53 protein-coding genes, 1 pseudogene and 1 riboswitch (2 of these 55 running past the window's edge) are annotated in these 54,913 nt (G+C 66.5%); of the genes and pseudogenes, 37 read left to right on the top strand and 17 right to left on the bottom strand.

Features of this window, described 5'->3' with window-relative positions; all coding sequences use genetic code 11:
* The 4 genes from PSEK12I1_RS0104830 to PSEK12I1_RS24890 form a co-directional block, all read right to left on the bottom strand.
* Window positions 1–56, bottom strand: the beginning of a protein-coding gene (locus tag PSEK12I1_RS0104830; RefSeq protein WP_007160937.1) for a peptide chain release factor 3. 1,528 nt of this gene lie to the left of the window's left edge; only the first 56 of its 1,584 coding nucleotides appear in the window; it begins with the start codon at window positions 54–56; its stop codon lies beyond the left edge, outside the window.
* Between the two features lie 95 nt (window positions 57–151).
* Complete coding sequence (locus tag PSEK12I1_RS0104825; protein WP_027600831.1) at window positions 152–1,327, bottom strand: acyltransferase; 1,176 nt, start codon at window positions 1,325–1,327, stop codon at window positions 152–154.
* Window positions 1,328–1,625: 298 nt separating this feature from the next.
* Entirely contained in the window at window positions 1,626–2,675 is a 1,050-nt protein-coding gene (locus PSEK12I1_RS0104820; protein WP_027600830.1) for a glycoside hydrolase family 5 protein, read from the bottom strand.
* A gap of 318 nt (window positions 2,676–2,993) precedes the next feature.
* Entirely contained in the window at window positions 2,994–3,125 is a 132-nt protein-coding gene (locus PSEK12I1_RS24890) for a hypothetical protein (protein ID WP_007160940.1), read from the bottom strand.
* Between the two features lie 780 nt (window positions 3,126–3,905).
* On the opposite strand from PSEK12I1_RS24890, the gene PSEK12I1_RS0104810 reads away from it, so the two are divergent.
* The 4 genes from PSEK12I1_RS0104810 to PSEK12I1_RS0104795 are packed head-to-tail and all read left to right on the top strand — an operon-like array spanning window position 3,906 to window position 7,356.
* On the top strand, window positions 3,906–4,616 hold the full coding sequence (locus PSEK12I1_RS0104810; RefSeq protein WP_027600211.1) for an ABC transporter permease: 711 nt from the start codon (window positions 3,906–3,908) through the stop codon (window positions 4,614–4,616).
* 9 nt (window positions 4,617–4,625) lie between these two features.
* Window positions 4,626–5,528 (top strand): glycine betaine ABC transporter substrate-binding protein, encoded by a 903-nt coding sequence (locus tag PSEK12I1_RS0104805; RefSeq protein ID WP_027600829.1) that lies wholly within the window; start codon window positions 4,626–4,628, stop codon window positions 5,526–5,528.
* Between the two features lie 3 nt (window positions 5,529–5,531).
* Window positions 5,532–6,191, top strand: a complete 660-nt coding sequence (locus tag PSEK12I1_RS0104800; protein ID WP_007160943.1) for an ABC transporter permease — start codon at window positions 5,532–5,534, stop codon at window positions 6,189–6,191.
* 10 nt (window positions 6,192–6,201) lie between these two features.
* Entirely contained in the window at window positions 6,202–7,356 is a 1,155-nt protein-coding gene (locus tag PSEK12I1_RS0104795) for an ABC transporter ATP-binding protein (protein ID WP_027600828.1), read from the top strand.
* Window positions 7,357–7,406: 50 nt separating this feature from the next.
* On the opposite strand, the pseudogene PSEK12I1_RS0104790 reads toward PSEK12I1_RS0104795, so the two are convergent.
* Together PSEK12I1_RS0104790 and PSEK12I1_RS0104785 are read right to left on the bottom strand one after the other, a co-directional pair.
* A pseudogene (locus PSEK12I1_RS0104790) lies at window positions 7,407–7,829 on the bottom strand (murein L,D-transpeptidase family protein); the annotation flags it as partial.
* Between the two features lie 280 nt (window positions 7,830–8,109).
* A complete protein-coding gene (locus PSEK12I1_RS0104785) occupies window positions 8,110–8,664 on the bottom strand; it encodes an NUDIX hydrolase (RefSeq protein ID WP_027600827.1) in 555 nt (184 codons plus the stop codon).
* A 127-nt stretch (window positions 8,665–8,791) separates the two neighbouring features.
* Between PSEK12I1_RS0104785 and PSEK12I1_RS0104780 the strand changes: the two genes are divergently transcribed.
* The 3 genes from PSEK12I1_RS0104780 (at window position 8,792) to purT (ending at window position 10,857) form a co-directional block, all read left to right on the top strand.
* On the top strand, window positions 8,792–9,379 hold the full coding sequence (locus tag PSEK12I1_RS0104780; RefSeq protein ID WP_007160947.1) for a CoA pyrophosphatase: 588 nt from the start codon (window positions 8,792–8,794) through the stop codon (window positions 9,377–9,379).
* Between the two features lie 77 nt (window positions 9,380–9,456).
* Window positions 9,457–9,654: a DUF1289 domain-containing protein gene (locus PSEK12I1_RS0104775; protein ID WP_007160948.1), complete on the top strand. Its 198-nt coding sequence runs from the start codon at window positions 9,457–9,459 to the stop codon at window positions 9,652–9,654.
* Between the two features lie 21 nt (window positions 9,655–9,675).
* Window positions 9,676–10,857: a formate-dependent phosphoribosylglycinamide formyltransferase gene (purT, locus tag PSEK12I1_RS0104770; protein WP_027600826.1), complete on the top strand. Its 1,182-nt coding sequence runs from the start codon at window positions 9,676–9,678 to the stop codon at window positions 10,855–10,857.
* Window positions 10,858–10,917: 60 nt separating this feature from the next.
* Here purT and PSEK12I1_RS0104765 read toward each other — a convergent pair whose 3' ends face one another.
* Window positions 10,918–12,222 carry an MFS transporter gene (locus PSEK12I1_RS0104765; RefSeq protein WP_027600217.1) on the bottom strand — a complete coding sequence of 435 codons (1,305 nt, stop codon included), beginning with the start codon at window positions 12,220–12,222 and terminating at the stop codon, window positions 10,918–10,920.
* A 188-nt stretch (window positions 12,223–12,410) separates the two neighbouring features.
* On the bottom strand, window positions 12,411–13,211 hold the full coding sequence (locus PSEK12I1_RS0104755) for an inner membrane protein YpjD (RefSeq protein ID WP_007160952.1): 801 nt from the start codon (window positions 13,209–13,211) through the stop codon (window positions 12,411–12,413).
* On the opposite strand from PSEK12I1_RS0104755, the gene PSEK12I1_RS24730 reads away from it, so the two are divergent.
* From PSEK12I1_RS24730 to PSEK12I1_RS0104685, 14 genes are all read left to right on the top strand, one after another.
* Window positions 13,210–13,455 (top strand): hypothetical protein, encoded by a 246-nt coding sequence (locus tag PSEK12I1_RS24730; RefSeq protein WP_169854828.1) that lies wholly within the window; start codon window positions 13,210–13,212, stop codon window positions 13,453–13,455. The two genes, PSEK12I1_RS0104755 and PSEK12I1_RS24730, sit on opposite strands and share 2 nt — an antisense overlap.
* A 176-nt stretch (window positions 13,456–13,631) precedes the next feature.
* Entirely contained in the window at window positions 13,632–15,011 is a 1,380-nt protein-coding gene (gene ffh, locus PSEK12I1_RS0104745) for a signal recognition particle protein (RefSeq protein ID WP_007160953.1), read from the top strand.
* 250 nt (window positions 15,012–15,261) lie between these two features.
* Window positions 15,262–15,510: a 30S ribosomal protein S16 gene (gene rpsP, locus PSEK12I1_RS0104740; RefSeq protein WP_007160954.1), complete on the top strand. Its 249-nt coding sequence runs from the start codon at window positions 15,262–15,264 to the stop codon at window positions 15,508–15,510.
* 5 nt (window positions 15,511–15,515) lie between these two features.
* A complete protein-coding gene (gene rimM, locus PSEK12I1_RS0104735; protein ID WP_007160955.1) occupies window positions 15,516–16,052 on the top strand; it encodes a ribosome maturation factor RimM in 537 nt (178 codons plus the stop codon).
* A gap of 3 nt (window positions 16,053–16,055) precedes the next feature.
* Entirely contained in the window at window positions 16,056–16,793 is a 738-nt protein-coding gene (trmD, locus tag PSEK12I1_RS0104730; protein WP_007160956.1) for a tRNA (guanosine(37)-N1)-methyltransferase TrmD, read from the top strand.
* A 42-nt stretch (window positions 16,794–16,835) separates the two neighbouring features.
* A complete protein-coding gene (gene rplS / locus PSEK12I1_RS0104725; RefSeq protein WP_007160957.1) occupies window positions 16,836–17,186 on the top strand; it encodes a 50S ribosomal protein L19 in 351 nt (116 codons plus the stop codon).
* Window positions 17,187–17,394: 208 nt separating this feature from the next.
* Complete coding sequence (locus PSEK12I1_RS0104720; RefSeq protein ID WP_007160958.1) at window positions 17,395–17,808, top strand: acyl-CoA thioesterase; 414 nt, start codon at window positions 17,395–17,397, stop codon at window positions 17,806–17,808.
* On the top strand, window positions 17,805–18,695 hold the full coding sequence (gene xerD / locus PSEK12I1_RS0104715; RefSeq protein ID WP_007160959.1) for a site-specific tyrosine recombinase XerD: 891 nt from the start codon (window positions 17,805–17,807) through the stop codon (window positions 18,693–18,695). The genes PSEK12I1_RS0104720 and xerD overlap by 4 nt, the downstream gene beginning before the upstream one ends.
* Before the next feature lie 225 nt (window positions 18,696–18,920).
* Window positions 18,921–19,646 carry a thioredoxin fold domain-containing protein gene (locus PSEK12I1_RS0104710; RefSeq protein ID WP_027600825.1) on the top strand — a complete coding sequence of 242 codons (726 nt, stop codon included), beginning with the start codon at window positions 18,921–18,923 and terminating at the stop codon, window positions 19,644–19,646.
* A gap of 63 nt (window positions 19,647–19,709) precedes the next feature.
* Complete coding sequence (locus PSEK12I1_RS0104705) at window positions 19,710–21,014, top strand: homoserine dehydrogenase (protein ID WP_027600824.1); 1,305 nt, start codon at window positions 19,710–19,712, stop codon at window positions 21,012–21,014.
* 46 nt (window positions 21,015–21,060) lie between these two features.
* Window positions 21,061–22,470: a threonine synthase gene (gene thrC / locus PSEK12I1_RS0104700; protein WP_027600221.1), complete on the top strand. Its 1,410-nt coding sequence runs from the start codon at window positions 21,061–21,063 to the stop codon at window positions 22,468–22,470.
* Window positions 22,471–22,676: 206 nt separating this feature from the next.
* Window positions 22,677–23,216: a YaeQ family protein gene (locus PSEK12I1_RS0104695; protein ID WP_027600823.1), complete on the top strand. Its 540-nt coding sequence runs from the start codon at window positions 22,677–22,679 to the stop codon at window positions 23,214–23,216.
* Window positions 23,216–24,937, top strand: a complete 1,722-nt coding sequence (gene recJ / locus PSEK12I1_RS0104690; protein ID WP_027600222.1) for a single-stranded-DNA-specific exonuclease RecJ — start codon at window positions 23,216–23,218, stop codon at window positions 24,935–24,937. The genes PSEK12I1_RS0104695 and recJ overlap by 1 nt, the downstream gene beginning before the upstream one ends.
* A gap of 68 nt (window positions 24,938–25,005) precedes the next feature.
* On the top strand, window positions 25,006–26,109 hold the full coding sequence (locus tag PSEK12I1_RS0104685) for an NADH:flavin oxidoreductase/NADH oxidase (RefSeq protein WP_027600822.1): 1,104 nt from the start codon (window positions 25,006–25,008) through the stop codon (window positions 26,107–26,109).
* A gap of 37 nt (window positions 26,110–26,146) precedes the next feature.
* Here PSEK12I1_RS0104685 and PSEK12I1_RS0104680 read toward each other — a convergent pair whose 3' ends face one another.
* Window positions 26,147–26,617 carry a nuclear transport factor 2 family protein gene (locus PSEK12I1_RS0104680; protein ID WP_007160966.1) on the bottom strand — a complete coding sequence of 157 codons (471 nt, stop codon included), beginning with the start codon at window positions 26,615–26,617 and terminating at the stop codon, window positions 26,147–26,149.
* A gap of 191 nt (window positions 26,618–26,808) precedes the next feature.
* Between PSEK12I1_RS0104680 and PSEK12I1_RS0104675 the strand changes: the two genes are divergently transcribed.
* A complete protein-coding gene (locus PSEK12I1_RS0104675) occupies window positions 26,809–27,504 on the top strand; it encodes a tellurite resistance TerB family protein (protein ID WP_027600821.1) in 696 nt (231 codons plus the stop codon).
* A 3-nt stretch (window positions 27,505–27,507) separates the two neighbouring features.
* On the opposite strand, the gene PSEK12I1_RS0104670 is transcribed toward PSEK12I1_RS0104675, so the two are convergent.
* Entirely contained in the window at window positions 27,508–28,410 is a 903-nt protein-coding gene (locus PSEK12I1_RS0104670; RefSeq protein ID WP_007160968.1) for a LysR family transcriptional regulator, read from the bottom strand.
* 147 nt (window positions 28,411–28,557) lie between these two features.
* Between PSEK12I1_RS0104670 and PSEK12I1_RS0104665 the strand changes: the two genes are divergently transcribed.
* The 8 genes from PSEK12I1_RS0104665 to PSEK12I1_RS0104630 all read left to right on the top strand — a co-directional run bounded on the left by PSEK12I1_RS0104665 (window position 28,558) and on the right by PSEK12I1_RS0104630 (window position 38,278).
* Complete coding sequence (locus tag PSEK12I1_RS0104665; RefSeq protein WP_027600224.1) at window positions 28,558–30,231, top strand: GMC family oxidoreductase; 1,674 nt, start codon at window positions 28,558–28,560, stop codon at window positions 30,229–30,231.
* A 109-nt stretch (window positions 30,232–30,340) separates the two neighbouring features.
* On the top strand, window positions 30,341–31,963 hold the full coding sequence (locus PSEK12I1_RS0104660; protein ID WP_007160970.1) for an MFS transporter: 1,623 nt from the start codon (window positions 30,341–30,343) through the stop codon (window positions 31,961–31,963).
* A gap of 100 nt (window positions 31,964–32,063) precedes the next feature.
* Window positions 32,064–33,159, top strand: a protein-coding gene (gene prfB / locus PSEK12I1_RS24540) for a peptide chain release factor 2 (RefSeq protein ID WP_100168977.1) whose coding sequence is annotated in 2 segments (ribosomal slippage) — window positions 32,064–32,135 and window positions 32,137–33,159 — 1,095 coding nt in all. Because the reading frame shifts where the segments join, the coding sequence is not laid out codon by codon here.
* A 100-nt stretch (window positions 33,160–33,259) separates the two neighbouring features.
* Window positions 33,260–34,762 carry a lysine--tRNA ligase gene (gene lysS / locus PSEK12I1_RS0104650; protein WP_007160973.1) on the top strand — a complete coding sequence of 501 codons (1,503 nt, stop codon included), beginning with the start codon at window positions 33,260–33,262 and terminating at the stop codon, window positions 34,760–34,762.
* Window positions 34,763–34,878: 116 nt separating this feature from the next.
* Window positions 34,879–35,886 (top strand): transporter, encoded by a 1,008-nt coding sequence (locus tag PSEK12I1_RS0104645; protein ID WP_007160974.1) that lies wholly within the window; start codon window positions 34,879–34,881, stop codon window positions 35,884–35,886.
* A 64-nt stretch (window positions 35,887–35,950) separates the two neighbouring features.
* Window positions 35,951–36,895, top strand: coding sequence for a curved DNA-binding protein (cbpA, locus tag PSEK12I1_RS0104640; RefSeq protein ID WP_027600819.1), 945 nt, complete (start codon window positions 35,951–35,953; stop codon window positions 36,893–36,895).
* A complete protein-coding gene (locus PSEK12I1_RS0104635; protein WP_027600818.1) occupies window positions 36,895–37,215 on the top strand; it encodes a chaperone modulator CbpM in 321 nt (106 codons plus the stop codon). The genes cbpA and PSEK12I1_RS0104635 overlap by 1 nt, the downstream gene beginning before the upstream one ends.
* Window positions 37,216–37,534: 319 nt before the next feature.
* Window positions 37,535–38,278: a TIGR00266 family protein gene (locus tag PSEK12I1_RS0104630; RefSeq protein ID WP_027600817.1), complete on the top strand. Its 744-nt coding sequence runs from the start codon at window positions 37,535–37,537 to the stop codon at window positions 38,276–38,278.
* Between the two features lie 13 nt (window positions 38,279–38,291).
* On the opposite strand, the gene PSEK12I1_RS0104625 is transcribed toward PSEK12I1_RS0104630, so the two are convergent.
* The 4 genes from PSEK12I1_RS0104625 to PSEK12I1_RS0104610 all read right to left on the bottom strand — a co-directional run bounded on the left by PSEK12I1_RS0104625 (window position 38,292) and on the right by PSEK12I1_RS0104610 (window position 41,671).
* Entirely contained in the window at window positions 38,292–39,188 is an 897-nt protein-coding gene (locus tag PSEK12I1_RS0104625) for a hypothetical protein (RefSeq protein WP_007162117.1), read from the bottom strand.
* Window positions 39,189–39,288: 100 nt separating this feature from the next.
* Entirely contained in the window at window positions 39,289–40,104 is an 816-nt protein-coding gene (locus PSEK12I1_RS0104620) for an aldo/keto reductase (RefSeq protein WP_027600816.1), read from the bottom strand.
* Complete coding sequence (locus PSEK12I1_RS0104615; RefSeq protein ID WP_027600815.1) at window positions 40,101–41,276, bottom strand: FAD-binding oxidoreductase; 1,176 nt, start codon at window positions 41,274–41,276, stop codon at window positions 40,101–40,103. The genes PSEK12I1_RS0104620 and PSEK12I1_RS0104615 overlap by 4 nt, the downstream gene beginning before the upstream one ends.
* Window positions 41,277–41,338: 62 nt before the next feature.
* Complete coding sequence (locus PSEK12I1_RS0104610; RefSeq protein ID WP_027600233.1) at window positions 41,339–41,671, bottom strand: multidrug efflux SMR transporter; 333 nt, start codon at window positions 41,669–41,671, stop codon at window positions 41,339–41,341.
* Between the two features lie 83 nt (window positions 41,672–41,754).
* Between PSEK12I1_RS0104610 and PSEK12I1_RS0104605 the strand changes: the two genes are divergently transcribed.
* A complete protein-coding gene (locus tag PSEK12I1_RS0104605; RefSeq protein ID WP_027600814.1) occupies window positions 41,755–42,639 on the top strand; it encodes a LysR family transcriptional regulator in 885 nt (294 codons plus the stop codon).
* 145 nt (window positions 42,640–42,784) lie between these two features.
* Window positions 42,785–44,071 carry an MFS transporter gene (locus tag PSEK12I1_RS0104600; RefSeq protein WP_027600813.1) on the top strand — a complete coding sequence of 429 codons (1,287 nt, stop codon included), beginning with the start codon at window positions 42,785–42,787 and terminating at the stop codon, window positions 44,069–44,071.
* Here PSEK12I1_RS0104600 and PSEK12I1_RS0104595 read toward each other — a convergent pair.
* Both PSEK12I1_RS0104595 and PSEK12I1_RS0104590 read right to left on the bottom strand, forming a co-directional pair.
* A complete protein-coding gene (locus PSEK12I1_RS0104595) occupies window positions 44,068–45,432 on the bottom strand; it encodes an MFS transporter (protein WP_027600812.1) in 1,365 nt (454 codons plus the stop codon). The genes PSEK12I1_RS0104600 and PSEK12I1_RS0104595 overlap by 4 nt on opposite strands.
* Window positions 45,433–45,598: 166 nt before the next feature.
* Entirely contained in the window at window positions 45,599–46,546 is a 948-nt protein-coding gene (locus tag PSEK12I1_RS0104590) for a LysR family transcriptional regulator (protein WP_027600811.1), read from the bottom strand.
* Between the two features lie 108 nt (window positions 46,547–46,654).
* Here PSEK12I1_RS0104590 and PSEK12I1_RS0104585 point away from each other — a divergent pair, with 108 nt between their 5' ends.
* The 3 genes from PSEK12I1_RS0104585 to waaA all read left to right on the top strand — a co-directional run bounded on the left by PSEK12I1_RS0104585 (window position 46,655) and on the right by waaA (window position 51,111).
* Window positions 46,655–47,836: a fumarylacetoacetate hydrolase family protein gene (locus PSEK12I1_RS0104585; protein ID WP_027600238.1), complete on the top strand. Its 1,182-nt coding sequence runs from the start codon at window positions 46,655–46,657 to the stop codon at window positions 47,834–47,836.
* 33 nt (window positions 47,837–47,869) lie between these two features.
* Complete coding sequence (locus PSEK12I1_RS0104580) at window positions 47,870–49,654, top strand: IlvD/Edd family dehydratase (protein WP_027600810.1); 1,785 nt, start codon at window positions 47,870–47,872, stop codon at window positions 49,652–49,654.
* 191 nt (window positions 49,655–49,845) lie between these two features.
* Window positions 49,846–51,111 carry a lipid IV(A) 3-deoxy-D-manno-octulosonic acid transferase gene (gene waaA / locus PSEK12I1_RS0104575; protein ID WP_027600809.1) on the top strand — a complete coding sequence of 422 codons (1,266 nt, stop codon included), beginning with the start codon at window positions 49,846–49,848 and terminating at the stop codon, window positions 51,109–51,111.
* Here the strand turns inward: waaA and PSEK12I1_RS0104570 are convergent.
* The gene (locus PSEK12I1_RS0104570; RefSeq protein ID WP_027600808.1) at window positions 51,057–52,553 is read right to left on the bottom strand and encodes a TolC family outer membrane protein; all 1,497 of its coding nucleotides are present in this window, start codon (window positions 52,551–52,553) and stop codon (window positions 51,057–51,059) included. The two genes, waaA and PSEK12I1_RS0104570, sit on opposite strands and share 55 nt — an antisense overlap.
* Window positions 52,554–52,662: 109 nt before the next feature.
* Window positions 52,663–52,789: riboswitch (TPP riboswitch) on the top strand.
* Between the two features lie 102 nt (window positions 52,790–52,891).
* Here PSEK12I1_RS0104570 and thiC point away from each other — a divergent pair.
* Window positions 52,892–54,769 (top strand): phosphomethylpyrimidine synthase ThiC, encoded by a 1,878-nt coding sequence (thiC, locus tag PSEK12I1_RS0104565; RefSeq protein ID WP_027600807.1) that lies wholly within the window; start codon window positions 52,892–52,894, stop codon window positions 54,767–54,769.
* Window positions 54,770–54,902: 133 nt separating this feature from the next.
* Window positions 54,903–54,913 carry the 5' end (the start) of a putative hydroxymethylpyrimidine transporter CytX gene (cytX, locus tag PSEK12I1_RS0104560; protein WP_027600806.1) on the top strand. It continues 1,252 nt past the right edge of the window, so the window shows 11 of its 1,263 coding nt (coding positions 1–11); it begins with the start codon at window positions 54,903–54,905; its stop codon lies beyond the right edge, outside the window.

Here is a 54,913-nt window from a genome sequence, read left to right as displayed (position 1 = left end):
TGGGAAATGATGGCAAAGGTACGGCGCTTGGCGACTTCGGCGGCCTGGGTGGTCATGGATGAACCTGGGCGAGAGCGAAAAAAGAGGGGGCGGAGTATAGCAGAGGGCGGCCCCACCGGCTTGAGGTCGGTAGGGCTGCACCAGGCGCCGCTCAGCGCTGCGGCTGGATGTTGCCGTCGCAGCAGGGTGGGGTGCGTTTGCGGCGCACCAGACGCTTGCCCAGCGCCATGCCCGGGACCTCGATGTATCTGTGGGTCAGGCAGGCGAAGGCGAAGACCACCGCCAGTTCCACCACCACCACCAGGTTGTCCAGCAAGACGCTGCCGGTGGCGATGTAGCGGATCATGAAGGGCAGCGGGGCGTCATGGGAGGGCGCCACCACCGTGAGGTCCTGGTGCAGCAACTTGCCCAGCACGATGAAAGCGCTCTTGACCACGAAGATCACTGCGGCGTGGCACAGGTAGATCGAATAGGACAGTACCCCCAGGCGCACGAAGAGGCCGTGATGCAGCACGCTGGAGACCAGGCCGCGCTCGAAGGCGAAGGTGAGGATGGTGACGCAGAACACCAGGGTCGCCAGCACGCCTTTCTTGGGCACTGGCAGATCGGAGGTCATCACCGCGGCGCCGGCGATCAGGCAGGCCAGTTCCAGCAGGGTGCCACCGAATTGTCCGCTGTTGTGCTGCTTGATCCAGACATAGAGGCGATAGGTGCAGGCGCCGGCGAAAAAGCACGACAGCCCGCGAAAGATCTCGGTCTTCAGCGGCAGGAAGGGAAACAGCAGCTGCACGAAGGCCAGCAGGGCGATCGCCAGGAACCACTGGCGCTGATGACCCTGGCCCTTGAGCACCAGCAGGCCGAAGATCAGATAGAGGTAGAACTCGATGCTGATGCTCCAAGATGGGTAGTTGAAGGAGCCGGTGATGGCCTGGCCCAGCCAGGATTGCAGCAGCAACAGATTGGGCAGGAATTGCTCGGGCGCGGTGGCGCCGCTGAACGCCGGGTCGTTGAAGCCGACCCCTAGTTTTTCCGCCAGCAGGCGACCGCACTCCAGCAGCACATAGAGACCGAGCATGGCCAGATGCAGCGGCAGGATCCGCGTCGCGCGACTGATGGCGAAGTCGCGATAATCGTCCAGGGTGCGCAGCCGGCTCTCATAGGTGTGCATGAGCACGAAGCCGCTGAGCACGAAGAAGAACTCGACGAACAGGTAGGCGTTGGCGATCAGCGGATTTTCCGAGGCGGCCTGAGCGACATAGGTGTGAAACAGCACGACGGCGACGGCCAATAGACCGCGAAAGCTATCCAAAGCGACAAATCTTTCCATGGGATATCCCTGAGGGTGCGGCAAGAAGAGGCGAACGGATGTAGCGCTGCCGTTAGGGGGAAAGAGCGGAGGGATAGTGCGGGAACGTGAAAGCTGACATGGCATCCTGGCTCTTGTGCGTCGCAAGCTTCTTAATAGTCGAACTATTACTTGCTGTTACATTTTGATCGCCAAAATCCAGCAAGTTCTTGCTAGGCCGTCCCTGGCCCGGCGTTTTGTGATTGCAGTCACCGATTTCCAGACAAGTTGTCACCTGACTGCAAGAAGGCGCCGCTCGTGCTGCCTGGCGGCGCTTCGCTCAGCGGGGACCCAGGGTCTGGCAGTCGGCCGGCTTCACGTACTCTTGCAGCACCTTCCATTGTGGGCGGGGCTTGCCCTTGACCGGTTCGATCGCCAGTGGATAGTCGCCCCAGTTGGGGCCGGCTGCCCAGTACATGGCCGGGATGCATTCCTGGCGCAGCCGCGCCAGCAGGCGGTCCATGGCGGCCAGCCAGCGGGGGTCGTTGTCCGGCACGCCGAATTCGCCGATGTGGCCGCGCTTGCCGTGCTGCTTGAGCCAGGTGATGAAGGGCTCGACCCGGCGGATGCCGACATCGGGATCGAAGTCGGTCATGTCCTTCTTGAGGTACTTGCCGCCACCGTCATTGTCGAAATAGACGTGCGCCGAATAGATCAGGTTGTCGGCCGGATCCTTGAGACCGAGCAGCTTGGCGTTGTAGCGCGGCCAGAGATAGCTGCTGGACCAGCCATTGCCTTCGATCAGGAGCGGACGCGCCCGATCCACCTCCCGCACCGCGTCGATACCGTGCTGGGCGGCCACCGGCCATTGCTCCACGGCATCGTGGGGCTCGTTCATGATGTCGTAGGCGGCGAGGGCGGGGTGCTCGTGCCAGCGCTGGGCGATCCGGCGCAGGACATCGGCGTAGGCCGAATAGGGCACCGCCGCGCTGCCGATGACCTGGCCGCGGTATCTCATGTAGTTGTGCAGATCCAGGATCACGCTCATGCGATAGCGCTTGGCGTTGTCCAGGGTCTGGTCGATCAGCTTGACGTAGGCGGGATCCAGGGGTTGTCCCAGCGTGGGCTGGAGGCGCTCCCAGATGACCGGGAAGCGAATCACCCGGATGCCCTTGGCCGCCCAGCGTCGGTAATGGCCGGCGTCGGGAAAGAAGTAGTTGGTTCCCGGTTTGCCCGGCAGTACGTGGGGCGCGAACCCGGCGCCGGAAAAATTCAGGCCCACGAGATCGGTGGGGAAGTCCCGTGTGGCGGCCTGGGCGACCGGCATGGCAGCCAGACTGCAAAGCAGGGTGAACAACAGGGTGAGCTTGGATTTCAGGCGTAGCGTCATCGGCAAGGTCCCGGACAGTGACGGAAGACGTAGGAATGTCGGGCGGTCGTGGCCCGATCCGCCATGAGGCCTGAAGAGACGCCGGGAAGTTGCAGTGCAAGGCTCAGAAGGTGCGCCAGACAACGTTAATGTCGGGCGAAAACCGCGGAAATGCGAGCTGGGTAGACTGGCGGGCAGCTTGGAGCGGGACGCCGCGGCGGCTGGATTCGGGCAGCGCGGCCCCTGGGCAGGGCAGGAAGAAGGGTAGCGCGGGTAATGAACTGCCTGTGACTGCTTTCCATCTTTATATGGCGCAGGCAGGTCATTCGAAAGCGGTCTTTAGCGACGCAGGCAGATCCCGGCCCACTGCTCGGCTTCGCGGCGGGCCGAGGCCTCGTCGCTGAATTCGGCGATCAGGCCGCCGTGCGCATACACCACCACCCAATTTTCCACCTTGGGTTGCAGCAGCATTACGGGGGCAGAGGAGAGAACAGCGGAGTCCAACGATGCACAAGCCGTCATGTCATTCATAACGTTCCCTTTGAAGTTAGCTCGGTGAATAGTCTGTTTTTATAGCGGTTCCAGAAATGGCGCTTGGTGCTATCACTGGGCCACCTATTGACCTTGGTATGGCTGAATGATCCCTCAAAGCGTCAGCCATTCGTCGGCATGATAAAGGGGTGCCAAAACCTCGTCACCGCACTGGCTCACAGAAAGATGTTTCAGTTATGACCGTACGTCAGCTGAGCTGTGTGCCGCTCCACGAAACCGCCGTGGCTTGCCCCCGCATCCGTGACAGGCGTCGCGCTGGTACTGCAAAGCAGCTAACAGTAAGCGTATTAAATTTATCGTCACACATTTGCCGAAGGCTCTAGCGCGCGACTCTCGCTTTTTGCCGGCTGTCCGGGCCTCTCGGCCGGGCCTTTCACCCTGTCAAGACGTTCCGCTATGCATGATCGGGTTGGCATTGAGCGAGTCTATTGGGTTAGCCTGAAAAGGAGCTGGCGAACTATCGACTGCGATGGACGTCAATCTCTTCGGTCGAGGCAAGGCGCCATGTCGTTCCCCAGGAGCGACACCCAAGGGCTAGGCAGATCCGAGATCCGCAGTGCCCCGTTGGTCCAGCCGGCATACCCGCCATGCCCTGCTGTGTCTCGACCCTGAACCCGGACAGCCGTCCTGCGCCTCGCCCCCGTGCGAGGTCCGCACTCGGAAGGCATGCGGCCTGTCCGCCCGTTGAAGGAGCCTGACATGGCGAAGTTCAAGACCCTCCTGCTCGGCACGGCCGTGGGAGTGGTGATCCTGGCACTGCTGGTGCACTGGATCGGTATGGATACGCTGCGTACCTATCGCGCAGACCTCTGGTTCTATCTCCAGGCTCATCTTTATCTGGTAGCTGTCTCCATGGTCCTGGCCCTGCTGGTGGGCATCCCCGCCGGGGTGCTGCTGAGTCGGCCAGCCTTCGCCCGCAGCGCCGAGCGCTTCATGCAGGTGTTCAACATCGGCAATACCGTGCCGCCGCTGGCGGTGCTGGCCATCGCCCTGGGCATCGTCGGCATCGGCGATGGCCCGGCGATCCTGGCGCTGTTCCTGGCCTCGCTGCTGCCCATCGTGCGCAACACCTACGAGGGGCTGAAGAACGTGCCGGCCTCGCTCAAGGAGGCTGCCACCGGCATCGGCATGACCCCCACCCAGGTGCTGACCAAGGTGGAGCTGCCCAATGCCGTGCCCATCATCATCGGCGGGGTGCGGGTCGCCCTGGCGATCAACGTCGGCACCACGCCGCTGGTGTTTCTCATCGGCGCCAACAGCCTGGGCAGCCTGATCTTTCCCGCCATCGCCCTGGAGAACCAGTCGCAGCTGCTGCTGGGCGCCGCCGCCACGGCGCTGCTGGCGCTGCTGCTGGACGGCCTGGTGCTGCTCGCCAGTCGCCTCTGGCTGGAACGCGGCCTGGCCCGCTAAGGAGACGAGATGAAGAAGTTGCTTATCGCCCTGGGCGCCGCCTGGTTCGGACTGACGCTGGCCAGCGCTGCCCAGGCCGATCCGATCCGCATCGGCGCCAAGGTCTTTACCGAGCAGGCCATCCTCGCCGAACTCACCGGGCAGTATCTGTCCCGCCACGGCTATCAGCCGGAGATCGTCGGCGGCCTGGGCAGCACCATCGCCTGGAATGGCGTGAAGAACGCCCAGCTCGACCTCACCTGGGAATACACCGGCACCTCCCTGGTGGCCTACAACCATGTCACCGAACGACTGGACAAGGAGGCCTCCTACCAGCGGGTCAAGCAGCTGGACGCCAAGGTCGGTCTGGCCTGGCTGGCGCCCACCCGCTTCAACAATACCTATGCCCTGGCGTTGCCGGAGAAGATCGCTCGACAGCATCCCGAGCTGAACAGCATCAGCGACCTGGCCGGACTGCTCAAGGCCGAGGCCGGCAAGCAGCACCTCACCGCGCTGGACATCGAATTTGCCAACCGCTCCGATGGCCTCGCCGGCCTGGTCAAGGCCTATGGCCTGAGCTACGCCCGGGACGACATCCGCCAGATGGACCCGGGCCTGGTCTACACCGCCCTGCGCAACGGCCAGGTCTTCACCGGCCTGGTCTACACCACCGACGGCCGCCTGGATGCCTTCAGGCTCAAGGTGCTGGAAGACGACAAGGGCTATTTCCCCGACTACACCGCTGCCCCCGTGGTGAACGCCGGGTACCTGGCCAAGCACCCGGATCTCGCCGCCTTGCTCAAACCCCTGGCGGAAAGCCTGGACCAGGCCACCATGCGCCAGCTCAACGCCAAGGTGGACATCGAGCGGCAGACGCCGGCCCAGGTGGCCCGCGACTTCCTCGCCCAGCACCCCCTAGACGGAGGGCAATGACCCATGGATTTCGTCACCTCCTTCAATCACATCGACTGGCTGCAGGTCCTCGAACTGACCCGCCAGCACATCACCCTGGTGGGCATCGCCGTAACCCTGGCGATCCTGGTGGGCGTGCCCCTGGGCATCCTCATGACCCGCTATCCCTGGCTGGCCGGACCGCTGCAGGCGGTGGCCACGGTGGTCATGACGCTGCCCTCCATCGCCCTGTTCGGCCTGCTGCTGCCGTTCTATTCCAAGTTCGGCCAGGGCCTCGGCCCGCTGCCGGCCATCACCGCGGTGTTCCTCTATTCGCTGCTGCCGATCCTGAGAAACACCTACCTGGCGTTGACCAGCGTCGAGCCGGGCATCCGCGAGGCGGGTGCCGGTATCGGCATGACCTTCTGGCAGCGCCTGCGCATGGTCGAACTGCCCATCGCCCTGCCGGTGATCCTGGCCGGGGTGCGCACCGCCGTGGTTATGAACATCGGCGTCATGACCATCGCCGCCACCATCGGCGCCGGCGGCCTGGGCGTGCTCATCCTCACCTCCATCAGTCGCAGCGACATGGCCACCCTCATCGTCGGCGCGGTGCTGGTCAGCCTGCTGGCCATCGTCGCCGACCTCGTCCTGCAGTGGCTGCAACGCCGCCTCACCCCGCGCGGCCTGCGCAGCGCCCCTTAAGGAGTCCCAGATGATCGAACTCGACCGCCTGACCAAGACCTTCAAGCAGCACGGCAAGGACGTGACCGCGGTGGACGCCGTGAGCCTCACCGTGGAGGAGGGCCAGATCTGCGTCTTCCTCGGCCCCTCCGGCTGCGGCAAGACCACCACCCTGAAGATGATCAACCGCCTGATCGAGCCCACCTCGGGACGGGTGCTGATCAATGGCGAGGACACCACCGGCATCGACGAGGTGACCCTCAGACGCCATATCGGCTACGTGATCCAGCAGATCGGTCTGTTCCCCAACATGACCATCGAGGAAAACATCACCGTGGTGCCCAAGCTCTTGGGCTGGGACAAGAAGAAGTGCCGCGAGCGCGCCACCGAGTTGATGAGCATGGTGCAGCTCGATCCCAAGCAGTACCTGTCGCGCTATCCGCGCGAGCTGTCCGGAGGCCAGCAACAGCGTATCGGGGTGATCCGCGCCCTGGCGGCCGAGGCGCCGCTGCTGCTGATGGACGAACCCTTCGGCGCGGTGGATCCGATCAACCGCGATGCCATCCAGAACGAGTTCTTCCAGATGCAGCGGGCACTGAACAAGACGGTGATCATGGTCAGCCACGACATCGACGAGGCCATCCGCCTGGGCGACAAGATCGCGGTGTTCCGCGGCGGCCGCCTGGTGCAGTTCGACCACCCGGACACCCTGCTGGCCCATCCCAAGGACGACTTCGTCAGCAACTTCGTCGGCCAGGACAGTACCTTGAAGCGTCTCCTGCTGATCCGCGCCGAGGATGCGGCCGACAATGCGCCCTCGATCCAGGCCGAGACCCTGATCGGCGATGCCGTGGAGTTGATGGAGGAGCACGATCGCCGCTACCTGGTGGTGACGGATGCCGCCAACAAGGGCCTAGGCTACGTGCGCCGGCGTGACCTGCGCGGGCAGAGCGGCCCGGTGGCGCCCTTCGTCACCCCGTTCAAGGCCACCGCGGCCTTCGACGAGCACCTGCGCATCCTGCTGTCGCGCATGTACCAGTTCAACAGCTCCTGGCTGCCGGTGCTCAGCGCCGACAACGACTTCCTCGGCGAGGTCACCCAGGAATCCATCGCCGACTACCTCAGCAGTGGTCGGTCGCGCGGCAAGACCACCATCGTCTCGCCGGCGGAGCAGGTGGCGGGGTAGGGCGGGGACTCAGGCGGCGGTCGCAGGGCTGCCGCCTGACGGCCTGAGGCTCAGGGGCGGATCTCGATCAGGGTGCCGTCCTTGACCAGGCCCCAGACCTCGCGCATGTCGTGGTTGGTCATGGCGATGCAGCCCTCGGTCCAGTTCAGCGAGTTGAAATACCACTCCGGGTACTCCTCGTCGATGGGGGTGCCGTGCAGCATGATCATGCTGCCGGGACGCACGCCGGCCTGGCTGGCGCGGGCCAGGTCCTCGCGATTGGGATAGGAGATGTGCATGGCCAGGTTGAACTTGTCGCTGGTCTTGCGCCAGTCGATCCAGTAGAAGCCTTCCGGGGTGCGCTTGTCGCCCTCGCGCAACTTGGGGCCGCGGGGATTCTTGCCCAGCGAGATGCGATAGGACTTCATCACGGTATCGCCGCTGAGCAGTTGCAGCTGATTGCGCGACTTGATGACCAGCACCTTGTCGATCAGCGGCGCGGCCGGCTGGCGGATCACCGTGACGCTGGTACTGGCCTGGGCCAGCTGGGGAAGCAACGAACCGCACAGCACATAGCAGAGCGCCAACAACAGGTGCAACGGACGCATGTCGGGTAGATCCTCGGAAGAGCTCAGGGCCTGTTCAAGGTCTCGCGAGCTAGAGACAAACAAGGCGAAAATGGCTGAGGAAGCGGAGTTTACAGATAGTAAATGAGCATTCCGAAGGCATTTTCAACGACGTTGGGCCGACGCGCAGCAGACTTTGAACAGGCCCTTAGGCAGGCTTGGGTGCGACCACCATAGGCGCCATGCCTTCATGGCGCAGGGAAAACTCGCCGCGACGGCGGTCGGCGAAAAAGCATTCTAGTGTCCGCTTGATGGTCGGAAAAGCCAGAGACGACCAGGGGATGTCGGCTTCGTCCAGAAGGCGCACGTCGAGGCTTTCCTCGCCGACGCCAAAGCGGCCGTCGACCAGTTCGCCGCGGAACAGCATGTAGATCTGGTCGATGTGCGGCAGGTCGAAGAGAGTATAGAGCTCCAGGCCCTGCACCTGCGCGCCGGCTTCCTCGAAGGTCTCGCGGGCGGCGGCCTCGGTGGTGGTCTCGCCGTTTTCCATGAAGCCCGCCGGCAGCGTCCAGTAACCCTTGCGCGGTTCGATGGCGCGCTGGCAGAGCAGCACCTTGCCCTCCCAGGTCGCCAGGCAGCCGGCCACCACCCGCGGATTCTGATAATGCACTGCGCCGCACTGGCTGCAGACCAGGCGCATCCGGTTGTCACCCGCGGGAAGGCGTTCTTCCAGCAGTCCGCCACAGTGATTGCAATGCTTCATGGTTCACCCTCGTTTTGCTGCAGTGTGCCGGGGCGATCCCGGGCCTCGCAAGCGATGGCTGGGCTTGGGATTGCCCGACGGGCGTGCCATGATCCAGGGGATACGATGAGCAAGGGAGAATTCCGGCGTGGATGAGTTGCTCCAGCGCCTGCGTCACTATCAGCCGCGCACCCTGAGCGGCACCGAGAGCTACCAGGAAGCGGCGGTGCTGGTGCCCATCATCCGTGGCGAGCATCCCGAGTTGCTGCTCACCCTGAGGGCCAGCAACCTGTCCACCCACGGCGGCGAGGTGGCCCTGCCGGGCGGCCGGCGCGATCCCGAGGACGCCGATCTGGTCGCCACTGCCCTGCGCGAGGCCGAGGAAGAGGTCGGACTGCCACCGGGCCTGGTGGAGGTGATCGCCCCCCTGAGTCCGCTGGTGTCGCGCTACGGCCTGGCGGTGACCCCCATCGTCGCGCTGATCCCCGATCAGCTCGAATACGTACCCAGCGAAGCCGAGATCGCCGCGATCTTCAGCGTGCCCCTGCAGTTCTTCTGCGAGGTGCCGCCGGATTACACCCTCAGGGTCGACCACGACGGCCTGCGCTGGCAGGTGCCCAGCTATCAGTATGGCGAGCACCGCATCTGGGGGCTGACGGCGGTGATCATCGTCGAACTGGTCAACCTGCTGTACGACGCCGGTATCGTGCTCAAGGCACCGCCCAGGCGGGATTGAGCGGTATCGGCAAGGTAAAGGCACATGCCAAGTCGGGCATTAACGGGCACAATGCGCGGCCATTCGAGGGAAGCCGCATGACCACCGCCGATTCACCCGTGCGTTCGCCCTGCGTCCATGTCTGTGCCCTGGACGAACAGGACATCTGCATCGGTTGCCAGCGCAGCGCCGCCGAGATCACCCGCTGGATGTCCATGAGCGACAGCGAGCGCCGCGAGGTGCTGCTGCGCTGCAGCGAGCGGGCGCGGGCGGGCGGTGCGGCCTTCCTGACCTGACATCAGCCGGAGAGATCTGTCATGCCCCGTATCGGTACCCCCCTGTCCCCCAGCGCCACCCGCGTGCTGCTCTGCGGCTCCGGCGAACTGGGCAAGGAAGTCGTCATCGAACTGCAGCGTCTGGGCGTCGAGGTCATCGCCGTGGATCGCTACGCCGATGCCCCGGCCATGCAGGTCGCCCACCGCAGCCACGTCATCGACATGCTTGACGGTGCCGCCCTGCGCGCGGTGATCGAGCGCGAACAGCCGCACTTCATCGTGCCGGAAATCGAAGCCATCGCCACCGCCACCCTGGTGGAGCTGGAAGGCGAGGGCTACACCGTGGTGCCCACCGCCCGCGCCGCCCAGCTGACCATGAATCGCGAAGGCATCCGTCGCCTCGCCGCCGAGGAACTGGGCCTGCCCACCTCGCCCTATCATTTCGCCGACACCTACGAAGACTATGCCGCCGCCGCCGAGGCGCTGGGCTATCCCTGCGTGGTCAAGCCGATCATGAGTTCCTCGGGCAAGGGCCAGAGCCTGCTGCGCAGCGCCGACGAGCTGCAGGCCGCCTGGCAATACGCCCAGGAAGGCGGTCGCGCCGGCAAGGGCCGGGTGATCGTCGAGGGCTTCGTCGACTTCGACTACGAAATCACCCTGCTGACCGTGCGCCACGTCGGCGGCACCTCCTTCTGCGCGCCGGTCGGGCATCGCCAGGTCAAGGGCGACTACCACGAGTCCTGGCAGCCCCAGGCCATGAGCGACAAGGCCCTGGCCGAGTCCGAGCGGGTCGCCCGCGCGGTCACCGAGGCCCTGGGCGGTCGCGGCCTGTTCGGCGTGGAACTGTTCGTCAAGGGCGACCAGGTCTGGTTCAGCGAGGTCTCCCCGCGGCCCCACGACACCGGCCTGGTGACCCTGATCTCCCAGGATCTCTCCGAATTCGCCCTGCATGCCCGGGCCATCCTCGGCCTGCCGATCCCCACCATCCGCCAGTTCGGTCCCTCGGCCTCGGCGGTGATCTTGGTGGACGGCGATTCGCGCCAGACCGCCTTCGCCAACCTCGGCGCGGCCCTGGCCGAACCCGACACCGCGCTGCGCCTGTTCGGCAAGCCCGAGGTGAAGGGGCAGCGGCGCATGGGCGTCGCCCTGGCCCGCGACGAAAGCATCGAAGCCGCCCGGGCCAAGGCCGTGCGTGCGTCCCAGGCGGTAAAGGTCGAGCTGTAAGGCCGGCTGCGCACCACGAAAAAGGGCCCCGCGGGGCCCTTTTTCATTGGCTGGAGAGATCTACAGCGACTGGTCGCGCGTCTCGCGCATACAGAGCACCGCCACCAGGCTGATGGCCGCTGCTGCCGAGACATAGCCGCCCACCCAGCTCAGGCCACCGGCCTCCACCAGTTGCTGCGCGGCGTAGGGCGCCAGGGAGGCGCCGAGGATGCCGCCCAGGTTGTAGGCCGCCGAGGCACCGGTGTAGCGCACCCGGGTGGGGAAGATTTCCGGCAGCAGGGCGCCCATGGGACCGAAGGTCATGCCCATGAGAAACAGCTCCAGGGCCAGGAACAGGCCGACCGCCTGGCTGGAGCCGTGGGTCAGCAGCGGCTCCATGGCGAAGCCCGACAGCAGGGCGGCGATGGCGCTGGCCGCCAGTACCGGCTTGCGGCCGAAGCGATCGGCCAGCCAGGCCGACAGCGGCGTGGCCAGGGCCATGAACAGCACGGCCACACAGAGCAGGCCGAGGAATTCCTGGCGGCTGTAGCCGAGATTCTTCACCCCGTAGCTCAGCGAGAACACCGTGGAGATATAGAAGAGGGCGTAGCACACCACCATGCTCAGGGCGCCCAGCAGCACCGCCTTGCCGTGCTTGCCGAAGGTCTCGACCATGGGCAGGCGCAGCTTCTCACGCCGCGCCATGGCCTCGGCGAACACCGGCGTCTCGTGCAGCGACAGCCGCACATAGAGGCCGACCACCACCAGCAGGGCGCTGAGCAGGAAGGGGATGCGCCAGCCCCAGGCGCGGAATTGCTCGTCGTCCAGCAGCAGCGCCAGGGCCAAGAACAGACCGTTGGCCATGAGAAAGCCGATGGAAGGACCGAGCTGGGGAAACATGCCGAACCAGGCGCGCTTGCCGGGCGGGGCGTTCTCGGTGGCCAGCAGCGCCGCGCCGCCCCATTCGCCACCCAAGCCCAGGCCCTGGCCGAACCTCAGCAGGCAGAGCAGGATCGGTGCCCAGACGCCGATGCTGGCGTAGCCGGGCAGGAGGCCGATCAGAGTGGTGGAGATGCCCATCAGCAGCAGCGAGGCCACCAGGGTGGACTTGCGCCCGATGCGATCGCCGAAGTGGCCGAACAGCAGCGAACCCAGGGGGCGCGCCAGGAAGGCGATGCCAAAGGTGATGAAGGCGCTGAGGGTCTGGGCCATGCCCGCGCCCTGGGGAAAGAACACCGGGCCGATCACCAGGGCCGCGGCCGTGGCATAGACGTAGAAGTCGTAGAACTCGATGGCGGTGCCGATGAAGCTGGCGGTGGCCACGCGGGTAGGGGAGTTGCGCGGCACGGAGGTGGGCGCGTCGAAGGCGGCAGCGGTCGTGGACATGCAGGGGTACCGGGCAGTCGTTCTTGTAGGAGGCGTCTGCCGGAGCGGCCCGGTGGGGCAGCGGCTGTCCGAGGATGGGGACGGGCAGGACGACCTGTTATGACGTGCCGGGCGCGAAGCGGCTGTTGGCCGGGTCGCGCCGAACGTGGTTCGGTCGCCTGATTATGCAGGTAGTGGAACGACGACTGTCAACGATGCAGGATGAATTCCCGCACCAGCTTGCTGCCGAAATAGGCCAGCATCAGCAGGATGAAGCCCAGCAGCGTCCAGCGGATCGCCCGGTGGCCGCGCCAGCCCAGGCGATTGCGCCCCCACAGCAGGATGCCGAACACCACCCAGGCGATGCAGGAGAGCACCGTCTTGTGCACCAGGTGCTGGGCGAACATGTCCTCGACAAAGAACCAGCCGGAGATCAGCGACAGCGACAGCACCACCCAGCCGGCCCAGAGAAAGCCGAACAGCAGGCTTTCCATGGTCTGCAGCGGGGGAAAGCTGCGGATCAGCCCGGACGGGTGCTTGTTCTTAAGCTGGCGATCCTGGATCAGCAGCAGCAGCGACTGCAGCACCGCCAGGGTGAAGAGCCCGTAGGCGATGATCGACAGCAGCACGTGCACGACGATCTTGGGCGACACGTCCAGCGGCGTCACGGTGCCCGGTGGCACGAATTCGGCCAGCAGCGCGGTGATGGCACCGAGGGGATAGACCAGCACCAGCAGCGGTTGCAGCGGCATGCGCAGGCAGCCGATCAGCATCAGCGCGATGGCGGTCGCCGAGATCAGGCTGGAGGCGTCGAAGAAGTCCAGGCTCAGGGTCGGTTCGAGGATCAGCTGCAGATAGACGGCCAGGGCGTGGGGCAGCAGGGCCAGGATGCCAGCGCCCAGGACCAGGGGCTTGCTCGACGGCTGTTTGCGCAGCAGGCAACTGCCCTGGTAGAGGGTCGCGAGCAGATAGAGGGCGGCGGCCAGGAGGGTGGGCAGCAGGGCGTGCATGGTCCGGTTTCAGCAGAGCGGAAAGCAGGCGAGTGTGGCACAGACAGGGCGGTACAGAAAGTCTGAGCCGCGCCTTGGCGCCGGCTGGCCAGGCTGGGCGAACCCTGGCCGCCAGCGGGTGGTCCCAAGAGGTACATATCTTGAAGAGGTCGCGACCATGCTTAAATTTCTCGGCGGTACCATGGGCATCATCTTTCTGATCGGCCTGGTGGTGGTCATCGGCATCTTCTCGCTGATCTTCTGATCCCCTCCCCGCAGGCACCGGCCCTGGCGTCGGTGCCTCGCGCTCCTGCCTCGGCGGCTCGCCGATACCGGCCCTGCTGACGGTTTCACGCGGTAGCGGCCCTGGCGGCTATCCCTGCTCAGGCGCTCTTTCGTTATACTTGCCGGTCAGCCGCCGTTTCTGCCCTGGATGTCCGCATGTTCGAGAATCTCACAGACCGCCTGTCCCAAAGCCTGCGCCACATTACCGGCAAGGCCAAGCTCACCGAAGACAACATCAAGGACACCCTGCGCGAGGTGCGCATGGCGCTGCTCGAGGCGGACGTCGCCCTGCCGGTGGTCAAGGAGTTCGTCAATCGGGTCAAGGAGCGGGCGGTCGGCACCGAGGTGTCCAAGAGTCTGACCCCGGGCCAGGCCTTCGTGAAGATCGTGCGCGCCGAGCTCGAAGCCATCATGGGCGCGGCCAACGAAGACCTGGCGCTCAACGTCGCGCCGCCGGCGGTCATCCTCATGGCCGGCCTGCAGGGCGCGGGCAAGACCACCACCGCGGGCAAGCTGGCGCGCTTCCTCAAGGAGCGCAAGAAGAAGACCGTCATGGTCGTCTCCGCCGACGTCTATCGTCCGGCCGCCATCAAGCAGCTGGAAACCCTGGCCGGGGAGGTGGGCGTCACCTTCTTCCCCTCCGACATCAGCCAGAAGCCGGTGGAGATCGCCCAGGCCGCCATCCGCGAAGCCAAGCTCAAGTTCATCGACGTGGTCATCGTCGACACCGCCGGTCGCCTGCACATCGATAGCGAGATGATGGCGGAGATCCAGCAGGTCCATGCGGCTACCAAGCCGGCCGAGACCCTGTTCGTGGTCGACGCCATGACTGGTCAGGACGCCGCCAACACCGCCAAGGCCTTCAACGACGCCTTGCCGCTCACCGGCGTGATCCTGACCAAGGTCGACGGCGATGCCCGGGGCGGTGCCGCCCTGTCGGTCCGCCACATCACCGGCAAGCCGATCAAGTTCATCGGCATGGGCGAGAAGAGCGAAGCCCTCGATCCCTTCCACCCGGATCGCGTCGCCTCGCGCATCCTCGGCATGGGCGACGTCCTCTCGCTGATCGAGCAGGCCGAACAGACCCTGGATCGCGAAAAGGCCGACAAGCTGGCCAAGAAGCTCAAGAAGGGCAAGGGCTTCGATCTCGAAGACTTCCGCGACCAGTTGCGCCAGATGAAGAACATGGGCGGCCTGGGTTCGCTGATGGACAAGCTGCCGACCATGATGGGTGGCATGAACATCCAGCAGATGGGCAACGCCCAGGGCGCCGCAGAAAAGCATTTCAAGCAGATGGAAGCCATCATCGACTCCATGACCCCGGCCGAGCGCCGCGATCCGGAGCTGATCAGCGGCTCGCGCAAGAAGCGCATCGCCCTGGGTTCCGGCACCCAGGTGCAGGACGTCGGCCGCCTCATCAAGCAGCACAAGCAGATGCAGAAGATGATGAAGAAGGTCACCGCCAAGGGCGGCATGGCCAAGATGATGCGCGGCATGGGCAGCATGTTCCCCGGCGGCGGCATGCCGAAGATGTGATTTCCGGGTGCCGCCCGTCGCCAGATGGCCGGCATCGGAAAGGGCTCTGCGAGGGGCGTCGGCACCAGTGCTGATGCACCTTCGCGAGCGATGGGGCTCCACCGCTGGAGTCTCCAGGCTGCCGCTATGCCGAGGGTGCCGTTGAAAGCCATTGGCAAACCGGGTAACAGCCCTTAGAATATGCGGCCTTTCGGGCCATGTGGCCCAGTGTGCCCACAGCTACAAGCACCGACTACAGGAACGAAGTTCAATGGTAACCATCCGTCTAGCCCGTGGCGGCTCCAAGAAGCGCCCCTTCTACCACCTGACCGTGACCAACAGCCGCAATGCGCGCGATGGTCGTTTCGTCGAGCGCATCGGTTTCTTCAACCCGGTGGCCAGCGGCGCCGAAATCCGTCTGTCGGTGGACCAAGAGCGCGCCAACTACTGGCTGTCGCAGGGCGCCCAGCCGTCCGAGCGCGTCGCTCAGCTGCTGAAGAGCGCTCAGGCTACCGCCTGAAGACCATGAGTACGCCGACCTCCGCCCCCGACCTAGTGGTCCTGGGCAAGATAGTTTCGGTCTTTGGCGTACGCGGTGAGCTCAAGATCTACTCCTTTACCGATCCGCTCGACAATCTGCTGGACTATCGGACCTGGACGCTGCGGCGCGAAGGCGAGACCCGGCAGGTCAAGGTGCTCGGCGGTCGGATGCACGGCAAGGTCCTGACGGTACGTCTGCAGGGCCTGGACGATCGCGAAGAAGCCCGCCTGATGGCCGGTTTCGAGATCTGCGTGCCGCGCAGTGAATTGCCCCAGCTGGGCGCCGGTGACTACTACTGGCATCAGCTGGAAGGTCTCAAGGTGATCAATCGCGAAGGCCAGTGGCTGGGCGTGGTGGATCATCTGCTCGAGACCGGGGCCAACGACGTCATGGTGGTCAAGCCCTGTGCTGGCAGCCTCGACGATCGTGAGCGTCTGTTGCCTTATCTGCCCGACCAGTACGTGCTGGCGGTGGATCTGGCCAAGGGCGAGATGCAGGTCGACTGGGACGCGGATTTCTGATCCATGCGTATCGATGTCATCAGCCTCTTTCCCGAGATGTTCGAGGCCGTCAGCGCCTATGGCGTGAGCGGTCGCGCGATGAAGCAGGGGCTCTTGGAGCTGACCTGCTACAACCCGCGCAGCTATACCGAGGATCGTCACCAGACCGTGGACGACCGGCCCTTTGGCGGCGGTCCCGGCATGGTCATGAAGATCCAGCCGCTGGAGCGTGCCCTGGCCGATGCCAAGGGTGATTCGGCGGCGAAGGTGATCTACCTGTCCCCCCAGGGTCGCAAACTCGACCAGGCGGCGGTACGGGAACTGGCGCAGGAGGAGCATCTGATCCTCATCGCCGGGCGTTACGAAGGCATCGACGAGCGTTTCATCGAGACGCACGTGGATGAAGAATGGTCGATTGGCGACTATGTGCTGTCCGGCGGTGAATTGCCGGCCATGGTGCTGATCGATGGGGTCACGCGACTGCTGCCTGGAGCCTTGGGGCATGCGGATTCCGCCGAGCAGGACTCGTTTACCGATGGCCTGCTCGATTGCCCGCACTACACCCGACCCGAGGTGTATGAGGGCCGTCGCGTACCCGACGTGTTGCTCAGTGGTAACCACGAGCATATCCGGCGCTGGCGCCTGCAGCAGTCCCTGGGACGCACTGCGGAGCGACGCGCCGATCTTCTGGATGGCCGCTCGCTTTCTGGAGAAGAGCAGAACCTGTTGGCGGAATACCTCCGTCAGCGGAACGATAGTTAGGTATCGATGGCGGGCCGCGGCCTGTCTTAGGAGCAGAGTGACATGACCAACAAAATCATTGCCCAGATCGAAGCTGAGCAGATGAACAAAGAAATCCCGGCGTTCGCCCCCGGCGACACCGTGATTGTCCAGGTTAAGGTGAAGGAAGGCGACCGTCAGCGTCTGCAGGCCTTCGAAGGCGTGGTGATCGGCAAGCGTAACCGCGGCCTGAACAGCGCCTTCACCGTACGCAAGATCTCCAACGGCGTTGGCGTCGAGCGTACCTTCCAGACCTACAGCCCGCTGGTCGACAGCCTGAGCGTCAAGCGTCGCGGTGACGTGCGCAAGGCCAAGCTGTACTACCTGCGCGAACTGTCCGGCAAGGCTGCCCGCATCAAGGAAAAGCTTTCCTGATCGCGGCGTGACCAGAAAAAAGCAGCTTCGGCTGCTTTTTTCGTTTCTAAGAGCCTAGTCAAAATCTCGCGAGCTAGAGACAAACAAGGCGAAGCTGGCTGAGGAAGCGGAGTTTACAACTGGTAAATGAGCATTCCGAAGCCAGCTTCAACCACGTTTGGCCGACGCGCAGCAGATTTTGAGTAGGTTCTGAGGTTCGAGGTAAGACATGACGACCCGCGAAGCGGAAATCCAGCGGCGCACCGCGCTGTCGGAAACCCGGGTGGCCAAGGCGGTCTTCCCGCCCACCACCAATCATCACGACACCCTGTTCGGCGGCACCGCCCTGGCCTGGATGGACGAGGTGTCCTTCATCACCGCGACGCGCTTCTGTCGCAAGCCGCTGGTCACGGTCTCCACCGACCGCATCGATTTCAACCATCCCATTCCCGCGGGCTCCATCGTCGAGCTGATCGGCCGGGTGGTGAAGGTCGGCAACACCAGCATCAAGGTGCAGGTGGAGGTCTTCGTCGAAGGCATGCTGGCGGAAGGCCGCGAACGCGCCATCAATGGCGCCTTCAGCTTTGTCGCCGTCGATGACGAGGGCAAGCCGACCCCGGTGCTACCCGGATTCGCCGCGTGAACGCCGAGCGGCTGATCGAGGAGTTCCTCGACGCCCTGTGGTTGGAGAAGGGGCTGTCGCCCCATACCCGCAGCGCCTACCGCACCGACCTGCTGGCCTTCGCCCGCTGGCTGGAGGGCAGGGGCCTGACCCTGGAGTCCGTCGGCCGCGACGCCGTGCTCGATCACCTCGGCTGGCGCCTGAGCGAGGGTTACCAGGCGCGCTCCACGGCGCGTTTCCTCTCCGGGCTGCGCAGCTTCTACAAGTACGCGGTGCGCGAGGGGCGGCTGGCCGAGGACCCGACGCTGCTGGTGAGCATGCCGCAGCTGGGTGCGCCGCTGCCCAAGAGCCTGTCCGAGGCGGATGTGGAAGCCCTGTTGGCCGCGCCGGATACCGAGGACACCCTGGGCCTGCGCGATCGCACCATGCTCGAGGTGCTCTATGCCACCGGCCTGCGGGTGACCGAGCTGATCAGCCTGACCCTGGACGAGATCAACCTGCGCGAGGGTTCGCTGCGGGTCTTCGGCAAGGGCAGCAAGGAGCGGCTGATCCCCCTGGGCGAAGAGGCCATCGCCTGGCTGGAAAGCTATCTGAAGACCGCGCGTCCATTGCTGCTGGGCGGCCAGCCCGGCGACATCCTCTTTCCCAGCCAGCGCGGCACGCCCATGACTCGGCAGACCTTCTGGCACCGCATCAAGCTGCATGCCCAGGTGGCCGGCATCCGCACCTCGCTGTCGCCGCATACCCTGAGGCACGCCTTCGCCACCCATCTGCTCAATCACGGCGCGGACCTGCGCACGGTGCAGATGCTGCTCGGCCATACCAGCCTGTCCACCACCCAGATCTACACCCACGTCGCCCGCGTGCGGCTGCAGCAACTGCACGCCCAGCACCATCCGCGGGGGTAGGGCGGTGTTTCAGAAGTTCGCGCAAGAATTGGCGAGTGATTTTGGTTTCTGAGCTAGGCGCCGGGACGAGTCATAGCAGGGCTATGGCGAGGAGCGGCAACACCGCTCAGGGACCAAAAGCGCCGCCAAAATTGCGTAGACACTTCTGAAGCCCCGCCCTGGGGCGGGACCGCCGTAGCCGGCAGGTCTGTGGTAGGCTTGCCGGCGTCTCAACAGGAGTCAAACATGCGTATTTCCCAACTGTTGCTCGCCGCTTGCCTGGGGCTCGGCGTGCAACTGGCTCAGGCCGAACCTGAGCAGGCCATTCGCCAGAGCCTGACCGCGCTGCAACCCAATCTCGCCATCGAGTCCATCGCCAAGAGTCCGCTGGAGGGCCTCTACCAGGTCCAGCTCAAGGGCGGTCGCGTGCTCTATGCCAGCGGCGATGGCCAGTTCGTCATGCAGGGCTATCTGTATCAGGTCAAGGACGGCAAGGCCTCCAACCTGACCGAGAAGGCCGAGAACGTCGCGGTGGCGCGGCAGATCAATGGCCTTGATCGCAACCAGATGATCGTCTATCCCGCCCAGGGCGAGACCAAGGCGCACATCACCGTCTTCACTGACACCACCTGCCCCTATTGCCAGAAGCTGCACGCCGAGGTGCCCGAGCTGAACAAACGCGGCATCGAGGTGCGCTACCTGGCCTTCCCGCGCCAGGGCATGGGCTCGCCGGGCTCCAAGCAACTGGAGGCGGTGTGGTGCGCCAAGGACAAGCCGGCGGCGCTGAACCAGATGTTCACCGGTCGTGAGGTCAAGTCCGAGAGCTGCCAGAATCCGGTCGCCCAGCAATTCGCGCTGGGGCAGAACATGGGTATCCAGGGCACGCCGGCGATCATTCTCGCCGATGGCCAGATGATCCCGGGCTACCAGCCGGCCGATCAGCTGGCGGAAACGGCAATCGGCGCCCGCTAGGCGCCTCAATCAGAGTTATGAACGGGGCCGCGGAGCGGTCCCACACGACATGGGGATAAGGGTGTGAAGCCGGTCAAAGTAGGCATCTGTGGTCTGGGTACCGTGGGCAGCGGGACCTTCAACGTACTCAAGCGCAACGCCGAGGAAATCGCCCGGCGCGCCGGTCGGGGTATCGAGGTGGCGCAGATCGCCCAGCGCCGGCCCAATCCCCAATGCGACACCGGTAGCACGTCGATCACCGCCGAGGTCCTGGCGGTGGCCGACAATCCCGAGATCGACGTGGTGGTGGAGCTGATCGGTGGCTACACCCTGGCTCGCGAACTGGTGCTGCGCGCCATCGCCAACGGCAAGCACGTGGTCACTGCCAACAAGGCGCTGATCGCCGTGCACGGCAACGAGATCTTCGCCAAGGCGCGCGAGCAGGGCGTGATCGTCGCCTTCGAGGCCTCGGTGGCCGGCGGCATCCCGGTGATCAAGGCGCTGCGCGAAGGCCTGGCCGCCAACCGCATCAACTGGGTGGCCGGCATCATCAATGGCACCGGCAACTTCATCCTCTCCGAGATGCGCGAGAAGGGTCGCACCTTTCCCGATGTCCTGGCCGAAGCCCAGGCGCTGGGCTATGCCGAGGCCGATCCGACCTTTGACGTGGAAGGCATCGATGCCGCCCACAAGCTGACCATCCTGGCCTCCATCGCCTTCGGCATCCCGCTGCAATTCGACAAGGCCTACACCGAGGGCATCACCCGCCTGACCACCGCCGACGTCGGCTACGCCGAGGCACTGGGCTATCGCATCAAGCACCTGGGCGTGGCGCGCAGCACCGACCAGGGCATCGAGCTGCGGGTACACCCGACGCTGATCCCGGCCGATCGCCTGATCGCCAACGTCAACGGCGTAATGAACGCGGTGATGGTCAACGGCGACGCCGTCGGCTCGACGCTGTTCTATGGCGCCGGTGCCGGCCAGGAGCCGACCGCCTCGGCGGTGGTGGCCGACCTGGTGGACGTGGTGCGCGCCATGACCTCGGATCCGGAGAATCGCGTGCCGCACCTGGCCTTCCAGCCCGATGCACTGTCCGACCATCCGGTGCTGTCGATCGAGGCCTGCGAGAGCGCCTACTATCTGCGCATCCAGGCCAAGGATCACCCGGGCGTGCTGGCCCAGGTGGCGAGCATCCTCTCGGCGCGCGGCATCAACATCGAGTCCATCATGCAGAAGGAAGCCGAGGAACATGACGGCCTGGTGCCCATGATCCTGCTGACCCATCGCGTGACCGAGCGCCACATGGTCGAGGCCATCACCGCGCTGGAAGCCCTGGACGATGTCGTCGGCGATGTCGTCCGCATCCGCGTCGAGCACCTGAACTGAGCAGCCTGGCGGCGCCCGGCGCCGCCGTCTTTCCCGAGGTCGAGTCATGCGTTACATCAGTACCCGCGGCCAGGCGCCCGCGCTGAATTTCGAAGAAGTGCTGCTGGCGGGTCTCGCCAGCGATGGCGGTCTCTATGTGCCGGAGAACCTGCCACGCTTTTCCCTGGAGGAGATCGCCTCCTGGGCCGGTCTGCCCTACCACGAGCTGGCCTTCCGGGTGATGAAGCCCTTCGTCGCCGGCTCCATCGCCGATGCCGAATTCAAGGCCATCCTGGAAGAGACCTACGCCGGTTTCGCCCATAGCTCGATCGCGCCGCTGCGCCAGCTGGACGCCAACGAATGGGTGCTGGAGCTGTTCCACGGCCCGACCCTGGCCTTCAAGGACTTCGCCCTGCAACTGCTGGGGCGGCTGCTCGACCATGTGCTGGCCAAGCGCGGCGAGCGCGTGGTGATCATGGGCGCCACCTCCGGCGACACCGGCTCGGCGGCCATCGAAGGCTGCAAGCGCTGCGAGAACGTGGACATCTTCATCCTCCATCCGCACCAGCGGGTGTCGGAAGTGCAGCGCCGGCAGATGACCACGCTGCTGGGCGACAACATCCACAACATCGCCATCGAAGGCAACTTCGACGACTGCCAGGAGATGGTCAAGGCCAGCTTCGCCGACCAGGGTTTCCTCAAGGGCACCCCGCTGGTGGCGGTCAACTCGATCAACTGGGCGCGGATCATGGCCCAGATCGTCTACTACTTCCACGCGGCCCTGCAGCTGGGCGCCCCGGCGCGCTCCATCGCCTTCTCGGTACCCACCGGCAACTTCGGCGACATCTTCGCCGGCTACCTGGCCCGCAACATGGGTCTGCCGGTGAGCCAGCTGGTGGTGGCCACCAACCGCAACGACATCCTGCACCGCTTCATGTCGGGCAACCGCTACGACAAGCAGCAGCTGGAAGCCACGCTGTCGCCGTCCATGGACATCATGGTCTCGTCCAATTTCGAGCGCCTGCTGTTCGACCTGCACGGTCGCGACGGCCTGGCCTTGGCCGAGCTGATGGCGAATTTCCGCAGCAGCGGCACCCTGACGGTGGCCGACGATCGCTGGACCGAAGCGCGCAAGCTGTTCGATTCCCTCGCCGTGAGCGATGAAGAGACCTGCGCCACCATCGCCGAGGTGTATGCCGCCACCGGCGAGGTGCTGGATCCGCACACCGCCATCGGCGTCCGCGCCGCTCGCGAATGCCGACGCAGCCTGGCCACGCCCATGGTGGTGCTGGGCACCGCCCACCCGGTCAAATTCCCCGAGGCGGTGGAAAAGGCCGGCATCGGCGCGACCCTCAGCCTGCCGACCCACCTGGCCGACCTGCTGCAGAGGGAAGAGCGTTGCACCGTGCTGCCCAACGACCTGGCCGCCGTCCAGGCCTTCGTCAGCCGCCACGGCAAGCGTGGGCAGCCGCTGTAGATTTTTAGCCCTTTAGATCGCGGTTATCGCGGCCATGGGCCGCTCCTACGGGAAGTCTGAGCACCTGTAGGAGCGGTCGCTACGGCGCACCGGCATGGCCGCGATACATCCTACCTCCGCTCCACCGATCCCCTGACGCTCCTCTGATCCCAAGCCCCCCTGTCTTTTCCGGTACAATGCCCGGCTTTCCCTGCCGGTGACCCGCCATGGCTCTGCAAGCCACGCCCTACAAAGTCGAACTCAACCTCACCGACCTGGATCGCGGGGTCTACGAGAATCTGCGCCTGACCGTGGCGCGGCATCCCTCCGAGACCGAGGAGCGCATGGCGGTGCGGTTGCTGGCCTATGTGCTCTGGTACAACGAGCAGCTGGCCTTCGGCCGCGGCCTGTCCGACGTCGACGAGCCGGCGCTGTGGGAAAAGAGCCTCGATGGCCGGGTGCTGCACTGGATCGAAGTCGGCCAGCCCGATGCTGAGCGCCTGACCTGGTGCAGCCGCCGCACCGAGCGCACCAGTCTGCTGGCCTATGGCAACCTGCGCGTCTGGCAGACCAAGGTGGTGGACGCGGTCAGGACGCTGAAGAATCTGCACATCGCCGCGGTGCCTGCCGAGCCCCTGGCCGAGCTGGCCCGCGACCTGCCACGCAGCATTTCCTGGCAGGTGATGATCAGCGAAGGCACCCTGTTCGTCACCGACGACCGCGGTCAGCACGAATTGCAGCTGGGATGGCTGCTGGGCGAACGTTGATGCGCCTGGAGCCCCGTCCGCTGCCGGCGGTGCTGCCCGACCTGGGCGATCTGCCGCCGCTGCTCACCCGGCTCTATGCCGCGCGCGGCGTGACCTTGCCGGAAGAACTCGACAAGGGTCTGGCGCGGCTGGTGCCCTATCACCAGCTCAAGGGCATCGAGGCCGCGGTGGAGCTGCTGGCGCGGGCCCTGGAAGAGCGTCGGCGCATCCTCATCGTCGGCGACTTCGACGCCGATGGCGCCACCGCCAGTGCCGTGGGCGTGCTGGCGCTGCGGCGTCTGGGTGCGGCCTGGGTCGACTACCTGGTGCCCAATCGCTTCGAATACGGCTACGGCCTGACGCCCGAGATCGTCGCCGTGGCCCTGCAGCGCGAACCCGAGGTGCTGCTCACCGTCGACAACGGCATCTCCAGCCTGGACGGCGTGGCCGCGGCCAAGGCCGCCGGGCTGCAGGTGGTCATCACCGATCACCACCTGCCGGGCGCCGAATTGCCCGCCGCCGACGCCATCGTCAATCCCAACCAACCGGCCTGCGCCTTTCCCAGCAAGTGCATTGCCGGGGTCGGGGTGATCTTCTATGTGATGCTCGCCCTGCGCAGTCGCCTGCGCGAGAACGGCTGGTTCACGCGTCAGGGCCTGGCCGAGCCCAATCTGGCCGAGTTGCTGGATCTGGTCGCCCTCGGCAGCGTCGCGGACGTGGTGCCGCTGGATGCCAACAACCGCATCCTGGTGCACCAGGGGCTGATGCGTATCCGCGCCGGCCGCGCACGGCCGGGACTCAAGGCGCTGCTGGAAGTGGCCGGGCGCCAGCCGGGCAAGGTGGCCTCCAGCGACCTCGGATTCATTCTCGGCCCGCGGCTCAATGCGGCCGGCCGGCTGGACGACATGTCCATCGGCATCGAGCTGCTGCTCTGCGAAGACCCGCAGCTGGCGCAGGAATACGCCCAGCAGCTGGACGACTTCAACAAGGATCGCAAGAGCATCGAGCAGGGCATGCAGCGCGAGGCGCTCAAGCAGCTCAAGGAGCTGCCGGAAGACAATCTGCCCTTCGGTCTCTGCCTGTTCGATCCGGAGTGGCACCAGGGCGTGATCGGTATCCTGGCCTCGCGCCTCAAGGAGAAGTATCACCGCCCGGCGCTGGCCTTTGCCGACGACGGCAGTGGCAACGGCATGCTCAAGGGCTCGGCGCGCTCGGTGCCCGGGCTGCACATCCGCGATGCCCTGGACGCCGTGGCGACCCGGCATCCGGGACTGATCACCAAGTTCGGCGGTCACGCCATGGCCGCCGGCCTCAGCCTGCCCCAGGCGCACTACGAGACCTTTGCCGCGGCCTTCGACGCCGAGGTGCGCCGCCATCTGCAGGCCGACGACCTCAGTGGTCGCCTGCAGACCGATGGTTGCCTGGCTCCCACCGAGTTCCAGCTCGGCCTGGCCCAGGCCCTGCGCCAGGCCGGTCCTTGGGGGCAGCAGTTTCCCGAACCGCTGTTCCACGGCACCTTCGAGATCCTCTCCCAGCGCCTGCTCAAGGAGCGGCATCTCAAGCTGACCCTGCGCAGCGAGCAGGGCGGACCGGAGCTGGACGGCATCGCCTTTAACATCGATCGCGACACCTGGCCCGATCCCAACATCCGCTGGGCCGAGCTGGCCTATCGGCTGGACGTGAACGAATTCCGCGGCAACGAGAGCGTACAGTTGCTGGTGGTGCACCTGGCACCTCGTTAGTCGGAATAGCGACCTATTCTGTTCGGGAACACTCCAATGCCGTGAATCCCGAGAAGACGAGGTCCGCCATGAGTCTCCTGTTCCAGCCCCTGACCCTGCGTCAGCTGACCCTGCCCAATCGCGTGGTGGTCTCCCCGATGTGCCAGTACTCCAGCGAAGACGGTTTCGCCAACGACTGGCACCTGGTCCACTTGGGCAGTCGCGCCACCGGTGGTGCCGGCCTGGTGATCTTCGAGGCCACCGCGGTCACCCCCGACGGGCGCATCACGCCCCAGGACCTGGGGTTGTGGAAGGACGAGCAGATCGAGCCCCTGCGGCGCATCACCCAGTTCATCGAGGGGCAGGGCAGTGTCGCCGGTATCCAGCTGGCCCACGCCGGGCGCAAGGCCAGCACCTGGCAACCCTGGCTCGGCAAGCACGGCAGCGTGCCCATCGCCGAAGGCGGCTGGGTGCCGGTGGCGCCCTCGGCCATCGCCTTCGATCCCCAGCACACCCGGCCCACGGCGGTGGATCGCGACGACATCGCCAGCATCCGCCGGGCCTTCGTGGACACCGCCGAGCGCGCCCTGGCGGCCGGCTTCAAGGTGGCCGAGATCCATGCCGCCCACGGCTATCTGCTGCACCAGTTCCTCTCGCCGCTCTCCAACCGCCGCGAAGACGACTACGGCGGCAATTTCGAGAATCGCATCCGCCTGCTGCTGGAGGTGACCGCCGACGTGCGCGCCGTCTGGCCGGAGGAGTTGCCGCTGTTCGTGCGGGTCTCGGCCACCGACTGGGTGGAAGACGGCTGGGACGTCGACGAGACGGTGGAACTGGCGCGCCGGCTCAAGACCCTGGGCGTCGACCTGATCGATGTCTCTTCCGGCGGCACCGCGGCCCAGGCCGACATTCCCACCGGCCCCGGTTACCAGACCCAGTTCGCCGAGCGGGTGCGCAAGGAAGCCGGGATTCCCAGTGGCGCGGTGGGCATGATCACCGATGCGGCCCAGGCCGAGCACGTGCTGCGCACCGGTCAGGCCGATCTGGTGCTGTTGGCCCGTGAGCTGCTGCGCGATCCCTACTGGCCGCTGAATGCCGCCGAAGCCTTGCGCGAGAGGGTCTCCTGGCCGCCGCAGTACGTCCGCGCCGCGCACCGGGATACGCCACTGCGCAAGCCGTTCGGGGTGGAATAGGGGAGCAACGGAGCCATCCGCCCGGATGGCTCCCGGGTCAGGGCTTGACCGGGCGCAGCATGGCTTCCAGGGCGTCGCTGTCGTAGTAGTCGCCCAGGTACCAGATGCGACCGTCGCGGATCTTCATGATGCTGGCGCCGCGGATCTTCACCGGTTGCTTGCCGGTGGCGGTGGTGCGGTTGCCGGTCAGTTCCCATTCGAAGGCGATGCTGCGCGGGCCGATGACCGGCTTGTGCACCATCTTCACCTGCAGATCCGGTACCGCCTTGAGGGTGACCTTGACGATCCTGTCGCGGGCCTGGGTGCGGCTGGTCTCGGTGGTGGCGGCGCCACTGTCGAAATACTGCACCTTGGGATCGAGCAGGGCGCTGGCGGCCTCGGCGTCGTGATCGTTCCAGGCATCGAGATAGCGATTGGCGATGAGGCGGGCATCCTCGGCGGCGGCCTGGACCTGGCCGGCGGTAAGGGCGACCGAAAGCGCGAACAGCACAGCCAGACGCGAGCGCATGGGGTGTCTCCGGCAACTGCAGGGGGGAGGCGCAAGAGTAGCGCCGTGGGCGGTCCGCGGTCAGCAATATTTTGTAGCGGCTGGCCGTTGGCGACGGTGTTCCCGGCAACATCCGGTAAGCAGGTGCCGGGAGCCGGACGGTGCGGACGGCGGTCCCAAGAAGCTGAATCCCGACTCTGTGGAGGTCATCCATGAACACCCGCGGTTTGCTCGATCAATTGCTCAAGGCGGGCCAGCAGGCCCTGGCCAAGAAGACCGGCCACGCGGCCCCACGACCCGGTACCCCGTCTTCCGGCAAGGATCCCCTTGGCGGTCTGCTTTCGGGCCTGGGTAACAGCGGCCTGGCCGCCGGTGCCCTGACCGCCCTGCTGGGCAGCAAGCGCGGGCGTGCCATGGGGGGCAAGGCGGTCGGCTATGGCGGCTTGGCGGCACTCGGCATGGTGGCCTACAAGGCCTATCAGTCCTGGCAGGCCAACCAGGTCCAGGGCGCGGCGGCCGCCGAGCCCCGCACCGTGGATCGGGTACCGGAGCACGAAGCCGAGGCCCACGGCCGGGCGGTGCTGATCGCCCTGATCGCGGCGGCCAAGGCCGATGGCCATGTCGATGACCAGGAGCGCCAGGCCATCGAAGCCGAGATGGCCAAGCTGGACAACGATCCCGAACTGCGCAGCTGGCTGCAGCGCGAACTGGAACAGCCGCTCGATCCGGCCAAGGTCGCCGCCGCGGCGGAAACCCCCGAGATGGCGGCCGAGATGTACCTGGCCAGCCTGATGCTGATCGACGATCAGCAATACATGGAAAAGGCCTATCTGGACGAGCTGGCGCGCCAGTTGCGCCTGGAGCCCGGCCTGCGCGCCGAACTGGAGCGCGAGGCCGCGGCGGTCTGACGGCTAGGCGAGGGCACGTTCCTCGCCCAGCAGGACGCTCCGCTCCGCTGCGCAGAGGTGCAGCAGGAAATCCCAGACCACGCGCAGGCGGGCGGAGCGGTGCAATTCGCGGTGGGTGGAGATCCAGTACTCCCGGGTAAAGGAGCGCTCCGGGAGCACGCCTTCCAGGGGCGTGCCTTGACCCACCAGGTAGCAGGGCAGCACCGCGATGCCGATGCCGGCACAGGCGGCTTCGCGCTGGGCGATGACGCTGGTGCTGCGAAAGACGATGCGCGGCTCCGGGCAGAGTCCCTGGATGAATTGCAGTTCGCGGGTGTATAGCAGGTCGTCGACGTAACCGATGAAGGTCTGCTCGCCGAGGTCGGCTTCGGCACCCAGGGGCGGCGCCCGATCCAGGTAGGTGCGACTGGCGTAGAACCTCAGGCGATAGGGCGTCAGCCGCCGGCCGATCAGGCCTTCGGCGGTGGGCCTTTCCAGGGTGATGGCGATGTCCGCCTCGCGGTTGGTGACGCTGACGAAGCGCGGCACCGAGACCAGTTCCACTTCCAGCCCCGCATAGTCGCGCAGCAGCGCTCCCAGGCGCTGGGCGAGAAAGCCGGTGCCCAGGCCTTCGGTCACCCCGACCCGCACCTGGCCCAGCGGATTGAGTCTCTGGGTCACTGCCTCCTGGGCCAGCAACGCGGCTTCTTCCATTGCCTGGGCGTGCGCCAGCAGGGCCTGACCAGCCGGGGTGAGTTGATAACCGCTGGCCTGTTGCACCAGCAGCTGACTGCCCAGGGCGCGCTCCAGGGCCTCCAGGTGGCGGGCGACGGTGGCATGACTGACGCCCAGGCTACGGGCGGCGGTCAGCAGGCGGCCATGGCGCTGGATCTCCAGAAAAACCCGCAGATCGTTCCAGTCGAACATCCCGTCTCCCTCGTCTAGGTCTGTCTGCGCGGTCGCTTGCGGGGCGCTGTTCAGAAATGCACAGCCGGTGCCCGTTTTCTGCGACTGTTGTTCGCGGATGACGACACTAGGATAGGGACCACAACAACAAAAAAGCGAGGGAACGTCATGCCCGGTCCTGCTGCGGAATATGACTTCATCATCGTCGGCGCCGGTCCGGCCGGCTGCCTGCTGGCCAATCGACTGTCCGCCGATCCGGCCTATCGCGTGCTGCTGCTGGAAGCCGGCGGGCGCGACAACCATCCCTGGATCCACATTCCCGTCGGCTATCTGTTCTGCATCGGCAATCCGCGCACCGACTGGTGTTTCAAGACCGAGGTGGAAGCGGGCCTGGGGGGCCGGGCGCTCAACTATCCGCGCGGACGGGTGCTGGGTGGCTGCTCGTCCATCAACGGCATGATCTACATGCGTGGTCAGGCCCGCGACTATGACGGCTGGGCCGCCGCCGGCAATCCCGGCTGGGGCTGGCAGGACGTGCTGCCGCTGTTCAAGCGCATGGAGGATCACTGCGACGGCAATTCAGAGTTTCACGGCGCCGGGGGCGAATGGCGGGTCGAGCGGCAGCGCCTGCACTGGACGCTGCTCGACGCCTTTCGCGCCGCCGCCGGCGAAACCGGCATCGCGCCGGTGGAGGACTTCAACACCGGTGACAACGAAGGCTGCGGCTACTTCCAGGTCAATCAGCGCAACGGTGTGCGCTGGAATGCCGCCAAGGCCTTTCTCAAGCCCATCCGCCAGCGCGCCAATCTCGAGGTGCTGACCGGCGTTCAGGTCGAGCGGGTGCTGCTGGAGGAGGGCAGGGCACGGGCGGTGCTGGCGCGCCTGCCGGGCCAGGCCGAGCCCCAGCGCCTGGTGGCACGGCGGGAGATCGTGCTCTGCGCCGGCGCCATCGGCTCGCCGACCCTGTTGCAGCGCTCCGGCATAGGGCCGCGCGGTCTGCTCGAAGGCCTGGGCATCGGCGTCCGGCACCGCCTGGAAGGGGTGGGCGGCAATCTGCAGGATCACCTGCAACTGCGGCTGATCTACCGGGTGCACGGCGTGCCTACCCTCAACGCCCTGGCCGGCAGTCTCTGGGGCAAGCTGGGCATGGGCCTGGAATACCTCTGGAAACGCAGTGGCCCCCTGGCCATGGCGCCGAGTCAGCTGGGCGCCTTCGCCCGCTCCGATCCCGGGCAGCCCTCGGCCAATCTGCAGTATCACGTGCAGCCGCTGTCGCTGGAGCGCTTCGGCGAGCCGCTGCACGGCTTTCCCGCCTTTACCGCCTCGGTGTGCAACCTGCGTCCGGCCAGTCGCGGCCAGGTGGCCATCCGCAGCGCCGACCCGCTGGCCGCGCCGCTGATCCAGCCGCGCTATCTCAGTGCGCCGGAGGATCTCAAGGTGGCCGCCGACGCCATCCGCCTGACCCGGCGCATCGTCGCCGCCCCGGCCCTGGCCGCCTATCGACCCGAGGAATACCTGCCGGGACCGGCCTACCAGAGCGAGGAGGAATTGCAGCAGGCGGCCGGCGCCATAGGCACCACCATCTTCCATCCATCCGGCACCTGTCGCATGGGCCAGGACGCCGACGCCGTGGTCGATGCGCGCCTGCGGGTGCATGGCATTCCCGGGCTGCGGGTGGCCGACGCCTCCATCATGCCGACCCTGGTCTCGGGCAACAGCTGCTCGCCAACGCTGATGATCGCCGAGCAGGCGGCCACCTTCATGCTGGCCGAGGCGCGCGAGCAGGGCAGTCACGAGCTGCCCGCCGTGGTGGCCCGGGCCAGCGCGGTCTCGGCGGCCTAGCGGCGTCCCTCCGCTTTCACCGACGGCGGGGCCTCCTGCCGTTTCCACCGTAGTAGCTGTCGCCCATAACAACAATCAGCCCGGCGATCCCGGGTCAGGAGAACGTGCGATGTCCGACTATGCCCAACCCCGGGTCCAACCCAGCGCGGCCAGCAGTCGCCGCGAAGAACGCAAGGTGATCTTCGCCTCGTCCCTGGGAACCGTCTTCGAGTGGTACGACTTCTTTCTCTATGGCGCCCTGGCGGCGGTGATCAGCAAGCAGTTCTTCGCCGGCGTCAACGACACCACCGCCTTCATCTTCGCCCTGCTGGCCTTTGCCGCCGGCTTCGTGGTGCGGCCCTTCGGCGCCCTGGTGTTCGGCCGCCTGGGCGACATGGTCGGCCGCAAGTACACCTTTCTCGCCACCATCATCCTCATGGGCATCGCCACCTTCGGCGTCGGCCTGCTGCCCACCTACGCCAGCATCGGCGTGGCCGCACCCATCATCCTGGTGGTGCTGCGCCTGCTGCAGGGCCTGGCCCTGGGCGGCGAATACGGCGGCGCCGCCACCTACATCGCCGAGCACGCGCCGCCCGGCAAGCGCGGCGCCCATACCAGCTGGCTGCAATCCACCGCGACCCTGGGGCTGTTGCTGTCGCTGGTGGTGATCCTGGTCTGCCGCTATCTGACCGGCGACCAGTTCGAGGTCTGGGGTTGGCGCCTGCCGTTCCTGCTGTCGATCTTTCTGCTGGCCATTTCCACCTGGATCCGCATGTCGATGCACGAGTCGCCCGCCTTCGTGCGCATGAAGGCCGAAGGCAAGCAGAGCAAGGCGCCGATCCGCGATTCCTTCACCAACTGGAGCAATCTCAAGGTGGTGCTGATCGCGCTGTTCAGCATCAACGGCGGCCAGGCGGTGACCTTCTACCTGTCGCAGTTCTATGTGATGTTCTTTCTCACCCAGACCCTCAAGCTGGATCCGGTGCTGGCGAACAACCTGCTGATCATCAGCGTCATCCTCGGCGCGCCCTTCTTCGTCATCGCCGGCTGGCTGTCGGACAAGGTCGGGCGCAAGCCGATCCTGATGCTCGGCCTGCTGCTGGCCACGGTGCTCTACTTCCCGCTGTTCAAGGCCCTGACCCACTACGCCAATCCGCAGATCTACCAGGCCAGCCAGCAGGCTCCCATCGTGGTGACCGCCGACCCGGCCACCTGCACCTTCCAGTTCGATCCGGTGGGCAAGGCGCGTTTCGACAGTCCCTGCGACCGGGTCAAGACACTGCTGGCCAAGAGCGGTCTGCCCTACCGCAGCGTGGCCGCGGCGCCCGGCGATGCGGTGCAGGTCAGCGTCGGCGACAAGCTCATCGTCGGCTTCGACGAACCGGCCCTGCGCGCCGCGGTGCAGGCCGCCGGCTATCCGGCCAAGGCCGACTCGGCCCAGGTCAACAAGCCGATGGTGGTGGCGGTGATCTTCGCCCTGATCCTGATCGCCACCCTCTGCTACGGACCACTGGCGGCGCTGATGGTGGAGCTGTTCCCCACTCGCATCCGCTACACCTCCATGTCGCTGCCGTACCACATCGGCAACGGCTGGTTCGGCGGCTTCCTGCCCACGGTGTCCTTTGCCCTGGTGGTCTATACCGGCGACATCTTCTACGGCCTCTGGTACCCGGTGCTGATCACCGGCGTCAGCCTGGTGGTGGGGCTGCTGTGCCTGCCGGAAACCCGCCATCGCGATCTCGACGCCGATTGAGGCGCGTGCGGGCGGCGCTGCCCGCCGCCCGCTGAGTTTCGCCGCCGATTGGGTTATACTCGCGAGCTTTTCCACAGCTTTTCTCGCGAGTGTTTCCCCCATGGAAATCAACCCGATCGTCACCAGCATCAAGGACCTCACCAGCCGTACCCAGACCATTCGGGGGTATCTTTGACTACGATCTGAAAAAGGATCGTCTGGTCGAAGTCGAGCGCGAGCTCGAGGATCCCGCTGTCTGGAACAAGCCCGAATACGCCCAGAATCTCGGTCGCGAGCGCGCCCAGCTGGCCCAGGTGGTCGGGACCCTGGACGAGCTGACCGGTGGCCTGGCCGATGCCAGCGACCTGCTGGAGATGGCCGCCGAAGAGGAAGACCAGGGCGCGGTCGATGACGTGGCGACCGAGGTGGAGCGCCTGCGCGGCATCCTCGAGAAGCTGGAATTCCGCCGCATGTTCAGCGGCGAGATGGACCCCAACAACTGCTACCTGGACATCCAGGCCGGCTCCGGCGGCACCGAGGCCCAGGACTGGGCCAACATGCTGCTGCGCATGTACCTGCGCTGGGCCGACCAGCACGGCTTCAGCGCCGAGATCGTCGAGTTGTCGGAAGGCGAGGTCGCCGGCATCAAGGGCGCCACGGTGCACATCAAGGGCGAATACGCCTTCGGCTGGCTGCGCACCGAGATCGGCGTGCACCGCCTGGTGCGCAAGAGTCCCTTCGACTCGGGCAACCGTCGCCACACCTCCTTCACCGCGGTATTCGTCTCGCCCGAGATCGACGACAACATCGACATCGAGATCAACCCGTCCGATCTGCGCATCGACACCTACCGCTCCTCGGGCGCGGGTGGTCAGCACGTGAACACCACCGACTCCGCGGTGCGGATCACCCACGTGCCCACCAACACCGTGGTGGCCTGCCAGAACGAGCGTTCCCAGCACGCCAACAAGGACACCGCCATGAAGATGCTGCGGGCCAAGTTGTACGAGCTGGAGATGCAGAAGCGCACCGCCGCCTCCCAGGCGCTGGAGGACTCCAAGTCCGATATCGGCTGGGGCCACCAGATCCGCTCCTACGTCCTCGACGCCTCGCGGATCAAGGATCTGCGCACCGGTGTGGAACGCAGCGACTGCGACAAGGTGCTCGACGGCGATCTGGACGAATACCTTGAAGCCAGCCTCAAGCAGGGCATCTAACCAATCTATCTCTGTAGGAGCGGCCCATGGCCGCGATCCTGCTAGTTATCGCGGCCATGGGCCGCTCCTACGGCAAGCACTCCCCAGGTAAACAGCAGACATGAGCGAACAACCCCTAGACCCCCAAGCCCAGGAACAGGAAGACAACAAGCTGATCGCCCAGCGCAAGGAAAAGCTCTCCGCGCTGCGTGCCCAGCAGGCCATTCCCTTCCCCAACGACTTCCGCCGCGACAGCCTGGCCGGTGATCTGCAGCAGCAGTACGCCGACAAGACCAAGGAAGAGCTGGAAGCCGCGGGCATCAAGGTCAAGGTGGCCGGCCGCATCATGCTCAACCGCGGCGCCTTCATGGTGCTGCAGGACACCAGCGGGCGTATCCAGGTCTACGTCGACCGCAAGACCCTGCCGGCCGAGACCCTGGAAGCGGTCAAGACCTGGGACCTGGGCGACATCATCGCCACCGAAGGCACCCTGGCCCGCTCCGGCAAGGGCGATCTGTACGTCAACATGAGCGACGTGCGCCTGCTGACCAAGTCGCTGCGCCCGCTGCCCGACAAGCACCACGGCCTGACCGACACCGAGCTGCGCTATCGCCAGCGCTATGTCGACCTGATCGTCAACGAAGAGGTGCGCCAGACCTTCCGCGTACGCTCCCAGGTCATCGCCCACATCCGCCGCTTCCTCATGGAGCGGGGCTTCCTCGAAGTGGAAACCCCCATGCTGCAGACCATTCCCGGCGGTGCGGCGGCCAAGCCCTTCGAGACCCACCACAACGCCCTGGACATGGCCATGTTCCTGCGCATCGCGCCGGAGCTGTACCTCAAGCGCCTGGTGGTCGGTGGCTTCGAGAAGGTCTTCGAGATCAACCGCAACTTCCGTAACGAAGGCGTCTCGACCCGGCACAACCCCGAGTTCACCATGCTCGAGTTCTACCAGGCCTACGCCGACTACCGCGACAACATGGACCTCACCGAGGAACTGTTCCGCGAACTGGCCATGGCCGTGCTCGGCACCACCGACGTGCCCTATGGCGACAAGGTCTTCCACTTCGGCGAGCCCTTCGTGCGCCTGTCGGTGTACGACTCCATCCTCAAGTACAATCCGGACATCACCGCGGAAGACCTGCAGGACGTCGAGAAGGCCCGCGCCATCGCCAAGAAGGCCGGCGCCAAGGTGCTCGGCCACGAAGGCCTGGGCAAGCTGCAGGTGATGATTTTCGAGGAGCTGGTGGAGAGCAAGCTGGAGCAGCCGCACTTCATCACCGAGTACCCCTTCGAGGTCTCGCCGCTGGCGCGCCGCAACGACGAGAATCCCAGCGTCACCGACCGCTTCGAGCTGTTCATCGGCGGCCGCGAGATCGCCAACGCCTACTCCGAGCTCAATGACGCCGAAGACCAGGCCGAGCGTTTCATGCTGCAGGTCCAGGAAAAGGACGCCGGTGACGACGAGGCCATGCACTACGACGCCGACTTCATCAACGCCCTGGAATACGGCATGCCGCCCACCGCCGGTGAAGGCATCGGCATCGACCGCCTGGTGATGCTGCTGACCAACTCGCCGTCGATCCGCGACGTCATCCTCTTCCCGCACATGCGTCCGCAATAAGAGCGGCGCCCCGTCCGGGGCGTCGCTTCGGTGCCTGCCGACCGGGGCTCTGTCATCAAAGGTTCATTCGGACCTGCTAACAGAGCCCTGATGTCGCGTTCCCTCCGCAGGTAGCCATGACCAATACGCTGATCCCCCTGCATCCGGCCGCCGAACGGCTGGGGCTGCTCTACGCCTATCATTTCACCTCCGGCCAGCCGGGCCGGGCCCTGACCATGGCGCCGGAAGATCCCTGGGAGGCGGAAGAGGGCGGATTTCGCTGGCTGCACTTCAACCTGGCCCACGCCGCCGCCGAACGCTGGATGCGCGAGCACCTGGGGCTGCCCGAGGAATTCTTCGAATCCCTGCATGCCGGTTCCCACTCGACCCGCCTGGAGCCGGCCGATGACACCCTGCTCGGGGTGGTGAACGACGTGACCCTCGCCTACGGCCAGGTCTCGGTGGACGTCGCCACCCTCTGGGCCTGCGCCCGCCCGGGGCTGCTGGTGACCGCCCGGGCCCAGCCACTGCGTTCGGTGGATCGCCTGCGCCACGCGGTACGCCGCGGCGAGGGCTTCGGCTCGACCCTGGAGCTGCTGGTGCACCTCCTGCGCGACCAGGCCGACGTACTGACCGGCATCATCCGCGACACCACGGTCAAGGTGGATGCCATCGAGGATCGCCTGCTGTCCCAGCGGCTGTCCGCCAGTCGCGCCGAACTGGGCAGCCTGAGACGCGCCCTGGTCCGGCTGCAACGGCTGCTGGCCCTGGAGCCGGGTTCCCTGCTGCGGCTGCTCAACCGGCCGCCGGCCTGGCTGCGCCGCGACGACATCCAGACCCTGCGCGAGGCCACCGAGGAATTCGACCGGGTGCTGGACGACCTCGCCGCCCTGGTGGAGCGGCTCAAGCTGTTGCAGGAGGAGATCGCCGCCGCCTCCGCCGAGCAGACCAACCGCACCCTGTTCACCCTGACCCTGGTCACGGTGCTGGCCCTGCCGATCAACATCATCGCCGGCTTCTTCGGCATGAACGTCGGCGGTATCCCGCTGGCCGATTCGCCCCATGGTTTCTGGATCCTGGTGGCGCTGGTGGCGACCTTCACGGTGCTGGCCGGCACCCTGGCCTTTCGCAAGCGAGGCGACTGACCGGCTGCGTGCAACCCCTGGGGGCGCTCCGCGGTCTCTAGGAGAACCGTTACTGGAGACCGCAATGGACTTCAAGGACTACTACGAGGTGCTCGGCGTCGCTCCCGACGTCGACGACAAGACCCTCAAGACCGCCTATCGCAAGCTGGCGCGCAAGTACCACCCCGATGTGAGCAAGGAGGCCGATGCCGAGGCCCGCTTCAAGGAGGTGGCCGAGGCCTATGACGTCCTGCGCGATCCGCACAAGCGCGCCGAGTACGATCAGGTACGCCTCTACCAGCAGCAGGGCGAGCGCTTCCAGGTGCCGCCGGACTGGCAGCCGGGTTCAGGCGATGACTACAGCGATCCCCATGCCGGCTTCGGCGCGGACTACTCCGACTTCTTCGAATCCCTGTTCGGTGCTGCCGGGCGCTCGCAGCAGGGCGGTTTCGCCCGCCGGGGTCGTGACATCGAGCTGGAGCTGCCGCTGTTTCTCGAAGAGAGCCAGGCGGGCAGCACCAAGCCGCTGAGCTTTACGCTGCCGCAGCGCGACGAGCTGGGCCGCCGCGTCGGCGAGACCACCAAGACCCTCAACGTCAAGATTCCCGCCGGCAGCACCGACGGCGAACGTATCCGCCTGAAAGGCCAGGGCGAGCCGGGCGTCGGCGGCGCGGAGGCGGGGGATCTCTACCTGGTCATCCGCCTGGTGCCCCATCCGCTGTTCGACGTCGACGGCCAGGATCTGGTGGTCAGCGTCCCGCTCGCCCCCTGGGAAGCTGCGTTGGGCGCCAAGGTGCAGGTGCCGACGCTGGATGGACAGATCATGCTCAGTATCCCGCCCGGCAGCCAGAACGGTGCGCGGTTGCGGGTGCGCGGCAAGGGCCTGGCCGGCAAGACGGGGCAGGGCGATCTGCATGCCCTGCTTAAGGTGGTGATGCCGCCCAGGGGCGATGAAGAAACCCAGGCGCTGTGGCGCCAACTGGCCGAGCGGGCGGCCTTCGATCCCCGCCGCGACTGGAGGAAAGTCTGATGAGCAGTCTGATCGTCCTGCAGGAATTCTGCGTGCTCTGCGAGGTGAGCGAGCCGGTGGTGGTGGAGATCGTCGAGCACGGCATCCTGGCACCCCAGCGGGGCAAGCGCCCGGCCGAGTGGCACTTCGATACCAGCGCCCTGCATCGCGCCCGCCGCGCCGTGCGCCTGAGGCACGAGCTGGAACTGGATTGGGCCGCCACCGCCCTGGCCCTGCACCTGCTGGATGAGGTGGAAGAACTGCGACGGGAAAACCAGCGCCTGCGCCAGCGCTTGGCGCGCTTCGCCGGCGAGCTGCGAGACGTGGGCGCCGATTCGTAGGGTGGAAAACCGCGCAGCGTTTTCCACGCGCGTCGCATATTCGCAGGGCAGTGGAAAAGGCTGCGCCGTTTTCCACGCTACGGGCTGCAATAGGTTGGACTTCGCTGCGCTCAATCCAACCTACGGAACGTCCATCTGCGCTGGATATCCCCCTCTCCCTCCGGGAGAGGGCTGGGGTGAGGGAAGCCAGGTAGCGCCGGTAATGGCCGCGATGTTGTAGGGTGGAAAACCGCGCAGCGTTTTCCACGCGCCTTGCCCATACGCAGGACAGTGGAAAAGGCTGTGCCGTTTTCCACGCTACACCAGGAGCCTCACAGCCATGCCCAGCCATATCCTCGATCATCGCATTCTCGGTGAATCCCTGCAGGCGGTGGAGATCGGCCTCGATCCGGGCGAGACGGTGATCGCCGAGGCCGGCGCCATGACCTACATGGAGGCCGACATAGCTTTCACCGCACGCATGGGCGACGGCTCCGCCGGCCTGCTCGGCAAGCTCTGGGGCGCCGGCAAGCGGATGCTTGGCGGCGAGTCGCTATTCATGACCCATTTCACCAATGAAGGTCGCGAGAAGCGCCGCGTCGCCTTTGCCGCGCCCTATCCGGGGCAGGTGGTACCCCTGGACCTCGCCGCCCTGGGCGGCACCCTGTTCTGCCAGCGCGATTCCTTTCTCTGCGCGGCCAAGGGCACCCGCATCGGCGTGGCTTTCACCCGCCGTCTGGGCGCCGGTTTCTTCGGCGGCGAAGGCTTCATCCTGCAGCGGCTGGAGGGCGATGGCATGGCCTTCGTGCATGCCGGCGGCACGGTGATCCGCAAGGAACTCAAGGGCGAGACCCTGCGCCTGGACACCGGTTGTCTGGTGGGTTTCACCAGCGGCATCGACTACAACATCAAGCTGGCAGGTGGCCTGCGCAGCATGCTGTTCGGCGGTGAAGGCCTGGTGCTGGCAACCCTGAGCGGCCACGGCACGGTGTGGATTCAGACGCTGCCCTTTTCCCGGCTAGCGGGCCGGGTCCAGGCCGCGGCCGGCGGCGGCGTCGGTGAACGCCGCGCCGGTGGCGACTGATCTCCCGCCGACCCTAGGCCCGCTGCAGGGCGCTCTGGGGCGCCATGCGCTCCAGCCAGTCACGCCAGCGTACCCGGCTGTCGTGGACCAGCCAGCCGTCCTGGCGGGCGAAGCTTTCCGACAGCCAGAGGCCGCGGGTCGATACCGGCAGGCGCTGGCCGGCGGACAGGGTATAGAGCTCGCCGGTGGGTTTGCCGTCGTCCAGGGCGACCAGATAGAGATCCGGGCGTTGCCGGGCCAGGCGCGCCAGCAATTGGCCGTTCTCGATCTTCTCGTCGACGTGGAACAGACTCGGCGCCTTGCACTCCTTGGGCAGCTCCAGCAGCAGGTCATAGACCAGTTGCAGCGAGGCGGTGGGGGTATGCACATAGGCGCGAGGGCGTTCCAGCAGCGCCAGACTGCCGCAGCGCACCGGCCGCGCCGCGCCCGAACGTGGGGTCAGGCGAAAGGCCACGTCCTCGCGATAGGGCAGGGCCGGGGCATAGGGCGTCGGCAGCCAGGTGTCGGCGAAGCGTCCCGCCAGCCAGCCGCGCGGCGTCTCGATCAGGCACTCCTCGGCCACCTCCTGGACGGCGGTGAGCAGCGGCAGCGCCAGTTCGTGGGTCGGGATGTAACCGGAGATCAGCTTGAGCACCACGTCGCCCCGATCGGGCCGGCGCTGGCGCACCAGCAGCCAGTGATCCTGGCCCTGCCAGTTCAGCGTCAGGCGTACCGAGACCCCCAGATTGGCGAGCCTGGCGCTGAAGTGCTGGGCATCGTCGATCTCGATGGGCTTGCGCCGCTCCAGCATCTCGCTGAAATTCAGGGGTTGGCCGAGGGCCTGGTAGGTGAGGCCGTCATGGTTGGCCTCGACCGAAAGGGGCAGGGTCTTGAACGCCTTGGGATTGTGGCGGGCGATGAGCTGGGGCATGGCCGACTCCTGTTTGTTGTATGCCGCGGACGCGCCGTCCCGGGCAAGCCGGGCGGGGCGTCCAGCGGACGAAGGCAAGGGTTCAGCGAAACGCTCTGGATCAGGGCCGAGCGGTGATCACTTCGGCCAGGGTACGGACATTATGTGACAGGTGCAGGGGATCGATAGTGCCGACTATCGCACTGCTCACACCCGGCTCGCCGAACACCCGGGCGAAGCTGGCCCGCACTGGATCCTGGCCGGCGCCGAGCACGGCGTGACCGCTGGCCAGGGCCTTCTTGATCAGGATGCCCTTGCCCTGGGCGGCGGCGGCCTGGATCACCGGGATCTCGGCGTCTTCGTTGAGGTTGAAGGTGACCATGGCGCAATCGCCGGCTTCCAGGGCTTTCAGGCCGCCGGCGACGGTCTTGCCGGAAAAGCCGAAGGCGCGGATCAGCCCCTCGCGCTTGAGCTCGGCCAGGGTCTCGTAGCAGCCGCTGTCCTGGAGGATGGCCAGGTCGTTGCCATCGGAGTGCACCAGCACCAGGTCCAGCCAGTCGGTTTCCAGGCGTTGCAGGCTGCGTTCCACCGAGCGGCGGGTATGGGCCGGGCTGAAGTCGAAGCTGGACAGGCCATCGGTGAATTCCTCCCCGACCTTGCTGGCGATCACCCAGTGCTGGCGCTGGCCACGCAAGAGCGGACCCAGGCGTTCCTCGCTGCGGCCATAGGCCGGAGCGGTGTCCAGCAGATTGATCCCCAGTTCGCGGGCAAGACTCAGCAGGTCCGCGGCGCTGCGGTCGTCGGGGATGGTGAAGCCATTGGGATACTTCACGCCCTGGTCACGCCCGAACTTGACCGTGCCCAGACCCAGCGGGGAGATCTCCAGACCGGTGCTGCCCAGCGGACGCTGCAGACCGTGTAGGGTGCGCAGACTCATGGCAACAGCTCCTCCCAGAAGGGCGCGGCCACCGGCGGTTGCGGATGGGCGGGCAGGGCGGGGTGCTGTCCCGGCGCGATGCCGTCGCGGTCGAGATTGGCCAGGACGCGGTCGGCCAGGTCGGGCGACAGGGCGAGCTTGGTCGGCCAGCCCACCAGCAGACGACCTTCCTCGGCGAGAAAGGCATTGTCCGGGCGCACCAGTCCGGATTGCGCCGGCTCGGCGCGATCCACGCGCAGGGTCGCCCAGCGCGCGCCGGCGAAGTCGATCCAGGGCAGCAGGCGCTGCAACTCCTCGCGCGCCGCGGCGATCTGCGCCTGGGGTTCGCGCGCCACGCCCTCGGCTTCGGCCAGGTCGCCACCCAGGTACCACAGCCACTGGCCGTCGGCGGTGGGGTGGCTGGTGATGGTCACCCGCGGCTTGGGGCCGCCGCCCAGGCAGTGGGCATAGAGGGGTTTGAGCATGGGGCCCTTGACCACCACCATGTGCAGCGGGCGGCGCTGCATGGCCGGTTGTTCCAGGTGGAGCGCCTGGAGCAGCTCGGCCATGCCGGCGCCGGCGGTCAGCACGATGCGTTGGGCGCGGATGGGTTGGCCGTCCACCACCAGGCCGGTCAGTTCGCCGGCTTCGCGCAGCGGTTGCAGCTCATGCCCGGCCAGCAGGCTGTCGCCGGCCAGCTCGGCCAGGCGCGCGACCAGGCTGGGCACGTCCAGCACCAGTTCGGCCAGGCGATAGACCTTGCCCTTGAAGGCACGATCGCGCAGGGCCGGGGGCAGTTCGTCGCCCTTGACCGCATCCACCCGGCCGCGCACCGCCTTGCTGGCGAAGAAGCTGGTGAGGTTGCCGGCCAGGCTGCCCGGCGACCAGAGGTAATGGGCTTCGGAGAGCAGGCGCACGCCGGAGAGATCCAGCTCGCCGCTGCCGGCCAGGCTCTCACGCCAGCGCCGCGGCATGTCGGCGATGGCCTCGGAGGCACCGGTGAGCATCCCGGTCAGGGCGTACTTGGTGCCGCCATGGATGATGCCCTGGGACTTGCCGCTCTGGCCGCCGCCCAGGGCGCCGGTCTCCACCAGCACGGTGGCGTAGCCGGCGCGTCGGAGGCGGGCGTTGAGCCAGAGGCCGGCGACGCCGCCGCCGACGATGAGGATATCGGTGGACCAGGGTTGGGACATGAACGGCCTGCTCGGGTGATCGGCAAAGAGGCGATTTTACACGCTCCTCGCCGCCGCTGGTCTCAATGCCCGGTGCTGCCGGAAAACAGCTGGATCACCACCACCCCGGCGACGATCAGCCCCATGCCCAGCAGGGCCGGCAGGTCCAGCTTCTGATCGTAGAGAAAGGCCGCGGCGATGCTCACCAGCACGATGCCAAGGCCGGCCCAGATGGCGTAGGCGATGCCCACCGGGATGCTGCGCACCACCAGGGTCAGCATCCAGAAGGCCAGCCCGTAGCCACAAACGACCAGGATCAGCGGCAGCGGCTTGCTGAAGCCGCTGATGGCCTTCATGGAGGTGGTGGCGACGACTTCGGCGGCGATGGCGATGGCCAGGTAGATGTATCCGCTCATGGGGCTTCCTCCTGTAGAAGGCCCCATTGTGCCTTTCCGGGCGATGGGTGAAAGTTGATACCTATCTATCGGGGAGATGGGTCGTGCAGTGGAATCTTGAGCAGCTGGAGATCTTCGTCGGCATCGCCGAGGGCGCGAGTTTCTCGGCGATGGCGCGGCGTCTGGGCCGGGCGCAATCGGCGATCAGCTCGGCCATCGCCCTGCTGGAGACCGATCTGGGCGTGGCGCTGTTCACGCGCAGCAACGGGCGCACGCCGGTCATCACCGAGGCCGGTCTGGCCCTGCTGGAGGAGGCGCGCGAGGTGCTGCGCCAGTGCCAGCGGCTGGACAGCCGGGCCCAGGCCCTCTGCGCTGGACAGGAACCGCTGTTGCGCCTGGCCCTGGACGAGGCCATGCCCTACCAGCCGGTGCTCGATGCCCTGGACGCCCTGGCCGTGGCTTTCCCGCACCTGGAGGTCCAGCTCACCAGCGGCGCCCAGGGCGATGTGGCGCGCAAGCTGCTGACCGACCAGGCCGACCTCGGCCTGCTGTTCCGCCATGAGCACATGCCCGAGGCCCTGGAGCGCCAGGCGCTGGGCGATGTCGCCCAGGTCACGGCCTGCGGTGCCCAGCATCCCCTGGCGCGCCAGCAGGGTGTGGGGCGGCGCGAACTGGCCCGCCACCGCCAGCTGCTGATCGCGCCGCTGGAGAATCCCTATCCCGGCGGCGAGCAGATCGCCCCCCAGGTCTGGCGCGCCGACAGCTTCTATCTACTCGCCGAATTGCTGATGCGTGGCCTGGGCTGGGGCTGGCTGCCACGGCACGTGGCGCGCTATCCCACCTACCAGGGCTTGTTGGCCGAACTGGCCTGCGACTGGGTACCGCCGGCCCTGGTGGTGGAACTGGCCTGGCGCCGCAACGCCGCACCGGGACCGGCGGCGCGCTGGCTGGCGCAGCGCCTGGCGGAAGAGTTGCGGGCGATTGGTTGAATCGACGTGTTGGGCTTCCAGCACTCGCCCACAACTCTTTCCAACGAACACCCATTCTGGCCAGATCCGTGGGCCAGCTTGGCCAGCGCCAGGTCGCTCGGGCTGCAATACTCGACTCATCCCTTTCCCGCCGGTGAAGATCGCCATGACCACACCTCCCGCCCTCGGCCAGCGCTTTGTCTTCGTCGTCCTGGCGCTGATCTTTCTCGCCCTGCTGGTCTCAGCGGGCGTCAGGTCTACCCCCGGCGTCTTGCTCTTGCCGCTGCAGGACACCTTTGGCTGGAGTCGCGAGACGGTCTCGCTTGCTGCCGCCATCGGCATCTTTCTCTATGGCCTGGTAGGCCCCTTCGCCGCGGCCCTGATGCAGACCCTCGGCATCCGCCGCACCCTGCTCGGCGGCCTCACCCTGATCAGCCTGGCCACCGCCCTGAGCACCCTGATGCGCGAACCCTGGCATCTGGTCGCCACCTGGGGCGTGCTCAGCGGCCTGGGCACCGGTTGCGTGGCCATGGTGCTGGGCGCGGCCATCGTCAATCGCTGGTTCGTCGCCCGGCGGGGGCTGATGATGGGGCTGCTGGCGGCCAGCACCGCCACCGGCAATCTGGTCTTTCTGCCGCTGCTGGCCCATCTCGCCAGCCACGAAGGCTGGCAGACCGTGGTGCTCACCGTGGCCGTGGCCAGCGCCGCGCTGATCCCGCTGGTGGCCTGGCTGCTGCCGGAGCGGCCGGCGGACATCGGCCTGCGGCCCCATGGCGCCCCGGCGGACTACCAGGCGCCAGCTGCTACCGCACCGGGCAACCTGTTTCGCGTGACCCTCGGCACCCTGGCCATGGCCAGTCGGCGGCGCGATTTCTGGTTGCTGTTCCTGACCTTCTTCGTCTGTGGCTTCACCACCAATGGGCTGATCGGCACCCACTTCATCGCCATGGGCCATGACCACGGGCTGTCCCAGGTGCAGGCCGCCGGGATCCTCGCGCTGATGGGCATCTTCGATCTGGTAGGCACCACCGCGTCCGGCTGGCTGACCGACAGGTACGATCCGCGCCGCCTGCTGTTCGTCTACTACAGCCTGCGCGGCCTCTCGCTGATCTACCTGCCATTCTCCGGTTTCGCCCCCGAGCAGCTGCTGCTGTTCGGCATCTTCTACGGGCTGGACTGGATCGCCACCGTGCCGCCCACGGTCAAGCTGACCAACCAGAGCTTTGGCGAAAAGAGCGCGCCGGTGGTGTTCGGCTGGGTGTTCTGCGGCCACATGCTCGGCGCCGCCTGTGCGGCCTTTCTCGCCGGGGCCCTGCGCGAGCACTTCGGCTCCTACCAGGAGGCCCTGGTGCTGGCCGGCCTGACCGGCATCCTGGCGGCGCTGATGGCCCTCTGGATCGGCCGGCCGAGCGCCGCGGGTGCTGGGCGCTCGGCCGTGCCCGAGGTGGGCTAGGCGGGCTTCAGGTCCAGCGGCACGGCGGTCGGCGCGCGGTGCAGCATCGAGGCCGGGATCGCCAGGATCAGCAGGCCGCTGACGAACAGGCAGGCGCCGAGCACATAGGTGCCGTTGTTGATGTCGCCGGTGAGGGTTTCCATGGTCGCAGTGATCATGGAGCCGGTGAAGCCGGAGAGGTTGCCGATGGCGTTGATCATGCCGATGCCCGCCGCGGCGGCGACGCCGGAAAGCAGGGTGCCGGGCAGCGACCAGAAGATCGGCATCAGCGCCAGCAGCCCCGAGGCGGCCACGGTGAGGAAGAAGATCGACAGCACGATGTTGTGGATGAACCAGGCGCTCAGCACCAGGCCCAGGGCGCCGACGAAGGCCGGCACCGCCGCGTGCAGCCGCTGCTCGCCGGTGCGGGCCGAGTGGCGGGCGTTGAGCAGCATGACCACCAGGGCGACGCTGTAGGGGATGGCGGTGAGCAGGCCGATCTGCAGGCTGCCGCTGACACCGGCGTTCTTGATGATCGAGGGCATCCAGAAGGCCAGGCCATAGAAGCCGGTGTTGAAGGTCAGCAGGATGAACACCAGCAGCCAGACCCGCGGATTGAAGAACACCTCGCTGAGTCGCGAGGCCTTGCCGGCGTTCTGCTGCTCCAGGTTGCGCTTGAGCAGGGCCTTTTCCCGGGCGTCCAGCCAGGGCGCCTTGTCGATGTTGTCGCTCAGGCAGCAGAACACCACCACCGCCATGATGATCGAGGGCACCCCTTCCACCAGCAGCATCCACTGCCAGCCGGCCAGACCGTGCCAGTTGTGCAGACTGCTCATCAGCCAGCCGGAAAGCACGCCGCCAAAGCTCAGGCTGAAGGGCAGGGCGATGAGGAAGCCCGACATCACCCGACTCTGTCGGCGGGTCGGAAACCAGTAGTTGAGATAGAGGATCACCCCGGGAAAGAAGCCCGCCTCGCAGACCCCCAGCAGGAAGCGCAGCACATAGAAGAGGGTGCTCGACTGCATGCCGAAGAACTGCGCCAGCGGCTGGGTGAAGGCCACCGCCATGGAGATGATCGCCCAGGTCAGCATGATGCGGGCGATCCAGAAGCGCGCGCCGTAGCGATGCAGCAGGAGGTTGCTGGGGACCTCGAAGAGGAAATAGCCCCAGAAGAACATGCTGGCGCCAAGGGCATAGACGGTGTTGCTGAAGCCGAGGTCGTCGAGCATGTCCAGCTTGGCGAAGCCGACGTTGACCCGATCCAGGTAGGCGGCGATGTAGCACAGCAGCAGGATCGGCAGGATGCGCAGCACCACCTTGCGATAGGTGCGTTCTTCGAAGGCGTCGCCAGCGGCGCCCTGGGGAGCGGTGGTCTCGAACATGGGAATGACCTTCGGGGCCTTGGGGCCCGTTGTTGTTATTGAAGAGGTCGAAGGCGGCCGGGGATGCAGGGTGGCCGTCTGAATTGCCAGGCCACTCTAGGAGCGAGAGCGATTCTTTCCCAATGGCATTTGCGGATCATTCGATAACGGCGCGTTATCGAAGCCTCTAGGCCGAGGCCTCTCCGCGACCGGCATGGCTCAGCAGGATGGCGGCGAATTCCCGGGCCGCCTCGCCCAGGGGTTCGCCCTTGCGGGTGAGGATGCCGTAGTCCTGCGCCGGCAGGTGCAAGGGCAGCTCCAGGGCACTGAGCGCGCCGCTGGCGAGATAGGGCTCGACCATGGCCTCGGGCAGCATGCCGATCATGGGGCCGGCGCGTAGCACCTGGAGAAAGGTCTGCATGGAGATGGTGTCGATGGTGTTGCTCGGCACCGGCAGGCCGGCAGCGGCGAAGGCCCGCTCCATGCGCCCGCGGATGGGCGTGCCCTTGGGATAGAGGATCCAGGGCCAGGCCAGCACCTGGTCGAGGCCCACGGGGCCGCTGCCCACCAGCGGGTGATCGGCGTTGACCACGAAGCGGAAGGGCTCCGGCGCCAGGGGCTGGAAGTCGAAGCGCTGGGCCTGGGCTTCGTCGGTGAAACGCGCCACCGCCAGGTGCAGCAGCTTGTCGTCGAGCATCTCCATCAGGTGATCGCTGGTCTGCTCCATCACCTCGATGGCCAGCAGCGGCCAGCGCTGCTTGATCGCGACGATGGCCTGCGGCAGGGCCACCGCGGTGGCGGCGAAGATGCCGCCGACCTTGAGCTGGCCATGACCACCGCGCCTCAGGCTGTCGATCTGCTCGGCGAAGCCGCGGGCATCGTTGAGCGCCACCCGCGCATAGCGCAGCACGTGCTCACCCAGGGCGGTGGGTGGCATGCTGCGCGGCTGGCGCTCGAACAGGGCGAAGCCCAGCAGGTGCTCGATCTCCTTGAGCATCTTGCTGATGGCCGGCTGGCTGAGATTCATCTGCTGCGCGGCCAGGTGCATGTTGCGGGTGCGCCCCAGGGTGTCGATCAGCAGCAGGTGGCGAAACTTGAGCCAGTGGCAGATCTGGCTGAACGACGGCTCGGACACGCGTGCCTCCCGGGCGATAAGCGCAGGTTATCGAATGATGAAATAAGCCCATTTGAGTTTATCAGTCCGGCTGCCTAGCGTGGACCCATCAGCCCTGGAGTCCTGCCCATGTCCCTTCGTCTCTCGCCTGCCAATACCCTTCCCACCGATGGCTTGGCCGGCACCCTGGTGGGCCGCGCCTGGGTGCCCGGCCCGCTGGCCGGTCCCTCGCCCGTGGTGCTGCGCGAAGACGGCGTCTTCGATGTCTCCCAGCGGTTCGCCACCCTCAGCGCCCTGTTCGAGGAGGAAGCACCGTTGCAGGCCCTGCGCGACACTCCCGGACGTTACCTCGGCAGTGTGGAAGAACTGCTGGCCAACAGCGGCGAGCAGGCCGCTGCGGACCGCCTGCACCTGCTGCCGCCAGCCGATCTGCAGGTGATCAAGGCCGCCGGGGTGACCTTTGCCGCCAGCATGCTGGAGCGGGTGATCGAGGAACAGGCCGGTGGCGATGCCGGGCGCGCCGTAGCCATCCGCGAGCAGGTGCAGGCGGTGATCGGCGCGGACCTGCAGGGCCTGGAGCCGGGCAGTCCGCGGGCCCAGGCGCTCAAGGCGCTGCTGATCGAGAAGGGCATGTGGTCGCAGTACCTGGAGGTGGGCATCGGGCCGGACGCCGAGATCTTCACCAAGGCGCCGGTGCTGGCCGCGGTCGGCTCTGGCAGCGCCATCGGCATCCACCCCGTGTCCCAGTGGAACAATCCCGAACCCGAGGTGGTGCTGGTGGCCGATAGCCGCGGCCGCCTGCATGGCGCCACCCTGGGCAATGACGTCAACCTGCGCGACATCGAGGGCCGCAGCGCCCTTTTGCTGAGCAAGGCCAAGGATAACAACGCCTCCTGCGCCCTGGGGCCCTTCATCCGCCTGTTCGACGAGACCTTCGATCTCGACCAGGTGCGCCAGTGCGTGGTGACCCTGGAGGTCCAGGGCGAAGACGGCTTCCGACTCCAGGGCAGCAGCTCCATGGCGCAGATCAGTCGCGATCCCACCGATCTCGCCGCCCAGACCCTCAATGCCAACCACCAGTATCCCGACGGCTTCGTGCTGTTTCTCGGCACCCTGTTCGCCCCGACCCAGGACCGCGACGCCCCGGGCGGTGGCTTCACCCACAAGGTGGGTGACCGGGTGAGCATCGCCAGCCCGCTGCTGGGGACCCTGCACAACCGGGTGACCACCAGCGACCAGGCCCCGGCCTGGCGCTTCGGCCTCGGCGCCCTGATGCACAACCTGGCCGCCCGTGGCCTGCTGGGCCGCTGATCCTTTCTTTCCTAATAACAACTAGAGACCATCATGACTTCCGCCAAACGCCCGCTGCGCAGCCAGCTCTGGTTCGATGATCCTGCCCACGCCGACATGACCGCGCTCTATGTCGAGCGCTACATGAACTACGGCCTGACCCGCGACGAACTCCAGTCCGGTCGCCCCATCATCGGCATCGCCCAGACCGGCAGCGATCTCACCCCCTGCAATCGCCACCACCTGGAACTGGCCCAGCGGGTCAAGGCCGGCATCCGCGATGCAGGCGGCATCCCCATGGAATTCCCGGTGCACCCCATTGCCGAGCAGAGTCGCCGGCCCACCGCGGCCCTGGATCGCAACCTGGCCTACCTCGGCCTGGTGGAGATCCTGCATGGCTTCCCGCTGGATGGCGTGGTGCTCACCACCGGCTGCGACAAGACCACCCCGGCCTGCCTGATGGCCGCGGCCACCACCGACCTGCCAGCCATCGTGCTGTCCGGCGGACCGATGCTCGACGGGCATTTCAAGGGCGAGCTGATCGGCTCCGGCACCGTGCTCTGGCACGCACGCAACCTGCTGGCGACCGGCGAGATCGACTACGAGGGCTTCATGGCCCTGACCACTGCCGCCTCGCCCTCGGTGGGCCACTGCAACACCATGGGCACGGCCCTGTCGATGAATGCCCTGGCCGAGACCCTGGGCATGTCGCTGCCCGGCTGCGCCAGCATCCCCGCGCCTTACCGTGAGCGCGGCCAGATGGCCTATGCCACCGGCAAGCGCATCTGCCAGCTGGTGCTGGACGACGTCCGCCCCTCGCAGATCATGACCCGCGAGGCCTTCGAGAACGCCATCGTGGTGGCCTCGGCCCTGGGCGCCTCCAGCAATTGTCCGCCGCACCTGATCGCCATCGCCCGGCACATGGGCATCGAATTGTCGCTGGACGACTGGCAGCGCCTGGGCGAGGACATCCCGCTGCTGGCCAACTGCATGCCGGCCGGCAAGTATTTGGGCGAAGGCTTCCACCGCGCCGGCGGGGTGCCGGCGGTGCTCCACGAACTGCTCAAGGCCGGCCGGCTGCACGGCGAGTGCCTGACCGTCTCCGGCAAGACCATCGGCACCATCGCCGAGGGCGCCGCCAGCTCGGATCCCGCGGTGATCCAGCCCTATGAGGCGCCGCTCAAGCACCGCGCCGGCTTCATCGTGCTCAGCGGAAACTTCTTCGATAGCGCCATCATGAAGATGTCGGTGGTGGGCGAGGCCTTCCGTCAGACCTACCTGGCCGAGCCGGGCAAGGAAAACAGCTTCGAGGCGCGGGCCATCGTCTTCGAAGGCCCGGAGGACTACCACGCGCGCATCGACGATCCGGCGCTGGACATCGACGAGCGCTGCATCCTGGTGATCCGCGGCGCCGGTCCGGTGGGTTATCCGGGCAGCGCCGAGGTGGTCAACATGGCGCCCCCGGCGGCGCTGATCAAGAAGGGCATCGATTCCCTGCCGTGCCTGGGCGACGGTCGCCAGAGCGGCACCTCGGCCAGCCCTTCGATCCTCAACATGTCGCCGGAAGCGGCGGTGGGCGGCGGCCTGGCGCTGCTCAAGACCAACGACCGGCTGCGCGTGGACCTCAATGCCCGCAGCGTCGACGTGCTGCTCGACGATGGCGAACTGGAGCGCCGCCGCGCCGAATGGACGCCCAACCTGCCGCCGGCCCAGACCCCCTGGCAGGAGCTCTATCGGCAACTGGTGGGCCAGCTCTCCACCGGCGGCTGCCTGGAACCGGCCACCCTGCACCTCAAGGTGATCGCCCGCGAGGGCGGGGTGCCGCGGCATTCGCACTGAGAGTCTGTTCAAAGGCTCGCGAGCTAGAGCCAAACAAGGCGAAAATGTTTGAGGACGCGGAGTTTACGAATAGTAAATGAGCATTCCGAAAGCATTTTCAACGCCGTTTGGCCGACGCGCAGCAGCCTTCTGGACAGGCTCGGAGGTATCGGGCTCGCACTAGCGGCCCTGCTTCATTAAGCTCTGCCGCCATGAACCGTACCCTCTATACCCTGATCTTCACCCTGGCCTTGCCCTTCATCCTGCTGCGCCTGCTCTGGCGCGGCCGCAAGGCCCCCGCCTATCGGCAGCGCATCGGCGAACGCCTGGCGCTGGGCTTGCCTGAGGTGTCGCCCGGCGGCATCTGGGTGCATGCGGTGTCGGTGGGGGAGAGCATCGCCGCCGCGCCGGTGATCCGCGCCCTGCGCCAGCGGCATCCCGACCTGCCGATCATTGTGACCTGCATGACGCCCACCGGCTCGGAGCGCATCCGCGCCCTGTTCGGTGATGACGTCCAGCATTGCTACCTGCCCTACGACCTGCCCTGGCTGGCCGGGCGTTTCCTCGACCGGCTCGGGCCCAGTCTGGGGGTGGTGATGGAGACTGAGCTCTGGCCCAACCTCATCCACCAGGCGGCGCGCCGCGATATTCCCATCGCCCTGGCCAATGGCCGGCTGTCCGAACGCTCCGCCCGGGGCTACGGAAAACTGGGTGGGGTGACCGGGCCGATGCTGGCGGAGCTGGCCTGGCTGGCGGTACAGACGCCGGTGGAAGCCGAGCGCTTCCGGGCCCTCGGCGCCCGTGCCGAGCGGGTCACGGTGACCGGCTCCATCAAGTTCGACCTGCGCATCGATCCCGAACTGCCGGTCCGCGCCGCTGCGCTGCGCCAGGGCTGGGGCCAGCGCCCGGTGTGGATCGCCGCCAGCACCCATGCCGGCGAAGATGGCATCCTGCTCCAGGCCCATCGCCAACTGCTGGCCGCACACCCCGATGCGCTACTGATCCTGGTGCCGCGCCATCCCGAGCGCTTTCCCGAGGTATTGGCCGAGGTGCGTCGTGAAGGTTTCGGCGTGGTGCAGCGCTCGACGGGAGAGGCGGTGCAGCCGCAGACCCAGGTGCTGCTGGGCGACACCATGGGCGAATTGCTGTTTCTCTACGCCCTTGCCGATGTCGCCTTCGTCGGCGGCAGCCTGATCGAGCGCGGTGGTCACAATCCGCTGGAGCCGGCCGCCCTCGGCCTGCCGGTGCTCAGCGGTCCCCACGTGTTCAATTTCCTCGACATCGTCGCCCAGCTGCGCGACGCCGGCGCCCTGGAAACCGTGGCGGAAGCACCCGCGATCGCCGCCGCCGTGGCCCGGCTCTGGGCCGAGCCGGCGGAAGCCGCGCGACGTCAGCAGGCGGGCCTGGCGGTACTGGCCGCCAATCAGGGCGCGCTGGAGCGACTGCTCTCCGGACTGGACAGGTTGCTCACCCCCTGAGCCGAGCGCGCCGGCAGGACGTCGGCGCGGGTCTTGGCCAGGTCCGGCGGCAGGAAGTCGCGATCCGGGTCGTAGTGGGGATCGAGATAGCCGGACAGCGCCAGCAGGTCGTTGGGCGCCAGGGTGCCGGCCGCCTGCTTGAGCCTCAGAGTGTCCAGGATGTAGTTGTAGCGGGCGTCGTTGTACTGGCGCACGGCGTTGTACAGCAACCGCTGGGCGTCGAGCACGTCGACGATGGTGCGGCTGCCCACCTGGTAGGCGATCTCGGTGGCTCTCAGGGCGCGCTGGCTGGAGGCGATGGACAGCCGGCGGGCGCGCACCTGCTCGATGTCAGTGTTGATCGCCCGGTGGGCGTTACGGGTGTTCTGCACCACCTGGCGGCGCAGACTCTCCTGGCGCTGTTCGCTCTGGTCGAGCTGCTGGTAGGCCTGGCGCGCCTGGGAGCTGGTGGCCCCACCGCTGTACAGCGGTACCTCGACCTGGATGCCAATGCTGCGGCTGTTGACCGGGCTGCCGAACAGGGACAGCTGCTCGGCGTTGGGCAGATTCACCGCGTCGTTGTCGCTGTGGCTGTAGCGCGCCACCGCATCCACCGTCGGCAGGTGTCCGGCGCGGCGCTGGCGCAGGGTCTCCTGGGCGGCGTTGACGCCCTGGCCGGCGGCCAGCAGCTGCAGATTCTGGCGCATGGCGGTGTCCACCCACAGCCGCGCATCGTTGGGCTGTGGCGGCAGGATCGGCAGGTCGTGGCGGATGCCGGCGATGCTGCCGTAGTCGCGATCGGTCAGCCGGGTCAGGGCCTGGAAGGCGTCGGCCACCTGCTGCTCGCTCTGGGAGCGGTTGGCCTGGGCGTTGTCGAAGCTGGCCTGGGCCTGGAGCACGTCGGTGTCGTCGGTCAGGCCGACCTTGTAGCGCTCGCGGGACTGGTCCAACTGGCGGTACAGCGCCTTTTCCTCGGCGCGGGCGGTGGCCAGGGCGTCCTGGGCACGCAGGGCGCTGAAATAGCCCTCGGCGGTCTGCAGGATGAGTTGCTGCTGGGCGGCGGAGAATTGCAGCTCGGCCTGCTCGGTGGCGGCCTGGGCGGCCTTGAGCTGGAACCAGCGATCGGCACGGAACAGCGGCTGGCTGAGGGTGGCCTGGATCAGCTGGCTGCTGCGATCGCTGCTGTAGCGACCACCCTGGACGCCCAGCGCCGGATTGTCCTTGAGTTGCAGACTGGTATGGGTGTCGTTGAATTGGGCGCCAAGGCCGATCTGCGGCAGCAGGCCGGCGCGCGCCTGGGGCACCGCCTCGCGCTGGGCGCCGAGGCCGGCGCGCTCGGCGGCGAGATCGGCGTTGTTGTCCAGCGCCTCGCGGTAGACGTCGAGCAGGCCATTGCCGGTGACCTGGGCCTGGGCCATGCCGGCCGAGCTGCAGAGCGCCGCGAGCAGCAGGAATCTTCGCATTCTGGGAGCCTTCCTTGAGGGACCGCGCCAGTGTAGTGGCTTCGTCCGAATCCGGCATAGGAGAGGAAATAGCGGTCGAAGTTTCTGCCGCTCTGGGTTTACACTGGCCGCGTTCTTGTCGGGGTGCGCTACGAGGCGCTGAGATCGGGTAGTCCCGGATCCCGTTGAACCTGATCAGGCTAGGCGCGCCGCATGGCGGTGCGTCAACCTGCGTAGGGAACAAGAGGGCGTCCGCAGCCTTATTCCGTGGTCGCCATCCGTCCGGGCTTGCCTCTTCTCGCGTGCCCACCCTTCGTCCAGGTTCTTCCCTCGGCAACGCGCCCACCAGGAGAGCCTCGATGAACAAGCAGAACAACGTCACCGATTTCACCCGCGTCGACCGCCAGTCCACCCAGCCGCTGCCCAATTCGCGCAAGGTCTATCTGACCGGCTCGCGACCCGACATCCGCGTGCCGGTGCGGGAAATTTCCCTCGCCGACACCCCCACCGCCTTTGGCGGTGAGCGCAACGCCCCGGTATTCGTCTACGACACCTCCGGTCCCTACACCGACCCGGCGGCGCGCATCGACCTGCGCAAGGGCCTGCCGGACGTGCGTTCGCGCTGGATCGAAGAGCGTGGCGACACCGAACTGCTGGCCAGGCTCTCTTCCGAGTTCGGCCAGGCGCGCCTGGCCGATCCGAGTCTCGCCGCCCTGAGATTCGACCTGGCGCGCCAGCCGCGGCGGGCCAAGGCCGGGCGCAACGTCTCCCAGATGCACTATGCCCGCCAGGGCATCATCACCCCGGAGATGGAATACATCGCTATCCGCGAGAACATGAAGCTGCAGGAGGCCCGCGCCGCCGGCCTGCTCGGCAACCAGCACCGTGGCCAGAGTTTCGGCGCCAGCATCCCCCAGGAGATCACCCCGGAATTCGTCCGCGACGAGGTGGCCCGTGGCCGCGCCATCATCCCGGCCAACATCAATCACCTGGAGCTGGAGCCGATGATCATCGGCCGCAACTTCCTGGTGAAGATCAACGGCAACATCGGCAACAGCGCCCTGGGTTCCTCTATCGAGGAAGAGGTGGAAAAGCTGACCTGGGGCATCCGCTGGGGCGCCGACACCGTGATGGACCTGTCCACCGGCAAGCACATCCACGAGACCCGCGAGTGGATCATCCGCAACTCGCCGGTCCCCATCGGTACCGTGCCCATCTACCAGGCCCTGGAAAAGGTCGGTGGCGTCGCCGAGGAACTGACCTGGGAACTGTTCCGCGACACCCTCATCGAGCAGGCGGAGCAGGGCGTGGACTACTTCACCATCCACGCCGGGGTGCGCCTGCACTACGTGCCCCTGACCGCCAAGCGCGTCACCGGCATCGTCTCCCGCGGCGGTTCCATCATGGCCAAGTGGTGCCTGGCGCACCACAAGGAAAACTTCCTCTACACCCACTTCGAAGACATCTGCGAAATCATGCAGGCCTACGACGTGAGCTTTTCCCTGGGTGACGGCCTGCGCCCGGGCTCCATCGCCGACGCCAACGACGCCGCCCAGTTCGGCGAACTGGAAACCCTCGGCGAGCTGACCAAGATCGCCTGGAAGCACGACGTCCAGACCATGATCGAAGGCCCCGGCCACGTGCCCATGCAGCTGATCAAGGAAAACATGGACAAGCAGCTGGAGTGCTGCGACGAGGCGCCGTTCTATACCCTCGGCCCGCTGACCACCGACATCGCCCCCGGCTACGACCACATCACCAGCGGCATCGGCGCCGCCATGATCGGCTGGTTCGGTTGCGCCATGCTCTGCTACGTGACGCCCAAGGAGCACCTCGGCCTGCCCAACAAGGACGACGTCAAGACCGGCATCATTACCTACAAGATCGCCGCCCATGCCGCCGACCTGGCCAAGGGGCATCCCGGCGCCCAGATCCGCGACAACGCCCTGTCCAAGGCGCGTTTCGAATTCCGCTGGGAAGACCAGTTTAACCTGGGCCTGGACCCGGACACGGCGCGCGCCTTCCACGACGAGACCCTGCCCAAGGACTCGGCCAAGGTGGCGCACTTCTGCTCCATGTGCGGGCCCAAGTTCTGCTCCATGAAGATCACCCAGGAGGTCCGCGACTACGCCAAGGAAAACGGCCTGACCGACGAGCAGAAGGCCATCGAGGCCGGCTTCCAGGAACAGGCGGCGCGCTTCAAGGACGAAGGCGGCGTGATCTACAAGCAGGTCTGAAAATCGTAGGTTGGGCTGAGACGGCTCCATCGTCGAAGCCCAACGTTGCGTACTCGCTCTCGGCATCGTCGGGTTTCGCTGCGCTCGACCCAACCTAAGCTTTTCCCTCAATCCCTTATCCACGAGACCCATCATGGCCCAGGC

The sequence above is a fragment of the Pseudomonas sp. MOIL14HWK12:I1 genome, from assembly GCF_000510705.1.
Classification (GTDB): Bacteria; Pseudomonadota; Gammaproteobacteria; order Pseudomonadales; family Pseudomonadaceae; genus Chryseomonas; species Chryseomonas oryzihabitans.
Note: the sequence above shows the minus strand (reverse complement) of the source record. Positions and strands in the feature narration are given on the sequence as shown.

What these genes read in the sequence shown, in the direction of transcription:
- PSEK12I1_RS0104825 (WP_027600831.1), bottom strand. Translation starts at nt 1,327, where the DNA reads ATGGAAAGATTTGTCGCTTTGGATAGCTTTCGCGGTCTATTGGCCGTC.
- PSEK12I1_RS0104820 (WP_027600830.1), bottom strand. Translation starts at nt 2,675, where the DNA reads ATGACGCTACGCCTGAAATCCAAGCTCACCCTGTTGTTCACCCTGCTT.
- PSEK12I1_RS24890 (WP_007160940.1), bottom strand. Translation starts at nt 3,125, where the DNA reads ATGCTGCTGCAACCCAAGGTGGAAAATTGGGTGGTGGTGTATGCGCAC.
- PSEK12I1_RS0104810 (WP_027600211.1), top strand. Translation starts at nt 3,906, where the DNA reads ATGGCGAAGTTCAAGACCCTCCTGCTCGGCACGGCCGTGGGAGTGGTG.
- PSEK12I1_RS0104805 (WP_027600829.1), top strand. Translation starts at nt 4,626, where the DNA reads ATGAAGAAGTTGCTTATCGCCCTGGGCGCCGCCTGGTTCGGACTGACG.
- PSEK12I1_RS0104800 (WP_007160943.1), top strand. Translation starts at nt 5,532, where the DNA reads ATGGATTTCGTCACCTCCTTCAATCACATCGACTGGCTGCAGGTCCTC.
- PSEK12I1_RS0104795 (WP_027600828.1), top strand. Translation starts at nt 6,202, where the DNA reads ATGATCGAACTCGACCGCCTGACCAAGACCTTCAAGCAGCACGGCAAG.
- PSEK12I1_RS0104785 (WP_027600827.1), bottom strand. Translation starts at nt 8,664, where the DNA reads ATGAAGCATTGCAATCACTGTGGCGGACTGCTGGAAGAACGCCTTCCC.
- PSEK12I1_RS0104775 (WP_007160948.1), top strand. Translation starts at nt 9,457, where the DNA reads ATGACCACCGCCGATTCACCCGTGCGTTCGCCCTGCGTCCATGTCTGT.
- purT (WP_027600826.1), top strand. Translation starts at nt 9,676, where the DNA reads ATGCCCCGTATCGGTACCCCCCTGTCCCCCAGCGCCACCCGCGTGCTG.
- PSEK12I1_RS0104765 (WP_027600217.1), bottom strand. Translation starts at nt 12,222, where the DNA reads ATGTCCACGACCGCTGCCGCCTTCGACGCGCCCACCTCCGTGCCGCGC.
- PSEK12I1_RS24730 (WP_169854828.1), top strand. Translation starts at nt 13,210, where the DNA reads ATGGTCCGGTTTCAGCAGAGCGGAAAGCAGGCGAGTGTGGCACAGACA.
- PSEK12I1_RS0104755 (WP_007160952.1), bottom strand. Translation starts at nt 13,211, where the DNA reads ATGCACGCCCTGCTGCCCACCCTCCTGGCCGCCGCCCTCTATCTGCTC.
- ffh (WP_007160953.1), top strand. Translation starts at nt 13,632, where the DNA reads ATGTTCGAGAATCTCACAGACCGCCTGTCCCAAAGCCTGCGCCACATT.
- rpsP (WP_007160954.1), top strand. Translation starts at nt 15,262, where the DNA reads ATGGTAACCATCCGTCTAGCCCGTGGCGGCTCCAAGAAGCGCCCCTTC.
- rimM (WP_007160955.1), top strand. Translation starts at nt 15,516, where the DNA reads ATGAGTACGCCGACCTCCGCCCCCGACCTAGTGGTCCTGGGCAAGATA.
- trmD (WP_007160956.1), top strand. Translation starts at nt 16,056, where the DNA reads ATGCGTATCGATGTCATCAGCCTCTTTCCCGAGATGTTCGAGGCCGTC.
- rplS (WP_007160957.1), top strand. Translation starts at nt 16,836, where the DNA reads ATGACCAACAAAATCATTGCCCAGATCGAAGCTGAGCAGATGAACAAA.
- PSEK12I1_RS0104720 (WP_007160958.1), top strand. Translation starts at nt 17,395, where the DNA reads ATGACGACCCGCGAAGCGGAAATCCAGCGGCGCACCGCGCTGTCGGAA.
- PSEK12I1_RS0104710 (WP_027600825.1), top strand. Translation starts at nt 18,921, where the DNA reads ATGCGTATTTCCCAACTGTTGCTCGCCGCTTGCCTGGGGCTCGGCGTG.
- thrC (WP_027600221.1), top strand. Translation starts at nt 21,061, where the DNA reads ATGCGTTACATCAGTACCCGCGGCCAGGCGCCCGCGCTGAATTTCGAA.
- PSEK12I1_RS0104695 (WP_027600823.1), top strand. Translation starts at nt 22,677, where the DNA reads ATGGCTCTGCAAGCCACGCCCTACAAAGTCGAACTCAACCTCACCGAC.
- recJ (WP_027600222.1), top strand. Translation starts at nt 23,216, where the DNA reads ATGCGCCTGGAGCCCCGTCCGCTGCCGGCGGTGCTGCCCGACCTGGGC.
- PSEK12I1_RS0104685 (WP_027600822.1), top strand. Translation starts at nt 25,006, where the DNA reads ATGAGTCTCCTGTTCCAGCCCCTGACCCTGCGTCAGCTGACCCTGCCC.
- PSEK12I1_RS0104680 (WP_007160966.1), bottom strand. Translation starts at nt 26,617, where the DNA reads ATGCGCTCGCGTCTGGCTGTGCTGTTCGCGCTTTCGGTCGCCCTTACC.
- PSEK12I1_RS0104675 (WP_027600821.1), top strand. Translation starts at nt 26,809, where the DNA reads ATGAACACCCGCGGTTTGCTCGATCAATTGCTCAAGGCGGGCCAGCAG.
- PSEK12I1_RS0104670 (WP_007160968.1), bottom strand. Translation starts at nt 28,410, where the DNA reads ATGTTCGACTGGAACGATCTGCGGGTTTTTCTGGAGATCCAGCGCCAT.
- PSEK12I1_RS0104665 (WP_027600224.1), top strand. Translation starts at nt 28,558, where the DNA reads ATGCCCGGTCCTGCTGCGGAATATGACTTCATCATCGTCGGCGCCGGT.
- PSEK12I1_RS0104660 (WP_007160970.1), top strand. Translation starts at nt 30,341, where the DNA reads ATGTCCGACTATGCCCAACCCCGGGTCCAACCCAGCGCGGCCAGCAGT.
- lysS (WP_007160973.1), top strand. Translation starts at nt 33,260, where the DNA reads ATGAGCGAACAACCCCTAGACCCCCAAGCCCAGGAACAGGAAGACAAC.
- PSEK12I1_RS0104645 (WP_007160974.1), top strand. Translation starts at nt 34,879, where the DNA reads ATGACCAATACGCTGATCCCCCTGCATCCGGCCGCCGAACGGCTGGGG.
- cbpA (WP_027600819.1), top strand. Translation starts at nt 35,951, where the DNA reads ATGGACTTCAAGGACTACTACGAGGTGCTCGGCGTCGCTCCCGACGTC.
- PSEK12I1_RS0104635 (WP_027600818.1), top strand. Translation starts at nt 36,895, where the DNA reads ATGAGCAGTCTGATCGTCCTGCAGGAATTCTGCGTGCTCTGCGAGGTG.
- PSEK12I1_RS0104630 (WP_027600817.1), top strand. Translation starts at nt 37,535, where the DNA reads ATGCCCAGCCATATCCTCGATCATCGCATTCTCGGTGAATCCCTGCAG.
- PSEK12I1_RS0104625 (WP_007162117.1), bottom strand. Translation starts at nt 39,188, where the DNA reads ATGCCCCAGCTCATCGCCCGCCACAATCCCAAGGCGTTCAAGACCCTG.
- PSEK12I1_RS0104620 (WP_027600816.1), bottom strand. Translation starts at nt 40,104, where the DNA reads ATGAGTCTGCGCACCCTACACGGTCTGCAGCGTCCGCTGGGCAGCACC.
- PSEK12I1_RS0104615 (WP_027600815.1), bottom strand. Translation starts at nt 41,276, where the DNA reads ATGTCCCAACCCTGGTCCACCGATATCCTCATCGTCGGCGGCGGCGTC.
- PSEK12I1_RS0104610 (WP_027600233.1), bottom strand. Translation starts at nt 41,671, where the DNA reads ATGAGCGGATACATCTACCTGGCCATCGCCATCGCCGCCGAAGTCGTC.
- PSEK12I1_RS0104600 (WP_027600813.1), top strand. Translation starts at nt 42,785, where the DNA reads ATGACCACACCTCCCGCCCTCGGCCAGCGCTTTGTCTTCGTCGTCCTG.
- PSEK12I1_RS0104595 (WP_027600812.1), bottom strand. Translation starts at nt 45,432, where the DNA reads ATGTTCGAGACCACCGCTCCCCAGGGCGCCGCTGGCGACGCCTTCGAA.
- PSEK12I1_RS0104585 (WP_027600238.1), top strand. Translation starts at nt 46,655, where the DNA reads ATGTCCCTTCGTCTCTCGCCTGCCAATACCCTTCCCACCGATGGCTTG.
- PSEK12I1_RS0104580 (WP_027600810.1), top strand. Translation starts at nt 47,870, where the DNA reads ATGACTTCCGCCAAACGCCCGCTGCGCAGCCAGCTCTGGTTCGATGAT.
- waaA (WP_027600809.1), top strand. Translation starts at nt 49,846, where the DNA reads ATGAACCGTACCCTCTATACCCTGATCTTCACCCTGGCCTTGCCCTTC.
- PSEK12I1_RS0104570 (WP_027600808.1), bottom strand. Translation starts at nt 52,553, where the DNA reads ATGCGAAGATTCCTGCTGCTCGCGGCGCTCTGCAGCTCGGCCGGCATG.
- thiC (WP_027600807.1), top strand. Translation starts at nt 52,892, where the DNA reads ATGAACAAGCAGAACAACGTCACCGATTTCACCCGCGTCGACCGCCAG.